Annotated in this window: 45 protein-coding genes and 1 riboswitch (1 of these 46 running past the window's edge); of the genes, 16 read left to right on the forward strand and 29 right to left on the reverse strand. The window is 63.3% G+C overall.

The window, feature by feature from the left end; all coding sequences use genetic code 11:
- Positions 1-289 precede the first annotated feature (289 nt).
- Positions 290-2,026 carry an adenylate/guanylate cyclase domain-containing protein gene (locus tag AC5ZG1_RS06570; RefSeq protein ID WP_496132333.1) on the forward strand — a complete coding sequence of 579 codons (1,737 nt, stop codon included), beginning with the start codon at positions 290-292 and terminating at the stop codon, positions 2,024-2,026.
- 3 nt (positions 2,027-2,029) lie between these two features.
- On the opposite strand, the gene AC5ZG1_RS06575 is transcribed toward AC5ZG1_RS06570, so the two are convergent.
- Positions 2,030-2,227, reverse strand: a complete 198-nt coding sequence (locus AC5ZG1_RS06575) for a hypothetical protein (RefSeq protein WP_130222832.1) — start codon at positions 2,225-2,227, stop codon at positions 2,030-2,032.
- 124 nt (positions 2,228-2,351) lie between these two features.
- Between AC5ZG1_RS06575 and AC5ZG1_RS06580 the strand changes: the two genes are divergently transcribed.
- Entirely contained in the window at positions 2,352-2,552 is a 201-nt protein-coding gene (locus AC5ZG1_RS06580) for a cold-shock protein (protein WP_028161742.1), read from the forward strand.
- A gap of 117 nt (positions 2,553-2,669) precedes the next feature.
- On the opposite strand, the gene AC5ZG1_RS06585 is transcribed toward AC5ZG1_RS06580, so the two are convergent.
- Complete coding sequence (locus tag AC5ZG1_RS06585) at positions 2,670-3,320, reverse strand: hypothetical protein (RefSeq protein WP_165435029.1); 651 nt, start codon at positions 3,318-3,320, stop codon at positions 2,670-2,672.
- A gap of 99 nt (positions 3,321-3,419) precedes the next feature.
- Positions 3,420-3,884: an Lrp/AsnC ligand binding domain-containing protein gene (locus AC5ZG1_RS06590; RefSeq protein WP_496132334.1), complete on the reverse strand. Its 465-nt coding sequence runs from the start codon at positions 3,882-3,884 to the stop codon at positions 3,420-3,422.
- Positions 3,885-3,996: 112 nt separating this feature from the next.
- Between AC5ZG1_RS06590 and putA the strand changes: the two genes are divergently transcribed.
- The gene (gene putA / locus AC5ZG1_RS06595; protein WP_496132335.1) at positions 3,997-7,005 is read left to right on the forward strand and encodes a bifunctional proline dehydrogenase/L-glutamate gamma-semialdehyde dehydrogenase PutA; all 3,009 of its coding nucleotides are present in this window, start codon (positions 3,997-3,999) and stop codon (positions 7,003-7,005) included.
- Between the two features lie 362 nt (positions 7,006-7,367).
- Positions 7,368-8,573 (forward strand): CaiB/BaiF CoA transferase family protein, encoded by a 1,206-nt coding sequence (locus AC5ZG1_RS06600; RefSeq protein WP_496132336.1) that lies wholly within the window; start codon positions 7,368-7,370, stop codon positions 8,571-8,573.
- Positions 8,574-8,811: 238 nt separating this feature from the next.
- Here the strand turns inward: AC5ZG1_RS06600 and AC5ZG1_RS06605 are convergent, their stop codons facing one another.
- On the reverse strand, positions 8,812-9,408 hold the full coding sequence (locus AC5ZG1_RS06605) for a TetR/AcrR family transcriptional regulator (RefSeq protein WP_245474497.1): 597 nt from the start codon (positions 9,406-9,408) through the stop codon (positions 8,812-8,814).
- A gap of 115 nt (positions 9,409-9,523) precedes the next feature.
- Between AC5ZG1_RS06605 and AC5ZG1_RS06610 the strand changes: the two genes are divergently transcribed.
- Positions 9,524-10,168 carry a glutathione S-transferase family protein gene (locus AC5ZG1_RS06610; protein WP_496132337.1) on the forward strand — a complete coding sequence of 215 codons (645 nt, stop codon included), beginning with the start codon at positions 9,524-9,526 and terminating at the stop codon, positions 10,166-10,168.
- A gap of 187 nt (positions 10,169-10,355) precedes the next feature.
- On the opposite strand, the gene AC5ZG1_RS06615 is transcribed toward AC5ZG1_RS06610, so the two are convergent.
- The 8 genes from AC5ZG1_RS06615 to AC5ZG1_RS06650 form a co-directional block, all read right to left on the reverse strand.
- Positions 10,356-10,517, reverse strand: coding sequence for a hypothetical protein (locus AC5ZG1_RS06615; protein WP_496132338.1), 162 nt, complete (start codon positions 10,515-10,517; stop codon positions 10,356-10,358).
- 32 nt (positions 10,518-10,549) lie between these two features.
- Positions 10,550-12,112, reverse strand: coding sequence for a hypothetical protein (locus AC5ZG1_RS06620; protein WP_496132339.1), 1,563 nt, complete (start codon positions 12,110-12,112; stop codon positions 10,550-10,552).
- A 161-nt stretch (positions 12,113-12,273) separates the two neighbouring features.
- Complete coding sequence (locus AC5ZG1_RS06625) at positions 12,274-13,299, reverse strand: hypothetical protein (RefSeq protein ID WP_496132340.1); 1,026 nt, start codon at positions 13,297-13,299, stop codon at positions 12,274-12,276.
- A 325-nt stretch (positions 13,300-13,624) separates the two neighbouring features.
- A complete protein-coding gene (locus tag AC5ZG1_RS06630; RefSeq protein WP_496132341.1) occupies positions 13,625-14,122 on the reverse strand; it encodes a TPM domain-containing protein in 498 nt (165 codons plus the stop codon).
- A 1-nt stretch (position 14,123) separates the two neighbouring features.
- The gene (locus AC5ZG1_RS06635; RefSeq protein ID WP_496132342.1) at positions 14,124-15,020 is read right to left on the reverse strand and encodes a TPM domain-containing protein; all 897 of its coding nucleotides are present in this window, start codon (positions 15,018-15,020) and stop codon (positions 14,124-14,126) included.
- Between the two features lie 20 nt (positions 15,021-15,040).
- The gene (locus AC5ZG1_RS06640) at positions 15,041-15,655 is read right to left on the reverse strand and encodes a LemA family protein (RefSeq protein WP_130222848.1); all 615 of its coding nucleotides are present in this window, start codon (positions 15,653-15,655) and stop codon (positions 15,041-15,043) included.
- Positions 15,656-15,874: 219 nt separating this feature from the next.
- On the reverse strand, positions 15,875-18,199 hold the full coding sequence (locus tag AC5ZG1_RS06645; protein WP_496132343.1) for a xanthine dehydrogenase family protein molybdopterin-binding subunit: 2,325 nt from the start codon (positions 18,197-18,199) through the stop codon (positions 15,875-15,877).
- Positions 18,200-18,345: 146 nt separating this feature from the next.
- Entirely contained in the window at positions 18,346-19,434 is a 1,089-nt protein-coding gene (locus AC5ZG1_RS06650; protein WP_130223061.1) for a S1C family serine protease, read from the reverse strand.
- Between the two features lie 268 nt (positions 19,435-19,702).
- Between AC5ZG1_RS06650 and ftsH the strand changes: the two genes are divergently transcribed.
- The gene (ftsH, locus tag AC5ZG1_RS06655; protein WP_496132344.1) at positions 19,703-21,544 is read left to right on the forward strand and encodes an ATP-dependent zinc metalloprotease FtsH; all 1,842 of its coding nucleotides are present in this window, start codon (positions 19,703-19,705) and stop codon (positions 21,542-21,544) included.
- 267 nt (positions 21,545-21,811) lie between these two features.
- On the opposite strand, the gene AC5ZG1_RS06660 is transcribed toward ftsH, so the two are convergent.
- The 5 genes from AC5ZG1_RS06660 to AC5ZG1_RS06680 form a co-directional block, all read right to left on the reverse strand.
- On the reverse strand, positions 21,812-22,069 hold the full coding sequence (locus AC5ZG1_RS06660; RefSeq protein WP_245287150.1) for a hypothetical protein: 258 nt from the start codon (positions 22,067-22,069) through the stop codon (positions 21,812-21,814).
- Between the two features lie 287 nt (positions 22,070-22,356).
- Positions 22,357-23,235 (reverse strand): dihydrodipicolinate synthase family protein, encoded by an 879-nt coding sequence (locus AC5ZG1_RS06665; RefSeq protein ID WP_456643652.1) that lies wholly within the window; start codon positions 23,233-23,235, stop codon positions 22,357-22,359.
- Positions 23,228-24,184 carry an NAD-dependent epimerase/dehydratase family protein gene (locus AC5ZG1_RS06670; RefSeq protein ID WP_496132345.1) on the reverse strand — a complete coding sequence of 319 codons (957 nt, stop codon included), beginning with the start codon at positions 24,182-24,184 and terminating at the stop codon, positions 23,228-23,230. The genes AC5ZG1_RS06665 and AC5ZG1_RS06670 overlap by 8 nt, the downstream gene beginning before the upstream one ends.
- Before the next feature lie 18 nt (positions 24,185-24,202).
- Positions 24,203-25,846 (reverse strand): phosphoglucomutase (alpha-D-glucose-1,6-bisphosphate-dependent), encoded by a 1,644-nt coding sequence (pgm, locus tag AC5ZG1_RS06675; protein ID WP_496132346.1) that lies wholly within the window; start codon positions 25,844-25,846, stop codon positions 24,203-24,205.
- A gap of 96 nt (positions 25,847-25,942) precedes the next feature.
- On the reverse strand, positions 25,943-27,535 hold the full coding sequence (locus AC5ZG1_RS06680) for an EAL domain-containing protein (protein WP_496132347.1): 1,593 nt from the start codon (positions 27,533-27,535) through the stop codon (positions 25,943-25,945).
- Positions 27,536-27,767: 232 nt separating this feature from the next.
- Here AC5ZG1_RS06680 and AC5ZG1_RS06685 point away from each other — a divergent pair, with 232 nt between their 5' ends.
- Together AC5ZG1_RS06685 and AC5ZG1_RS06690 are read left to right on the forward strand one after the other, a co-directional pair.
- Complete coding sequence (locus tag AC5ZG1_RS06685; protein WP_496132348.1) at positions 27,768-28,781, forward strand: glycoside hydrolase family 16 protein; 1,014 nt, start codon at positions 27,768-27,770, stop codon at positions 28,779-28,781.
- Positions 28,771-30,249, forward strand: coding sequence for a GH1 family beta-glucosidase (locus tag AC5ZG1_RS06690; RefSeq protein WP_496132349.1), 1,479 nt, complete (start codon positions 28,771-28,773; stop codon positions 30,247-30,249). The genes AC5ZG1_RS06685 and AC5ZG1_RS06690 overlap by 11 nt, the downstream gene beginning before the upstream one ends.
- A 37-nt stretch (positions 30,250-30,286) precedes the next feature.
- Here the strand turns inward: AC5ZG1_RS06690 and AC5ZG1_RS06695 are convergent, their stop codons facing one another.
- Positions 30,287-30,631: a cupin domain-containing protein gene (locus tag AC5ZG1_RS06695; protein ID WP_496132350.1), complete on the reverse strand. Its 345-nt coding sequence runs from the start codon at positions 30,629-30,631 to the stop codon at positions 30,287-30,289.
- Positions 30,632-30,786: 155 nt separating this feature from the next.
- Here AC5ZG1_RS06695 and AC5ZG1_RS06700 point away from each other — a divergent pair, with 155 nt between their 5' ends.
- A complete protein-coding gene (locus AC5ZG1_RS06700; RefSeq protein ID WP_456643658.1) occupies positions 30,787-31,014 on the forward strand; it encodes a hypothetical protein in 228 nt (75 codons plus the stop codon).
- Between the two features lie 112 nt (positions 31,015-31,126).
- On the opposite strand, the gene AC5ZG1_RS06705 is transcribed toward AC5ZG1_RS06700, so the two are convergent.
- The 3 genes from AC5ZG1_RS06705 to AC5ZG1_RS06715 form a co-directional block, all read right to left on the reverse strand.
- A complete protein-coding gene (locus tag AC5ZG1_RS06705) occupies positions 31,127-32,107 on the reverse strand; it encodes an LLM class flavin-dependent oxidoreductase (protein WP_456643659.1) in 981 nt (326 codons plus the stop codon).
- Between the two features lie 140 nt (positions 32,108-32,247).
- Positions 32,248-32,436, reverse strand: coding sequence for a hypothetical protein (locus AC5ZG1_RS06710; protein ID WP_035688766.1), 189 nt, complete (start codon positions 32,434-32,436; stop codon positions 32,248-32,250).
- A gap of 125 nt (positions 32,437-32,561) precedes the next feature.
- On the reverse strand, positions 32,562-38,918 hold the full coding sequence (locus AC5ZG1_RS06715) for an amino acid adenylation domain-containing protein (RefSeq protein ID WP_496132351.1): 6,357 nt from the start codon (positions 38,916-38,918) through the stop codon (positions 32,562-32,564).
- A gap of 242 nt (positions 38,919-39,160) precedes the next feature.
- Here AC5ZG1_RS06715 and AC5ZG1_RS06720 point away from each other — a divergent pair, with 242 nt between their 5' ends.
- Together AC5ZG1_RS06720 and AC5ZG1_RS06725 are read left to right on the forward strand one after the other, a co-directional pair.
- Positions 39,161-42,652 carry an AAA family ATPase gene (locus AC5ZG1_RS06720; RefSeq protein WP_130222874.1) on the forward strand — a complete coding sequence of 1,164 codons (3,492 nt, stop codon included), beginning with the start codon at positions 39,161-39,163 and terminating at the stop codon, positions 42,650-42,652.
- A complete protein-coding gene (locus tag AC5ZG1_RS06725; RefSeq protein WP_496132352.1) occupies positions 42,649-43,458 on the forward strand; it encodes a protein-L-isoaspartate O-methyltransferase family protein in 810 nt (269 codons plus the stop codon). The genes AC5ZG1_RS06720 and AC5ZG1_RS06725 overlap by 4 nt, the downstream gene beginning before the upstream one ends.
- Positions 43,459-43,682: 224 nt before the next feature.
- On the opposite strand, the gene AC5ZG1_RS06730 is transcribed toward AC5ZG1_RS06725, so the two are convergent.
- The 6 genes from AC5ZG1_RS06730 to AC5ZG1_RS06755 form a co-directional block, all read right to left on the reverse strand.
- Positions 43,683-44,669 (reverse strand): transporter substrate-binding domain-containing protein, encoded by a 987-nt coding sequence (locus AC5ZG1_RS06730; protein WP_496132353.1) that lies wholly within the window; start codon positions 44,667-44,669, stop codon positions 43,683-43,685.
- A 420-nt stretch (positions 44,670-45,089) separates the two neighbouring features.
- Entirely contained in the window at positions 45,090-46,202 is a 1,113-nt protein-coding gene (locus AC5ZG1_RS06735; RefSeq protein WP_496132354.1) for an ABC transporter permease, read from the reverse strand.
- A 2-nt stretch (positions 46,203-46,204) separates the two neighbouring features.
- The gene (rbbA, locus tag AC5ZG1_RS06740; RefSeq protein ID WP_496132355.1) at positions 46,205-48,979 is read right to left on the reverse strand and encodes a ribosome-associated ATPase/putative transporter RbbA; all 2,775 of its coding nucleotides are present in this window, start codon (positions 48,977-48,979) and stop codon (positions 46,205-46,207) included.
- Positions 48,976-50,046: an HlyD family secretion protein gene (locus AC5ZG1_RS06745; protein WP_496132356.1), complete on the reverse strand. Its 1,071-nt coding sequence runs from the start codon at positions 50,044-50,046 to the stop codon at positions 48,976-48,978. The genes rbbA and AC5ZG1_RS06745 overlap by 4 nt, the downstream gene beginning before the upstream one ends.
- A 215-nt stretch (positions 50,047-50,261) precedes the next feature.
- Positions 50,262-50,798 carry a DUF992 domain-containing protein gene (locus tag AC5ZG1_RS06750; protein WP_496132357.1) on the reverse strand — a complete coding sequence of 179 codons (537 nt, stop codon included), beginning with the start codon at positions 50,796-50,798 and terminating at the stop codon, positions 50,262-50,264.
- Entirely contained in the window at positions 50,749-51,339 is a 591-nt protein-coding gene (locus AC5ZG1_RS06755; protein WP_496132358.1) for a hypothetical protein, read from the reverse strand. The genes AC5ZG1_RS06750 and AC5ZG1_RS06755 overlap by 50 nt, the downstream gene beginning before the upstream one ends.
- A gap of 758 nt (positions 51,340-52,097) precedes the next feature.
- On the opposite strand from AC5ZG1_RS06755, the gene AC5ZG1_RS06760 reads away from it, so the two are divergent.
- From AC5ZG1_RS06760 to AC5ZG1_RS06775, 4 genes are all read left to right on the forward strand, one after another.
- Complete coding sequence (locus AC5ZG1_RS06760; RefSeq protein ID WP_130222894.1) at positions 52,098-52,811, forward strand: Bax inhibitor-1/YccA family protein; 714 nt, start codon at positions 52,098-52,100, stop codon at positions 52,809-52,811.
- A gap of 177 nt (positions 52,812-52,988) precedes the next feature.
- Positions 52,989-54,308, forward strand: coding sequence for a sensor histidine kinase (locus AC5ZG1_RS06765; RefSeq protein WP_496132359.1), 1,320 nt, complete (start codon positions 52,989-52,991; stop codon positions 54,306-54,308).
- Between the two features lie 71 nt (positions 54,309-54,379).
- On the forward strand, positions 54,380-55,000 hold the full coding sequence (locus AC5ZG1_RS06770; RefSeq protein ID WP_130222898.1) for a response regulator: 621 nt from the start codon (positions 54,380-54,382) through the stop codon (positions 54,998-55,000).
- Between the two features lie 193 nt (positions 55,001-55,193).
- Positions 55,194-55,829: a response regulator transcription factor gene (locus AC5ZG1_RS06775; protein ID WP_130222900.1), complete on the forward strand. Its 636-nt coding sequence runs from the start codon at positions 55,194-55,196 to the stop codon at positions 55,827-55,829.
- Positions 55,830-55,884: 55 nt separating this feature from the next.
- On the opposite strand, the gene AC5ZG1_RS06780 is transcribed toward AC5ZG1_RS06775, so the two are convergent.
- The gene (locus AC5ZG1_RS06780) at positions 55,885-56,133 is read right to left on the reverse strand and encodes a DUF3551 domain-containing protein (protein WP_496132360.1); all 249 of its coding nucleotides are present in this window, start codon (positions 56,131-56,133) and stop codon (positions 55,885-55,887) included.
- A 258-nt stretch (positions 56,134-56,391) separates the two neighbouring features.
- Positions 56,392-56,793, reverse strand: a complete 402-nt coding sequence (locus tag AC5ZG1_RS06785; RefSeq protein WP_496132361.1) for a hypothetical protein — start codon at positions 56,791-56,793, stop codon at positions 56,392-56,394.
- A gap of 359 nt (positions 56,794-57,152) precedes the next feature.
- A riboswitch (cobalamin riboswitch) is annotated at positions 57,153-57,353 on the forward strand.
- A 250-nt stretch (positions 57,354-57,603) separates the two neighbouring features.
- On the opposite strand from AC5ZG1_RS06785, the gene AC5ZG1_RS06790 reads away from it, so the two are divergent.
- Positions 57,604-57,671: the start of a TonB-dependent receptor plug domain-containing protein gene (locus tag AC5ZG1_RS06790; protein WP_496132362.1), read on the forward strand. It continues 1,780 nt past the right edge of the window; the window shows 68 of its 1,848 coding nt (coding positions 1-68); its start codon is at positions 57,604-57,606; its stop codon lies beyond the right edge, outside the window.

A 57,671-nucleotide genomic window follows, 5' to 3' on the forward strand; every position in this document is an offset into this window, starting at 1 on the left:
GCCACCACAAACCGCATCCGTTCATCCACAGCACAGGTCTCCATCCAACCCATCGGCAAGCTCCTCCTTGCCGATCAATTGACCTGTTACCCATGTCGCCGGTCTATTCTGTTACCTATGTAGCCGGTTAGGACCGCAATCCGGCCTCTCCCACAAGGGGAGAGGCGGACTTGAGAGCGCGGAGGCATTATACGTTATACGACTATAATGGAACGGCACGAGGTCGGGACGGCGATGGTATTTGGCAGGGAATAAGGCATTAGATTTGACGATAGTAGCTACAGATCACATGGCCACCTCTGCGCGCCAGCAGTTACGAGAATTTTTCCGCGGCATCGGCTTGCGGCAGGTTCGGCTCGCCTGCGGCACCATTCTGTTCGCTTATCTGGTCAGCCATTTCCTTAATCACGCGTTTGGCAATATCTCACTGGACGCACTGGCCTGGGGCGTCGAGTGGCACACCACCTTCTGGCAATTCCCACCTATCGCCTTCATCTTCTACAGCGCCTGCCTCGTGCATTCCGGGCTCGGCATCTGGGCGCTGTATCAGCGCCGCCAGTTCGGCTGGAAGGCGATCGAGCCGCTGCAGCTGCTGTTGGGCTTGAGCATCCCTTTCCTGATCATCGCCCATATCGTGGGCGTGCGGCTCAGCCATACGCTGTACGGGCACGAGAAGCTGTATCCGCAGGAACTCTATATATTCTTCGTCGGCGCGAAGCAGAGGCTGTGGCCGATGCTCGCGGTGCTGGTCATCGCCTGGGTGCACGGCTGCATCGGGCTATATTTCTGGCTGAGGATGCGCCGCTTCTTCAGACGCGCGGCGCCGTTTCTACTGGCGGCCGCCGTGCTGATCCCGACGCTGGCGCTGCTCGGCGTCTACCAGGGTGGACGCACCGTGATCGCCGACAGCACCGATCCCGCGTGGCGGCACGACAACCTGTCAGCGCAACATGTCGGTACGCTGGAGCAGGCTGACATGCTCGACCGCATCACCAGCGGCATTACGATCGGTTATGTCGGCCTGCTTGCCCTGGTGCTGCTCGCGCGCGGCGGACGCGCCATCCTTGAGCGGCGCGGCGGCATGATCAGCCTGTCCTACGGCAATGGCCGCACCGTCCGGGTCCCCAAGGGATTGAGCGTACTGGAGGCGAGCCTGCGCCACAACGTGCCGCATGCCTCGGTCTGTGGTGGCCGCGCGCGCTGCTCGACCTGCCGCATCCGCATCATCGGCGACTGCAGCATGCTGCCCGAGCCTTCGCCGCGCGAGGCCTTCGTGCTCGGCCGCGTCGGATCGACCGATCCCTCGGTCCGGCTCGCCTGCCAGCTCAAGCCGACCACCGACCTCTCCTTCTTCCAACTCTTCACCCCGCACACGATGTCGGCCAACGCGCATGCGTCGAACCCGACGCGGATCGGGCAGGAGCGCTATCTCGTCAGCCTGTTCGTCGACATGCGCGGCTCGACGCAACTTGCGGAAACGCGGCTGCCGTTCGACACCGTCTTCATCGTCAACCGCTTCCTCAGCGCGGTGTCGCAGGCAGTGATCGAGAGCGGCGGCCAGCCCAACCAGTTCGTCGGCGACGGCATGCTGGCGCTGTTCGGACTCGCGAGCAGCCGCCAGCAGGCCTGCCGGCAGGCACTGCGTGCGGCGGCGCAGATCGGCAAGAACATTGAGGAGCTGAACGAATTCCTGAGCCATGACCTGCCCGAGCCGATCCGCTTCGGCATCGGCATCCATGGCGGCGAGGTGATCGTCGGCGACATCGGCTATCGCGACCACATGGTGTTCACCGCGCTCGGCGACGCCGTCAATGTCGCGGCGCGATTGCAGGACATGACCAAGCTGCTCGGCTGCGAAGCCATCTTCTCGGAGGAGGTGCGCATCACGGCAGGGCTGGCCGCCGATGCGCTACCCAAACAGGAAGTCGCGATCCGCGGCCGCAACGAGCCGATGACCGTGCGCACGGTCGACGACACGCGCACGCTATCTGCGGTGGCGAGCGGCGATCAGGTGGTCGCGGCCTGACTATCATCTGCTAATCGCGGCGGCCGCTGCCGCATCGTCAACGTCGGCATGCACAGATAGTGAGCGCTGACTCACGAAGCTGCGGCCGCGCCAGATGCCCGAGACTTGCCGCGATTGGCCGATCTTTTCCACGGGAATGAACGGTAAATAGGCAAAAGGGCGCAAAAGCGCCGCGAAACGGCGTGTTTCTGCCAAAATCACGCGTGAGCTTTGCCCTACCAAGCGCGACGCAATCTGCGTTATCCTGCGCCTTGCGAACATGCCGGGGTGTGCGGGGACCGGCACGTTCGTTTAATTATTTGATTTTCCGCCGGAGACGACGTGAATGGCTAAAGGTACTGTTAAATGGTTCAACCCGACCAAGGGCTACGGATTCATTCAACCCTCATCGGGTGGCAAGGACATATTCGTTCATATCTCAGCGGTTCAGAAGGCCGGGCTTACGACGCTCAATGAGGGGCAGTCGGTCGAGTACGACGAGATCGCCAATCGTGGCCGGACATCGGCGGAGAATTTGAAAGTCTAGGATACCCAGCAAAGGTCGCACTCTCGGGGATGCGTCTGGGGGTGACGTCCAAACAAATTCCACCAGAGGGAAGCGTTCACAAGGAGCTGAGCGCGCGCATCTGCGCGTCGGCCACTTTCAGTCCTCCGTGACCCATTGGGCGACGGGCATGACGTCCGGCGGCTGCAGATAGCCACGCGGCCAGAGATCGACGGCCCATTCCACCTTGGTGGCGCGTTCGACCAGCACCGCGGTGTTGTGCGGCGTCTGCAGCACCAGCGTGTTGCCGCGGTAATGCGGATCGCCGACGATGTGGTGCTTCAATAGATTCCATTGCTGCAGGACTAGCAGCAGGCTCGTGGTGTTGCGGGTGGTGTCCCAGCAATCGTAATTGTGCTTGTCGTCGAAATAGCGGAAATCGGCCTTCGCCACGCGTTTGTCGGTGCCGATGATCGGGCCCATGCGGCGGTCGAACCACATCACCGCTTTTTGCACCGCAGCACGCTCGGCCGCCGCGGAGGCGCGGCCCGCATTCATGATCTGCGTCAGCGCGGCGCGGTCGGCGGCGCTGAAATCCAGGGTCTCGCGACGCCGGCAGACGAAGCCGTAGCAGACCGTCATCGCGTTCGCCGACGGGGGATAGATCGACACCGACGTGTAGAGCGCCTCGACCGCCGCGCTCATCTCGGCGGAAGCCGCAGGATACGCAAAGAGTGCCAGCAGGCCGGCGCAGACGCCTGCGAGCGTTGCGCGTGTGCCGCCTTTTCCTAGCTGATTGTTGTTGCTCATGCGCCCTGCCCCAAAGAGGCCCTGAGGATTAGCGCGGCCTCTTCGTCCTGCCAATATGGCAGCAGGGAAGCTGTGGATCACATCTTGCGAGCGAACGCGTTACGCAACCGGCAGCGGCGCGTCACGCTTGACCTCTTCCATCACGGCGTAAGTGCGCGTCTCCTTCACGCCGGGGAGCGCGAGCAGGCTCTCGCCGAGGAAGCGGCGATAGGCGGTCATGTCGGCGACGCGCGCCTTCACCAGATAATCGAAGCCGCCAGCGACCATGTGGCACTCCAGGACCTCAGGCGCGGCCCGCACGGCGCGCGCGAACTTTTCGAAGACATCGGGCGTCGTCTTGTCGAGCATCACCTCGACGAACACGAGCAGCCCGAGGCCCAGCCGGTGCGGATTGAGGCGGGCGCCGAACCCCTCGACAAATCCCTCGCGCTGCAGCCGCTTCAGCCGTTCGCCGACCGACGTCGGCGACAGCCCGATGCGCTCCGCCAGCTCGACATTGGCGATTCGGCCGTCGTCCTGCAGAATTTCGAGGATTTTGCGGTCCGTTTTATCTAAATCCGTCATGTATCAACCATAATAGTTGTATTGCCTTATTTTCTAAGGCATATGGACGAATATGTCTATCGAAATACGGTTCGGATGGAAGTAGAGTCTTGGTGGGTCTGAGGAAAACGCCATGCCGGTCGAATACGCTTCTCTTCCACCTTTCAGCGCGGCCTATGCGCCGGACGATGTCGCGATCGCGGCGCGGCTGCTGCCCGATGCGCGGCTCGGCACGGCGCAGGAAGCACGGATCGACGCCACCGCGACGCGGCTGATCGAGGCGATCCGCACCAATGACGATCCGCTGGGCGGCATCGAGGACATGCTGCGGGAATTCGCGCTCTCGACGAAGGAGGGCCTGGCGCTGATGGTGCTGGCGGAAGCCCTGCTGCGCGTGCCGGATGCACGGACCGCCGACCTGTTCATCGAGGACAAGCTGGGCCAAGGCGATTTCGTCAATCACGAGACCAAATCGACCGCGTTCCTGGTCAATGCCTCGGCCTGGGCGCTCGGCATGTCTGCGCGCGTGATCCAGCCGGGCGAAACGCCGCAGGGCACGATCGGGCGGCTGACCAAACGGCTTGGCGCGCCGGCGGTGCGTGCCGCCACGCGGCAGGCGATGCGGCTGATGGGCAGCCACTTCGTTCTCGGCGAGACCATCGAGGCGGCGCTGTCGCGGGCGCATTCGCAGTCGGCTGAGAAACCGCGCTATTCCTTCGACATGCTCGGCGAAGGCGCGCGCACCGCCGAGGACGCCGAGCGCTATTTCAATTCCTATGCGCGTGCAATCGAGGCGATCGGGCGCGCGGCGGACAGCCGTCCCCTGCCCGACCGGCCCGGCATTTCCGTCAAGCTCTCCGCGCTGCATCCGCGTTTCGAGGCGGTGAGCCACGGCCGCGTGATGGGTGAGCTGGTGCCGCGGCTGGTCGAACTCGCGCGGCAGGCCAAGGCGTTCAACCTGAACTTCACCGTCGACGCCGAAGAAGCCGACCGGCTGGAATTGTCGCTCGACGTGATCGCCGCGGCATTTGCCGACGATGCGCTTGCCGGCTGGGACGGCTTCGGCCTCGCCATCCAGGCCTATCAGAAGCGCGCCGGCGAGGTGATCGACTATGCCAGTCAGCTTGCGCAACGCCTGAACCGCCGGATGATGGTGCGGCTGGTCAAGGGAGCCTATTGGGACACCGAGATCAAGCGCGCGCAGGAGCGCGGGCTTGACGATTATCCGGTCTTCAGCCGCAAGGCGATGACGGATCTGAACTACGTCGCCTGCGCAAGGAAGCTGTTGGCGTTGCGGCCGCGGCTGTTTCCGCAATTCGCGACCCACAATGCGCTCACCGTCGCGACCATCCTGGAGCTGGCCGGCGACGGCAGCAGCTTCGAATTCCAGCGCCTGCATGGCATGGGCGAAGCGCTCTATGCGCAGCTTGCCAAGGATCGCCCCGATATCGCCTATCGCACCTACGCGCCGGTCGGCAGCCATCGCGACCTGCTCGCCTATCTGGTGCGACGGCTGCTCGAGAACGGCGCCAATTCGTCCTTCGTCGCGCTCGCGGCCGATGAAGCGGTGCCCGTGAAGACATTGCTGCGCCGGCCGGCCGACATCATCGGCACGGCAGAGCATGCGCGCCATCCGAACATCCCGCTGCCGCAGGATCTCTATCGGCCGGAGCGGCAGAATTCGCGCGGGATCGAGTTCGGCGAACGCGCCGCGCTGCATGGCCTGCTGACGGCGGTCGACGCCGAAACAGTGCCGACGGCTGCCAGCAGCGAGGTCACGCCCGAACAAGCGAATGCCGCAGTCGCCGCGGCGCGCGGCGGTTTTGCCCGCTGGAGCCGTACGCCGGCCGAGACGCGCGCTCAAATCCTCGAACGCGCCGCGGAGCTGTTGCAGCAACGTGCCGCGCATTTCATCGCGCTGCTGCAGCGCGAAGGCGGCAAGACGCTGGATGACGCGCTCTCCGAGGTGCGGGAGGCTACCGATTTCTGCCGCTACTACGCCGCGCAGGGCCGCAAGCTGTTCGGCGACGGCGAGGCGATGCCGGGACCGACCGGCGAGAGCAACATGCTCGTCTTGCGCGGCCGCGGCGTCTTCGTCGCGATCTCGCCGTGGAATTTTCCATTGGCGATCTTTCTCGGCCAGGTGACATCCGCGCTGATGGCAGGCAATTCGGTGGTGGCAAAGCCGGCCGAGCAGACGCCGTTGATCGCAACTGAGGCAGTCGCGCTATTGCACGAGGCGGGCGTGCCTGCTTCCGCCCTGCAGCTCGTGCAAGGCGACGGCCGGATCGGCGCGGCCCTGGTGGCGCATCCTGACATCGCAGGCGTCGTCTTCACCGGCTCGACCGAAGTCGCGCGATCGATCAACCGCACGCTGGCCGCCAAGGACGGCCCGATCGTGCCGCTGATCGCCGAGACCGGCGGCATCAATGCGATGATCGTCGATGCCACCGCGCTCCCCGAGCAGGTCGCCGACGATGTCGTGACCTCGGCGTTCCGCTCCGCCGGACAGCGTTGCTCGGCGCTGCGGCTGCTGTTCGTCCAGGACGACGTCGCCGACCGCACGATCGAGATGATCGCGGGCGCGGCGCGCGAATTGAAACTTGGCGATCCCACCGATCCCTCAACCCATGTCGGACCGGTGATCGATGCGGAGGCAAAACAGCGGCTCGATGCGCACATCGCGCGGATGAAGCGGGAGGCGCGCGTGCATTTCGCCGGCACTGCACCGGAGGGCAACTTCGTCGCGCCGCATATCTTCGAACTGGCGAGCGCTAGCCAGCTCACCGAAGAGGTGTTCGGCCCGATCCTGCACGTGGTGCGCTATCGCGCGGAAAATCTTGATGACGTGCTGCGTGCGATCGAAGCGACGGGCTACGGGCTGACGCTCGGCGTCCACTCGCGCATCGACGACGCCGTCGAGGATATCGTCGAGCGCCTTTCGGTCGGTAACATCTACGTCAATCGCAACATGATCGGCGCTGTCGTCGGCGTGCAGCCTTTCGGCGGCTGCGGTCTCTCCGGCACCGGGCCCAAGGCCGGCGGCCCGCATTATCTGGCGCGGTTTGCGACCGAGCAGACCGTGACGATCAATACGGCGGCAGCCGGCGGCAATGCGGCGCTGCTGGCGGGCGGGGAGTAAGCCAACGCCGCAATGACGGGCTAGCACCGCTGTCCGCCCCTCATGGTGAGGAGCGCGCAGCGCGTCTCGAACCATGAGGCCCCGCCGGGGCCCTTGCCCTTCGAGACGAGCGCTCCGCGCTCTCGGGGATAGATTGGAATGCGCGGCTCTCTCCACGTCGTTGCGAGCGAAGCGGAGCAATCCATCTCTCCATGCTCGCGGAGGCATGGATTGCTTCGTCGCTCCGCTCCTCGCAATGACGGCCGAAACAGCCGTTGCATCCCCCACCCCAGATAGGTCAAATGTCGCTTCCTCGGGATCATCGGCAGCGGTAATTCCGCCTCATGAACAACAGCAACAAACGTCACGGGAGCGACGGCACGATGGAAAAAGGCATCTTTGAAGGCTTGAAGGTTCTGGACTGCGCGAGCTTCATTGCGGCGCCGGCGGCCGCGACCGTGCTGTCCGACTTCGGCGCCGATGTGGTCAAGATCGAGCCGCCCGGGGCCGGCGATCCCTACCGCAACCTGCCGAACCTGCCCGGCTATCCCCACACCGAGCACAATTTCGCCTGGCTCCTGGAAGCGCGCAACAAGAAGAGCCTGGCGCTCGACCTCACCAAGCCGGAGGCGCAGGCGGTGCTGTACAAGCTCGTCACTGAAGCCGACGTCTTCATCACCAACATGCCGCCGCAGGTGCGGGCCAAGCTCGGCATCACCCACGATCATCTCGCCCATCTCAACGACCGCCTGATCTACGCCTCCTTCACCGGCTATGGCGAAAAGGGCGAGGAAGCCAACAAGCCGGGCTTCGACAGCAACGCCTATTGGGCGCGCTCCGGCCTGATGGACCTGGTGCGCGCAGATGAGGACACCACGCCAGCGCGCTCAGTCGCCGGCATGGGCGACCACCCCTGCGCGATGGCGTTCTACGGCGCGATCGTCACCGCGCTGTTCAAGCGCGAACGCACCGGCAAGGGCTCGCACGTCTCGACCAATCTGATGGCGAACGGCGTCTGGGCTAACAGCGTGCTGGCGCAGGCAAAGCTTTGCGGCGCGAAATTCTCCAAGCGCAAGCCGCGCGAAGAGGCGTTGAACGCGGTGACCAACCACTACAAGTGCAAGGACGGCCGCTGGATCATCCTGTCGCTGCTCAACGAGGAACGGCAATGGCCGACGCTGGCGCGCTGCCTGGGCCGCGAGGACCTCGTTGCCGACGAACGCTTCGCCACCAAGGCCGGCCGCCATGCCCGCTCGGTGGAACTGATCAAGATCCTCGACGAAGTCTTCGCAACCCGCGACCTCGCCGAGTGGCGCAAGATCCTCGACGGCAGTGGTCTCGTGTTCGGCGTGGTCGGCATCCTCGACGATATCCCAACCGACAAGCAGATGATCGAGAACGAAGTGCTGGTGCGATTCGAGAACGACACCATGCTGACCGTCAACAGCCCGATCTTCATCGACGGCGAGAAAAAGGTGCAGCCGCGCAAGCCCCCGGAAGTCGGCGAGCACTCGGATGAGATCCTGCGCCAGGCGGGCTATGACGAGGCCGATATCAGGAAGCTGCGTGCCGCGGGCGCGGTGGCGTGAATTAGCCCCCCGAACCTACCACGTCGTCACGCCCGGGCTCGTCCCGGGCATCCCCGCCCTTGCTCCTCAGGGAGAGAAGAACGTGGATGGCCGGGTCAAGCCCGGCCATGACGGAGAGAGTGATACGCGAAGCATTCCGTCATTGCGAGCGAAGCGAAGCAATCCATAGCTCCGCAGTGGCAAGCATGGATTGCTCCCTCGCTATCGCTCCTCGCAATGACGCGACATTGACGCGGCCCTACTCCTTCCCGATCAGTCCCTCGACCAACTCGAGCAGCGCCGCCCTGGTCTCCTGCCGGAAGTTGCGGCGCGGGATGGCGAGTTGCTGCAGCAGGATTCCGATCAGCGCGGCAACGAACAGCTCGGCATGCGCGCGTGGGCTCATCGAGCCGGCTGCGCGCAGCGCGAGCTCGGAGCTTTGCCGCCAGGTGTCGAACCATTCGGCCACGATGGGCCGGTAGCGCTCGCTGCGTGCGGCGGCCAGGAACACCTCATAGCAGGCAATGTGAATGTCCGCTTGCGTCTTCAGTTCCTGCCCGTACCAGCCGACGAGTTCTTCGATCCAGGCTTCGGCATCGAACGCCTTGCTTTGCAAGCTGAGCGCCAAGGCCTGCAGCCGGCCGACCTCGCGCGTCAATGCAAAGCGCAGCGCTGCGTCGACCAAAATATCGCGCGTGGCAAAATGATGCGTTACGGCGCCGAGCGACATGCCGGCTTCGGCCGCGACCGCGCGATGGGTCACGCGATCGATGCCGGAACGGCCGATGATACGCAGGGTCGCCTCCATCAGCGGACGCTCGCGCGCGCTTATCTCCTGGTCGGCCTCTCTCGCCAATGTGACTCCTGTTGCATTGCTGCCCTGCACCGCCTACAGAACAAATGTTCTGTTTTTCGAATTGTACGTATCGTAGCCTGTGCTGGCAAGTCGGACCAACGAACAGGAGCGCCCTATGCCTGCCTACCGGCTACACTACTTCCCGGAGTCCGGGAACAGCTACAAGCTCGCGCTGATGCTGACATTGTGCGGCGAGACGTTCGAGGGCGTGTGGACCGATTTCGGCGGCGGCGTGACGCGGACTGCGGAATGGCGCGCCAACGTCAACCCGATGGGCGAGATCCCGGTGCTGGAGGAGGACGGCATGCGCCTGACCCAGACCGCGCCGATCCTGTTGAAGCTCGCCGAGCAATATGGCCGGTTTGGCGCCGGCAATGCGCAGGAACAGTTCGAGCTGCTGCGTTGGCTGTTCTGGGACAATCACAAGCTCACCGGCTACATGGCGACCTACCGCTTCCAGCGCACCTTCATGCCGTCGCCGAATCCGGATGTGCTGAAGTTTCTGCGCGGGCGGATCGACGATTATCTCGGCATCCTCGAGCGGCATCTGCAGGACAAAGCCTTCGTGCTCGGCGAGCGGCCGACGGTGACCGATTTCTCGATGATGGCCTATCTGCATTATCCGAGCGACGAGACCGGCTATGAGTTCGCCAAGAGCCATCCGGCCATTCATGCGTGGCTAGGCCGCATCGCGGCGCTTCCGGGTTGGAAGTCGGCTTACGATCTGTTGCCGGGGAAGCGATTGAAGCACTGCGCGTGAGATCCCTTCTCCCCTTGTGGGAGAAGGTGGCGCGAAGCGCCGGATGAAGGGTTGTCCCCGCGGGCACTGTGCGCGTGGAGGGAACCCCTCACCCGAGTGAGTTCGTTGCCGATCTCAGAGCTGCCCTCTCCCACAAGGGAGAGGGCGCATCAACGGGCGTCCGCAGAGCTACCCGGGCTACAAGACTCTAGCGGCTGAGCCACGCCCAGACGATGCCGGCGGCAATCGCGGCGATGATGATGGTGACGGCGATAGCCCAGGTGCTGACGCGGACGGCGCCGATCATCTGCCGCTCGGCCTCGTTCTCGGCGATCTCGCGGTTGCGGTCTTTGTCGTCGGATGCGCTCATGGGCGGCCTCCGAGTGTCAACATAGCATGGCTTTACGGGCTTTTGATGAAGCACATGCCAATGCGCGAGGTCTTGCCGGCGGCCTGGCAGGCGAGCCCCTCGGCGCAGGTCCAGCTCTGAAAACTCGGGTCGTTGTCGGCGGGCTTCGCGCTTTGCTGATAGCAATGGGCGCCCCAGCCGTCTTCATATTCGGTGCCGGCAAGCTCGGTGCTGCCGCGTAGCTGCGGGCGGTTGGAGAAGCCACGGGAGAAGTCCGGCTGCGCGCCGCGGGCAAATGCAGAAAGGATGTCGCGGCGGCGGATTTGGTCGCCGAAGAAATGCGGCGAGGCCGGCACCACCGTCGTGTTCGACGGCTTGGCCGCCATCCAGTCGACACCGGGGAAATGGAAGCCGCCGATGCCGCGAGTCTGGTGGCATCCGGCGCAGGTGATATCGTTGAGCCGGCGTTCGAAGCCCGCGACCGAGCCGATGTTCTGCAACCTGGTGCCGTCTTGCGCCGCCTTCTTCAGCGCACCGACAACATCATTGTCATCAAATGCAGCCGAGCTGCTTTCAGCCCGCATCATCCCATATTCGGGCAGCAGTTCCGAAAGGTCGAAGCCAACAGGTGTCGGCGCGATCGCAGCCCTGGCGAGGAATTTCTCCGGGATCAGGATCGTGCCGCGGTCGAGCTCGGCGAAATGCCTGGGATCGAGCAGCCAGCTCTTGAATTCTTGCTTCAGGTTTTCATCGGCGAGGATGCGGTCGCGATCGATCTGGTTCTCCAGCGGCGCTTCCTCGAAGCGGCCAGTGTCGCTGACATAGTTGAACACTTTCAAGAGATAGTCGGTGCGGAAATCGCGGGTTGGCGATTTCGGCGCATGGGCGATCTGCAGATTGGTCTCGATCTGCTTGATATTCTCATACCCAATCAAGTCGAGAGGACCATCCTTGCCGGCGAGCATTTCAAGTCCGCCCTCCTCCGCCGACGAAACGTCGCTAATGGCAAGCCAGCGGCGCGCAATCTCGCGGCAAGTGATCGCAGCACCGTTTCGATCGCGCGCGCCTTCGCCCTTCGCTCTCAAGACCAGATTGAGCGTCATCGGCAGGCGCTGCGAGACCGCGTTCTCGCCGATCACAGGCGCATCCACGCGTGTCAATCGATAGATCAGGCGGATTTCGCCGCAGCTTTCGGGTGAGACATAGGCGCGGTCCATGCGGTTGACGATGCCGGCCAGCACGAAGCGCGTCGTGGCTGAGTAAAGCTGCGCGCGATCGAACAGCTGGAACGCGAAGCCGTCGCCGACCCCGATGGTTTCGTTCGGAAGATCTTGCTTGTGCTTTGCGATGTAGCGATCGAACTCGCGGTCGAGCGCGGCGCGGATCGACGCCATCGACGGCAGCGCGAACAGTTCGGCGTTGTCGAGTGGAAGATCGACAGGTCGCTGCGGCGACAGCATGTGGGCGAGACCGAACCTGCCGTGATCGAGATCACGGAGCACTGATGGGTCGGTGATTGCGGTGCCGCGTTCCAGCGCCTCGTCCTGCGCGGCGCGCGCCAAGGCGCCGCACAACAGGGCGAGCAGGATCGTGAGGAAACGCAGCGCACGGCTCATGCCCCACTAACACCGCGCTGAGGGGCGTATTCAAGTCAAAACCCGGCTCACATCGCGGTGAGGACGTAGCCCGGGTGGAGCGATAGCGTAACCCGGGACCACTCGTTGATGCAGGCGTCCCGGGTTGCGCTGCGCTCCACCCGGGCTACGAGAGCTGCAAACTAGCGCGCGACGATCAGGCCCTTGCTGGTGACGACCACCCAGCGGCCGTCCTGTCGGCGGATCGCGTCGACGCGGCCGAGGCCGGGAACGGGATCGCCGGCATAGACCTCGTAGAGGCCGCGGCGGCCTTCGATCAGTGCGCCGCCATTGCTGACATCGCGCAGCACCCAACCGTCCACGGTCGGCAGCCGGCCGACTTCGGGCTTCGGAGCCGCGGCAGCCGCCGTGGTCGCCGGCGGCGTCACACTCCCGGTCACGTCCTTGGCCGCAGCGGGCTGAGCCGCGGCAACCGCGGCCGGCGCGGCTGAAGCTGCCTTCAGCTTCTCGACGGTCTCGCTGAGCTTGGCGATTTTCGCGGCCGGCTCTCCTTGCGCCTTCTCGAGCTTGTCGAGGCGATCATTGGTCTTGCTGAACTGGCTCGTTCCGGTCTTGGAGGCGTGCTCGAGCCCGGCTTTCAGTGCGGTGACATCGGCATCGATGCGCGCGAGCGAGGCTTCGAGCGCGGTGTCCTTCGGCGGCACTACCACTGCTGCCGTCGCGGGCTTGGTGTAATAGCCGAGGCCTGCGGTGGCGAGCGCGCCGCCGATGGCGCCTGCCGCGGTCGCGAGTGCGACGACTGCCGCCATTGCGGCGAAACGGCGCTTGCCCGACGATGCCGGCTGCTCGTCATTGACGGGCTTGGCGGCCACGCCTTCGTCGTCCCAGATGCGCTCGCCCGGCGACATGATCATGAGCTTGCCGGGGGTGCGCGGTGCTTCTGCTGCGGCCGGCTCGATCCGGGTTGGCTCGACCTTGGGCGCTTCTGCCTTGACGGCTTCGAACTTGGGAGTGTCGGATTTGGGCGCTTCAAAGTTGGGCGCCTCGAACTTGGGAGCGTCCGCTTTGGGCGCCGTCTCTTCCTGGTTGGCTGCGATTTCCGAAGACGCGGACGCCGACACCGGCTCACTTGCGGCGGACGGAGCGGCCGGCCCGGCGCCGCTGGCGCCGGCTTCAGCTTGGATCGGGGCGCGCTCTTGCTCACTCACGTTCAAAGTCTCCAGATTAGGTTGACAATTTGGTAACTTTTATTGCTTGCGAAATCGTTACTGGCTGGAGGTCTTACCGAAATTTTAAGGAACTTTCCGGGCCATCACGACGTGCATCACTGACTGTGAAGCAGATGACGTCAATTTTGAGGAAGTCCGGATGAACCGGACATGACTGGAACTGCGGCGGTATCGAGACGCCGATTGTCGCCGCCGTCATTCCGGGATGCGCCCCCTTTCGGCGCAGGCCCGGAATCTATCAGGCCGCATACACCTCTGGCGAAATGGATTCCGGGTTCGCTTCGCGCCTCGGAATGACCGCCACTTACATCACCACCGGCGCATCCGGCAGTTCGTTGGGGCCGCGGCCCTGCGGCGGGAAATGCCTGGCGAGTTCGCGTGAGACGGCTTCGATGCCCTTGATCGTGCCGCGCTCGAAATGGCCGGCACGGAAATCTTCTTCCATTATGCGACAAATCGCCTCCCAGCCGTCCGCGCCCACCTTGGCGTGGATGCCGCGGTCCGCGACGATCTCGACGTCGCGGTCGGCGAGCAGGAGGTAGATCAACACGCCGTTATTGTGTGCGGTGTCCCAGATGCGCAGATGCGCAAACACATCGAGTGCGCGCTCGCGCGCCAACTGATTGCGCAACAACGGCACGCCGTCGAGCGCACCTTCAACGACGAAACGGATCTGGCCGGAATGGGTGGCTTCGCCCGCCTTGATCGCCTGTTCGATTGCGTCGAGCACGCGCGGCGGAAACAGACGCCGCGTCCGCCAGCGGTGTTCGACGAGGTGCCTGCAGATGCGCCGGATGTCCATGCTACCAGCTCCCCGATGCACCGCCGCCGCCAAAGCTGCCGCCCCTGCCGCTGAAGCCGCCGTCCCCATTGTCGCGGGAGCCGCGGCCGCCGCCGGGCCAGGAGCCGCCATAGCCGCCGCCCGGCCAGCCGCCGCGCTGATAACCGCCCGGACCGCCCCAGCCCCAGCTACCGGCGACTAAGGTGACGACCACAGCGATGATGGCAAGCAGCACCGCGGCGGCAGCTGAGCCTGCAAGCATCCAGGCGAAAAAGCCGACGATGCCGCCGGTGGCGGCGGCGCCGAGCAGCCGCCCGAGCATCGTGCGCAGAAACGAGCCCAGCACGAAGATTCCGACGATGACGAAGGGATTGAACGGATCGATCTGGTTGAAGACGTCGTGCTCCTGCCAAGGTTCGGGCTCCGGCGCCGGCAACTGTTCGCCGTCGACAAGGCGGATCATCCGGTTGATGCCGGCTGCGATGCCGCCAGCGAAGTCGCCGGTCTTGAATTTCGGCGTGATGACTTCGTCGATGATGCGCCTTGTGGTCGCATCCGTGAGCACGCCTTCAAGGCCATAGCCGACCTCGATGCGCAGATGGCGGTCGTTCTTGGCGATGACGAGCAACGCGCCGTCGTCGATTTTCCTGCGGCCGATCTTCCAGGCTTCAGCAACGCGGATCGAGAACTGCTCGATGGTCTCTTCGCCCGTGGTTGGCACGATCAGCACCGCGATCTGGCTGCCCTTACGCTTCTCGAGATCCTCGAGCGTCTGCGTCAGCGAGGCGATGTCGCCGGGCGATAGCGTTCCCGTCGTATCGACGACGCGGCCAGTGAGCGGCGGCACCGCGACGTCTGCGAAGGCTGGAAAAATCCAGCCCACCAGCAGCGCAAGCAGGATGGCGCGTGCAGCATTCATCGGAAGCGGATCGCGTTGAATTATTTCGCTGGCGCCGGCGAAGGCGATGGATTGAAGTCGACCTTCGGCGCCACCGAAATCTCTCTCTCGTTTTCGACCGTAAAGTTCGGCCTCTCCTTATAGCCGAACAGCATCGCGGTGAGGTTGGTCGGGAAGGTGCGGATGCCGACGTTATATTCCTGCACCGCCTTGATGTAGCGGTTGCGCGCCACCGTGATGCGGTTCTCGGTGCCTTCGAGCTGCGACACCAGATCGCGGAACAGCGCGTCCGACTTGAGCTGGGGATAGTTCTCAGTCACGACCAGAAGCCGTGACAGCGCGCCCGTGAGTTCGCCCTGGGCCTGCGTGAATTTCTGGAACGCGGCGGGGTCGTTCAGCACTTCCGGCGTTGCCTGGATGCTGCCGACCTTGGCGCGCGCATTGGTGACGCCGAGCAGCACGTCCTTCTCCTGCTGCGCAAAACCTTTCACAGTATTGACGAGATTGGGCACGAGATCGGCGCGGCGCTGATACTGGTTGACCACTTCCGACCAGCTCGACTTGACCTGCTCGTCATTGGACTGGATCGCGTTGTAGCCGCAATTGGTCAGGCTCAATGTCGCCAGCGCCGCCAGCACGCTCCAAAATTTCCGCATCGCAATTCTCCCGGTCTGCGTTCGCGCTAGAGTAGCAGATCGGGCGCGCAGGCGCATCTTTTCGTCATTCCGGGGCGTGCCAACGGGTCCGCGCGAAGCGCGGCCCCGATGACAGACTCCGCACGAACCCGGAATCCATCAGGCCGCATGTGCAAGCGGTGAAATGGATTCCGGGCTCGCGCTGCGCGCGCCCCGGAATGACGAGCGGAGAGAACGGAGTTAGGCCTTGGCCTTGGCGTCCTGAATCGCTTGCCAGATCTTTGCCGGCGTCAGCGGAGTGTTGAGCTTCGTGATGCCAAGCTCGCTCAGCGCGTCCATCACGCCGTTGGTGATGCAGGGCGGCCCGCCGATCGCGCCGGATTCGCCGCAGCCCTTGGCGCCGAGCGGATTGGTCTTGCACGGCGCGGACGGATCGAGCGTGACCACGATCGGCGGCACATCGGCTGCGCGCGGCACGCAATAATCCTGATAGGTCGCGGTCAGGAGCTGGCCTTCCTCGCTATAGGCGACGCCCTCATAGAGCGCCTGCCCGATGCCTTGCGCGACGCCGCCATGAATCTGGCCTGTGACCAGCATCGGATTGACGGCGATGCCGACGTCGTCGACCGTGGTGTAGCGCACCACACGCGTGACGCCGGTTTCCGGATCGATCTCGACCTCACAGATATGCGTGCCGTTCGGCCAGCTCGGGCCGTCAACCTCGCCCTGGCTGTCGACCGAGAGCCGCGCGCTGTCTTCCTTCTTGGCGATTTCGAACAGGCTGACGCGCTTGTCGGTGCCGACCACGGTGAGGAAACCGTCGCGGTATTCGATATCCTCGACCGAGGCTTCGAGCGCGTTGGACGCCTTCTCACGCGCCTTGTTGATCATGTCGTTGGTCGAGACAGCCACGGCCGTGCCGCCGACGAACAGCGAGCGCGAGCCGACGCTGCCGAAACCGGTGGCCAGATCCGTGTCGCCCTGCACGACGTCGATCTTGTCCAGGGGAATGCCGAGCGTATCCGAGATCATCTGGGTATAGGTGGTCTGCAGGCCCTGCCCCATCGCCATGGTGCCGGAATGCAGGATGATGCGCCCCTCCGCGGTCGCATGCAGGCTGACCTTTTCGGTGTGCGCGCGGCCGCCGGTCCATTCGATGTAGCTGGTCAAGCCGCGGCCGTAGAGCAGGCCCTTCTTCTTGGCGGCCTTCTTGCGCGCGGTAAAGCCGTTCCAATCGGCGAGATCGGAGGCGCGCTCCAGCATGTGAGCGAAGGCGCCGGAGTCATAGACCTGGCCGACCGCGTTGGTGTAGGGCAGTTGCGCCGGCTTGATGTAGTTGACTTTGCGGATGGTGCGCGGGTCCATGCCGATCTGGCGCGCCGCGGCGTCGAACAGACGCTCAACGATGAACACCGCTTCCGGCCGGCCCGCGCCGCGATAGGCGCCGACCGGCGCGGTGTGGGTCATCACCGACTTCACCTCGAAATGCACCAGCGGCAGATCGTAGACGCCGGTCTGCACGAACGGCCCGAGCACCAGCGGAATGATGTTGCCCGCGCCGGTGGAATAGGCGCCGGTGCCGCCGATCGAGCGCACGCGATAGGCAAGCACGCGGCCCTTGGCATCGAGCGCGAACTCGCCGGTCGAGGTGAGGTCGCGGCCATGGGTGCCGCCGACGAAATCGTCGGTGCGGTCGCCGCGCCAGCGGATCTTCTTGTTCAGCTTGGTGGCGGCATAGGCGACGATGCCGTCTTCCGGATAGAGATTGGTCTTCTGCCCAAAGCCGCCGCCGATATCGCCGACGAGCACGCGAACGCTTTCCTTCGGCCGCTTCAGAATCGCTTCCGCCAGCACGTCGCGGGTCGAGCCCGGAGTCTGTGACTGCACATGCAGGATCAGGCGGCCGGTCTTCTTCTCGATCTCGGCGATGGTCGAACGCGGCTCCATTGCCGACGGCACCAGGCGCTGGCTGACGAGATCGAGCGAGACGACATGGTCTGCCTTCGCGAAGGCTTCCTCGACCTTGGCGGCATCGCCATAGCTCATGGCGGCGACGATATTGTCGGGCGCATCCGGCCACACCAGAGGCGCACCAGGCTTGATCGCCTCGACCGGATCGACCACCGAGGGCAGCACGTCGTAATCGACCACGATCGCTTCGGACGCGGTCTGCGCCAGCACGCGCGAGGTTGCGACCACGACCGCTACCGGCTCACCGGCAAAGCGCACCACTTCATGCGCGAGCAGGCGACGCGGCGGCACCGTCATCGGCGAGCCGTCCGGCCGCTTGAAGATCGCAAGCGTCGGAATGGTGCCGATGTCATCGGCCACGAGATCGGCGCCGGTATAAACCGCCTCGACGCCAGGCATTTCCTTCGCCGCGCTGACATCGATCGAAACAACCTTGGCGTGGGCATGCGGCGAGCGCAGCACATGCAGCCACAACGCGCCGTCTTCCGGCCTGTCGTCGATGAACTGTCCCTTCCCGGTGAGCAACCGTTGGTCCTCCAAACGCTTGACCGGCTGGCCCGCACCGAAACGCAAATTACCGGGAAGAATGTTCATCAGTTCGTCCTTCAAGTCTTCTTAAGATGGTGGGCGTTTTACCGGATTTTTGCCGCGACACAACCGACGGCGGACGAGAGCAGACGCGCCATCCCGCCGGCGCATGAGAAGCATGGATGACCCCTCGCAGACCAATGACAGGAATTTTATTGCGTGCGGCCGATGTCGACGATGTCGACATTGATATCGCGCGTCTCCGAGCCGCGCTTCAGGCTGAGCCGCACCGGCTTCCCGGCACCGATCTGCTCGAGTTGATCGGTCAGGTCGGAGAGGCGGTGGACCGGCTTGCCGTCGGCCGCCGTGATGACGTCGCCCAAATTGCCGGAAGAAAGATCGACGCCGCGAATTCCGGCACGCTCTGCCGGAGAACCGGGCGCGGTGCGCACAACGATCACGCCTTCGGTGCCCAGCCGAGTGGCAACGGCCTCGCTTGCGGCGACAATGCCTATGCCCGGCGTGGGCACACGGCCATTGCGGATCAGTTCGGGGACCACGCGGTTGACGATATCGACCGGAACGGCAAAGCCGATGCCGGCGTTCGATCCCGACGGCGAGAGGATCGCCGTCGTCACGCCGATCAGCCTTCCGGCAGAATCCAGCAGCGGCCCGCCCGAATTGCCAGGATTGATCGCGGTATCGGTCTGGATCACGTTGGCGATCTCGCGCCCGGTGGAGGTTGGCAGGCGGCGCTTGAGCGCGCTGATGATGCCGCTGGTCAGGGATTGATCGAGGCCGAACGGATTGCCGATCGCAAACGCAAATTGCCCGACCTTAAGCTCGGCCGAACTGCCGAGCGCAACCGGCGGCGGCAGCGTGCGCGCGCCCCTGATCCGCAGCACCGCCAGATCATAATTCGGCGCGGTGCCGACAAGCTCGGCGCGCGCCACCTCGCCCGAGGCAAAGCGGATCGCGAGCGCGCTCGCCTCCTGCACGACGTGGTTATTGGTGACGACATGACCGTCATTGTCCCAGACAAATCCGGTTCCGGATGATCCGCCGCCTTCAGCCTCCTCACTGAGCGGATTGGCGGCGGACTGCGCCGCCACCTGCACGACCGAAGGCGAGACCCGCTCGAAGATCTCGATATTGGCGCGCTCGGCATCGGAGAGCGGGCCACGCTGCTCGACCGAGCGGGCGGCCGAACTCGTCCACGGCGCATTGCGAATATTGCTGAGGGTCAAAGCCGCCAGGATGGCCGCGACCACAGCGAGAACAACAACATAGCGACGATTCATCGGCATCTGATCTCCCCGGCAACAAACGCGATAATTGTCCGGAGGTTTCTAGTGCTTGAAGTTACCACAACGTCGCATTAGCGCGTCTTCACCCTTCCCGACCTAGCGCCATTTGTCGCGCTGAGGGTTGAAACCCGGCCGCCAAGCGCTAGTTGTTCCATTATATTAGAGTGTCGGCCGCCCGCTCGGGCACGTCCAGGGCCCACATCCAAGGCTATCGGGACCGACGCTTGGAGCGGCCCATATCGGTGTTGATCGGAGGGCGGTCATGAACAACAACAAGATGCGTTTCAATATCGGATACGCGATTGCAGCGATATTCGGTATCCTGCTTGTTCAGTACGTCTATATCAGCGCCAGCAAGATCGCTGCCATCCCCTACAGCGAATATCAGCAATTGCTGCGCGAGGGAAAAATCGAGAGCGTCGGCATCTCCGACCGCACACTTCAGGGCACCTTGAAGGAGCCGCTGCCCGGCGGACAGAAGCAGTTCATCACCACGCGCGTCGATCCGGAGGTCGCGCAACAACTCGAGAAATATAACGTCCGCTTCACCGGGCAGATCGAGAGCACCTTCCTGCGCGATCTGCTCTCGTGGATCATGCCGGTGCTGTTGTTCTTCGGCCTGTGGTGGTTCATCGCCAGGCGCGCCGCGCAAGGCGGAGGCCTCGGCGGCGGGCTGATGTCGATCGGAAAGAGCAAGGCCAAGATCTATGTCGAAGCCGATACCGGCGTGAATTTCAGCGATGTCGCCGGCGTCGACGAAGCCAAGGACGAACTGCGCGAGGTGGTCGATTTCCTGAAGAATCCGACCGAGTACGGCCGGCTCGGCGGGCGCATGCCCAAGGGCGTGCTGCTGGTCGGCCCGCCCGGCACCGGCAAGACGCTGCTCGCCAAGGCGGTCGCCGGCGAGGCCAAGGTCCCGTTCTTCTCGATCTCGGGCTCCGAATTCGTTGAGATGTTCGTCGGCGTCGGTGCGGCGCGCGTGCGCGACCTGTTCCAGCAGGCGCACCAGAAGGCGCCCGCGATCATCTTCATCGACGAGCTCGATGCGCTCGGCCGCGCCCGCGGCATCGGCCCGTTCGCCGGCGGCCATGACGAAAAGGAGCAGACGCTGAACCAGCTCCTGGTCGAGCTCGACGGTTTTGACTCGCGCTCCGGCCTCGTGATCCTCGCCGCCACCAACCGGCCGGAAATCCTCGACCCGGCGCTGCTCCGCGCCGGCCGCTTCGACCGCCAGGTGCTGGTCGACCGCCCCGACAAGAAGGGACGCATCGACATCCTCAAGGTTCACATCAAGAAGGTGAAGCTTGCGCCCGGCGTCGATCCCGAGGCGGTCGCAGCGCTGACGCCGGGATTCACCGGCGCCGATCTCGCGAACCTCGTCAACGAGGCCGCGCTGCTGGCGACGCGCCGCGGCGGCGACGCTGTCACCATGAGCGACTTCACCAATGCGATCGAGCGCATGGTGGCCGGGCTCGAAAAGCGCAACCGGCTGCTCAATCCGAAGGAGCGCGAGATCGTCGCCTATCACGAGATGGGCCATGCGCTGGTGGCGCTGTCGCTGCCGGGTGTCGATCCCGTGCACAAGGTCTCGATCATTCCGCGCGGCGTCGGTGCACTCGGCTATACCATTCAACGTCCGATCGAGGATCGTTTCCTGATGACGAAGGAGGAACTGGAGAACAAGATGGCGGTGCTGCTCGGCGGCCGCGTCGCCGAGTTGATCGTGTTCGACCATCTTTCCACCGGCGCGGCCGACGATTTGCGCCGGGTGACCGATATCGCCCGCAGCATGGTGACCCGCTACGGCATGTCGGAAAAGCTCGGCAGCATCGCCTATGACCGCGAGCCCGGCAATTTCCTGGCCGGCGCCGACCGGCCCTACCCCATGCCGGAACGCGACTATGCGGAAGAGACCGCGGCCGTGGTCGACCACGAGGTGCGGGACATCGTCGAGCGCGTGTTCCAGCGCACCCAGGGCATCTTGAGCGCAAGGCGCGCTATCCTCGATCGGGCAGCGAAGAAGCTTTTGGAAAAGGAGACGCTGGAGCAGCGCGATTTGGAAGCGTTGATCCGGGAGGCACCTGAGGGACTTCGCGCGGTGTGAGCCGCGGATCCCCTTCCCTTCTGCCCTTGTGGGAGAAGGTGGCGCGCATGCAATGCGCGACGGATGAGGGATTATCTCCGCGGAGAGAACCCCTCACCCGAACGAGTCCGCGGCCGGCGCCGAGCAGCCCTCTCCCACAAGGGGAGAGGGCGCGGTAAATGGCATCGCGATGACGTAGGATTTGTAGGTGGGCAAAGCCGAGCGCGCCCACCATCACGAGCCGAGCAAGAATGGTGGGCACGCTTCGCTTTTCCTACCCTACGGTGCCTACCTGCGAACCGTCGAGGTACCGAAGGGCACGTTACCCGACTGCAGCCGACCGGGCAGAGGCGCGGCGTTCGTCGTGTTGCTCCAGGTGGGAACTGCGGTTGTCGAGCCTACCGACGGCCAATTGTATGATCCCACTGATGGCCCGACGACCGATCCGTAGCCAGCAGTTCCGGCCGTCGGCGCTGCCGTCTGCGCCAGCGCCGCCGTGCTCGAGAGAGCCAGTGCAGTTGCGAGCATGATTGCTGCGAGTTTCATGACTGGTTCCTTTCCAGTTGTGTCTCACACCTAATATGGGGAGCTAATTGATCGCTTAAAGCGAACGTTTGCGTCACGCTCTTTCAATCCAGCGCGATCCAGAGTGCCCTCACGGCATCTCCACTCGTCATTGTGAGCGCAGCGAAGCAATCCGTCTCACCGCCCGCGGAGACGTGGATTGCCTCGCAAAGACGGGAGAAGCTGAAGGGTGGGCAAAGCGCAGCGTGCCCACCATCACGGGCGGAGTGTAAATGGTGGGCACGCTGCGCTTTGCCCACCCTACAGGACTACGAGTCCAGCTCCTGCAGCGCAGCTTCCACCACTTTGCGCTGCTGATCCGTCAGCGGTGCTTGGGGCGGGATGGGATCGCCGATATCGTAGCCCTGGATCGAGAGGCCGGCCTTGATGCAGGCGGCGAGGTTGAAACGGGCAAAGGCCTCGTTGATGCGCCAGAGCTTTCGTTGCAGCGCCATCGCTTCGTCCCAGCGGCCGCGGCGGCAGAGATTGTAGAGCTCGACGCTCTGCCGCGGGATGATGCAGGCGGGGCCCGCCATCCAGCCGAGGCCACCAATCAGCATCACGGCCGCGGGAATATGGGCGGAGGCCGAGAACACTTTGATGTTGTCGCCGCAGCGGTTCATGATCGACAACAGCCGGCCGGTGTTGGTCGAGGCGTCCTTTATGTAGCCGATGCGCGGATGGGCGGCGAGGCGCTCGATGACGTCGAGCGTGAGGTCCGAGCGCTGGAATTGCGGATTGGTGTAGATCACGACGGGAATGTCGACCGCGTCGGCAAGGGCGCGGAAGTACGACTCGACCTGCGCGTCCGGCAGCGGAAAATAGGCTTCGAGAATCGCGAGAATGCCGCTGGCGCCGCGCTTCTGGTAGGACTTGGCCTGCGCCACTGCATCCGCCGTCGAGGTCGAGGCCACGCCGGCCACGACCGGCACGCGTCCGTCAGCGGCCTCGATCGTCGTCTGTACCACCTGCGCGCGTTGCGCATTGTTGAGATAGGCGAATTCGCCGGTCGAGCCGAGCGGCGTCAGTCCATGCACGCCCGCTTTGATCAGATCATCGCACAGCCGGCCCAGCACCTCGCTGCGGATATGGCCGGCGGGATCGAGCGGCGAGACCAGATAGGGAAAGACGCCGTGGAAATCAGCCATGCTGCAACCTCGTGGACGGCGAGACATAGTCGGGATCGTGCGCGAAGGGAAGCGGCGCGCCGCGGCGCAGCGCGTCGAGGACCTCGGCGAAACCGGTTCGAACTCGGAAGCCGAGCAGACGCTCCGCCTTGGCGGGATCGTAAATGCGGCCGATGCTGCGCGGCAAGCGCCAATTCCGCTTGGCGTAGAGCGCGGCCGCATCAGGGAAATGGCGCGCGATCACGCTTGCTGCATCCGATTTCAGCGCTTCGACCTCGGTAGGCGCAAAAGGCGGCGGCGCACTAACGATGAAGATCTCGAAGCCCTTGGCCCTATCGAGCGCTGCCAGATGCGCGTCCGCAGCGTCCTCGACGGTGAGGCGGCGGTGCAAGAATTCGTTCGCCTTGAGATTCTCGCCGGAAAATCCGCGCTCGGTGTCGTCTTCCTCCGGAAAGAAGCGGCTGGTGCGCAGCACGGCGCAGTTCAGCCCGTGCTCGCGGCTATAGATGCGGCATAGCCCCTCGGCGGCGAGCTTGGTCACGCCGTAGATGTTGCGCGGCTCGAGCGGGCCCGCAGTCTCGTCGAGCCAGACCGCGGCATGCCCCTCGCCTTCCCTGATCGCCTGCGAGATCATCAACGATGTCGTCGAGGTGAAGATGAAGCGGTCATGACGCGCGGCGACCGCCGCTTGCAGCAAATTCAGCGTGCCCGACACGTTGACGTCAACAAAGGCTCGCGGAGAAAAGCGGGCGATATCGGGCTTGTGCAGCGCGCCCGCATGGATCACGGCCCCGATGCCGTGATCGGCGAACACCCGCTCGACGACCGCGCGGTCGGCAACCGAGCCGATCACATCGGTCGCTTCGCCCGCGACGATATCGAGGCCGATGACGTGATGGCCGGCTTGCCGCAGTCTCGGCGCAAGGAAGCGCCCCAGCCAGCCGGAGGAACCGGTGAGCAGAATACGCATGGCGATGACGGCAGGCCCCTATCCGAAAACTTTCGCGATTGCCGCCTGCGCGTCGCCCTGGATCCGCTTCAGGTGATCCTCCCCGCGGAAGCTCTCGGCGTAGATCTTGTAGACGTCCTCGGTACCCGAGGGCCGCGCCGCGAACCACCCGGACTCGGTCTCGACCTTGATGCCGCCGAACGACTGATCGTTGCCCGGCGCTTTGGTCCTGACCGCGCGCACCGGCTCGCCCGCAAGCTCCTTCATGTTGAGCTGCTCGGGACCCACGGCCTTGAGCGCGCTTTTCTGCTTCGGCGTCGCCGCAACGTCGATGCGCTCATAGAAGGGCACGCCGAGCTCGGCGGTGAGATCGGCGAAGAGCTGGCTCGGGTCGCGACCGGTTTTGGCGATCATTTCCGCCGCAAGCAAACCTAAGATGATGCCGTCCTTGTCAGTGGTCCAAACCGAGCCGTCGCGCTTCAGGAACGAGGCGCCGGCGCTCTCCTCGCCCGCGAAGCCGAACGCGCCGGTGCCAAGCCCCTCGACGAACCATTTGAAGCCGACCGGCGTCTCCACCAGCTTGCGGTTCAATTTCTTCGCCACACGATCGATGATCGAGGAGGAGACGATGGTCTTGCCGATCGCGGCGTTCGCGTTCCATTGAGGGCGGTGACCGAACAGATAGGCGATCGACACCGCAAGGAAGTGGTTGGGGTTCATCAAGCCGTTCGAGCGCGTCACGATGCCATGTCTATCAGCATCGGTGTCGTTGGCGAACGCGACATCGAACTTCTCGCGCATCTGGATCAGGCTCGCCATCGCGTAAGGCGAAGAGCAATCCATGCGGATCTTGCCGTCCCAGTCCGCGGTCATGAAGCGGAAGGTCGGATCGACCGCGTCGTTCACCACGCTCGCGTCGATTCCATAACGCTCGATGATGGGTTGCCAAAAATGCACCGCCGCGCCGCCGAGCGGATCGATGCCGATCCTGACGCCGGCGGATTTGACCAGGGCGAGGTCGACCGTGTTGCCGAGATCGGCGACATAGGGCGTGATGTAATCGTAAAGATGCGTCGATGGCGCCTTTCGTGCGCGGTCGTAAGTCATCCGCGCGACGCCTTTCAGCCCGGCCTCCAGATAGCGGTTGGCGTTCTTCTCGACGATGCCGGTGACGTCGGTATCGGCGGGCCCGCCATGCGGCGGGTTGTATTTGTAGCCGCCGTCTTCCGGCGGATTGTGTGACGGCGTGATGACAACGCCATCGGCTAAGCCGGAGCTCTTGCCCTTGTTGTAAGTGAGGATCGCGTGCGAGATGACCGGCGTCGGCGTATATCCGCCGTGCTCGTCGATCATGATCTCGACGCCGTTGGCGGCGAACACCTCGACCGCGCTCGCCAGCGCCGGTTCCGCCAGGGCGTGGGTGTCGATGCCGATGAACAGCGGCCCGGTCAGCCCGGCCTCGCGGCGATAGTCGCAGATTGCCTGCGTGGTCGCGAGGATATGATCCTCGTTGAAGGAATTCCGCAGCGAGGAACCGCGATGTCCCGAGGTTCCGAACGAAACGCGTTGCGCGGCGTCAGCCGGATCGGGCTTCGATGCGAAATACGCCGTGACGAGCCGCGGGAGGTTTGCAAGCGAAGCGGGATCGACCGGCTTGCCTGCTGCAGGATTTGGTGCAGTCACGTGACCTCTCAGGACTCAGGACCAATGCTGTCTTCGAGACATCACTATAGGCGCGAGCCGGTTGCAGGCAAAGCGTTATGCGACGCGCGGCGGGCGCTAAGCGACGGAGGCTTGCCGAACGACCGCCTCGGCCTCTATCCGGGCCTCATATGCGACGAGGAATTCGTCGAACTTTGCATAGGGCAATGGCGGCGACACCAGGTAGCCCTGGCCGCACTCGACGCCGCAACGGAGCAGCGCCTGGCGCTGTTCGGCCGTCTCGATGCCCTCGGCGATCACGTTCAACCTGAGCTTCGACGCGAGCCGTACCAGCATCTCGACGATGGTCGCGGCCGAGCCATCCTGCACGATGGTATCGACGAAGAACTTGTCGATCTTCATGGTGTTGACCCCGAGCCGCTTGATCTGGGACAGGCCGCTGTGGCCGACTCCGACATCGTCCAGCGCGACCTTGAAACCATGCTCACGCAACGCTTCGATGACGGCGGCGGCCTTCTCGAGGTCCGGAAATGCTTCGCGCTCGGTCACCTCGATCACGATCTGGCGCGCCGAGACGCCGCTTTCCCTGACCTCGCGGCGCAGCCGGTTGACAAAGGCATCGCTGAGCAAATGGCGCGGGGTGATGTTGACCGACATCTTGAAATATTTGTCCGCCGCGAGCCGCGGGCGCATCTCCTTCAAGGCCAGTGCGAGGATCTGCCAGGTGATCGCCTCAATGCGGCCACTGGATTCGGCAAGCGGAATGAAATTCATCGGCGGCGTGACGCTGCCGTCCCGGTGCACCCAGCGCGCCAGCACCTCGCACCCCCCGATCGCGCCGGTGCGCAGATCGAAGGTCGGCTGGAAGTACGGCTTGAATTCGTGCCGCGCCAGGGCGCGGTCGATATCGGCAATCGGCCCTTCCAGGCGCGCCACCGCCCGCGTCAGCAACAGGCCGAAAGCGAGGCCGAGCACGGCGGCGAGCAGCATCGACGGCCAATAGCCGTCCCTGTTCCAGCGTCGCAGGGCGTCGGGCGCGACCCGGACCAGTGCGCGCAAAGGATAGCGGTGCGATGCGCTGCTGAAGGTCACGGCGTCGGTCGCGTCAAACACCTGCGAGGCGGCAAATCGCCCGATATCGGCGCCGTTGTCGAGCTGGGCCATCACCTCGCCGTGGTCGCGCAATTCCGTGGGCAGAATGTCGAACAGGATAGCGCTGACACCGAGAATGGCGACCAGCGACGTCTGCGCGTCGATGTCCTTCAGCACGCCGAGCGCGACGCCATTGATCTGGTCGACCCGAAACAGCAGGAGGCTGTGATCGGCGGTCTGCAGCATGCGCGGCCGCGTAACCCATTCATTGTCGAACTCGAGCGTCTCCGAATAAGCGGAGCAGATCACCGATCCTTCCCGGTTGACGAGGCGGATGTCCTTGACCTGGGAACGCTGATAGACCTTGAGGCGGACGGCCTGGAGGGAAGCGGCATCGCAGGTCATCGGACCGCGCTGCATGACGTCATTGAGCGTGGCAACGCTGAAATCCACCGCGACTTCGGAGCGTCGCAGCGCGATATTGGCCAATTCCTCAAGCTGCTTGGCTTGCTGCGTGTCGATCGCAGTGGTCGCGACAAAATGTCCGCCCACCGCAAAGGCAGCCACGCTGGCCGCGACCAGCGCACTCCTGGCCAGATAGGGCCATCGCCGCATCATGAACGCACGCACACACCCCGGGACGATCGACACACTATACGAGTAGAAACCGCTAAGATTCGGTTGAAGCGACAGCTGCTTCGATCGTTGACATCCGGTTAACGGGAACCGCGGCCGCGATCACCGCTGCGTTACATTCCGGGACGATCCCGCGCGCGTGCGCTCACACGCGACTTGCCCGGCGGCGGCGCGAAAGGTTAACCTGGATTAACCTACCCATTGCAGGCCGGAAATGATCGGCGAATTGACCCCGAGAGTTCTGCTCGCGATCGGTTATGTCGCCATGACGGTGCCCGCGCTCGCCCAGAATGATCTCCAATCGGCACCGGCAGCACTCACCTTGCAGGTGACCACCGATCCAACGACCACCGAGTGCCGCCGCGTTGAGGATCAGCCGCCGACCTCGCTGACCTTCCGGCCGCTGCATCGGACCTTCAGCGACGATTTCAACGAACATCCGCTGGAAGGCGGAAGATGGGTGCCGCATTATGCCGGCGGGGCGGCGTGGCCGGAGGCCCGCTATTGGGGCGGCGACGGCTCCGATTTCAAACGCAAGACCAGCGCCAATGGCGAGCAGCAGATCTATGTCGATCCCCGCTATGGCGGCCGAATGAACACCCCGCTGGGACTTGACCCGTTCAGGGTTCACAATGGCGTGCTGTCGATCGTCGCCAGCCGCACGCCGCCCGATCTGAAGCCGGCGCTATTCGACAATGAATACATCTCGGGCATCCTGACAACGCAGGGCAAGTTCTCGCAGAAATATGGCTATTTCGAAATTCGCGCGAAGATTCCATTGGGCCGCGGCGTGTGGCCGGCGTTCTGGATGCTCGCCGACGACGGCGGCTGGCCTCCGGAAATCGACGTCGTGGAAGGACGAGGCGAGCGGCCCGGCGACATCGTGATGACGACGCATTGGCGGCTTCCTTCGACCCAGCGCATCCAGTCCTGCGGGTTTGATTTCACCGTGCCCGGCGCGGACTCCGACTTCCACAATTACGGTGTGCTGTGGGAAGAAGATCGGCTGATCTACTTCATCGACCGCAAGCCGGTGTCCGACATCAGGGTCCCCATCGGATACGACGATCCCATGTACATGATCGTCAATCTTGCGATGGGATCGAAATTCTTTCTCGGCGTCGGCTTCGTCGATGCCAGTTCGCCCAAGAGCATCGCATTCGAGATCGACCGGATCTCGGTCTATCAGATCGACGCCAACCCCACCGGAGTGACCGATGTTCGGTAGATTTTCGCGCCGGCATTTCGCCAAGCTTGCGGGCATGTCCGCGCTCGGCGTCGCGTCGGCGCCGGCCGCTGCCGCAGAGAGCAACGTGACTCGGGCCGCTGCCGCCAACCCGCACGCGCCCGGCCCGTTTCCCGCCGGCTTTGTCTGGGGCACCGCGACCTCGTCCTACCAGATCGAGGGCGCGGTCAACGAGGACGGCCGCGGCCGCTCGATCTGGGACACATTCAGCCACACGCCCGGCAAGATCGAGGACAACAGCAACGGCGACCGCGCCAACGAGCACTATCACCGCTACAAAGAGGACGTAGCCCTGATCAGGAATCTCGGCGTCAAGGCCTATCGCTTCTCGATCGCCTGGCCGCGGGTGTTTCCGGAAGGTGCAGGTGCGCCGAACCCGAAAGGGCTCGACTTCTACAACCGCCTGATCGACGAATTGCTCGCGAACGGCATCGAGCCCTATGCCACGCTCTACCATTGGGACCTGCCGCAAGCGCTGGAGGACCGCGTCGGTGGCTGGCAATCGAGCGAGACGTCAAAGGCGTTCGGCGGCTACGCCGCTTATGTAGCCGAGCGCATCACCGACCGGGTGAAGAACATCTTCACCGTCAACGAGGCCGGCCGCTTCGTCAACTTCGGCTATGGCTGGGGCATCGACGCGCCCGGGCTCAAACTGCCGACGGCGCAATTGAACCAGGTTCGCCATCACGTCGCGCTCGGCCATGGGCTTGCGGTGCAGGCGATCCGCGCCAAGGGACGCGCTGGCACCAGGGTCGGCGTCGCCGAGAATATAGCCGCCTGCGTACCCGCGATCGCGACACCGGAGAACATCCGCGCCGCCGAGATTGCCACGCGCGAATTGAACGCGGGCTTCCTCAGCGTCATCCTGGAGGGCAAATATACCGAGGGCTTCCTCGAATATGCCGGCGCCGATGCGCCCAAATTCACGCCCGAGGAATTGAAGATCATCGCTTCGCCGACCGATTTCGTCGGGCTCAATATCTACGCACCGCAGTTCTACATCACGGCCTCGGACCGCAAGCCGCATTTCAACGTGCTGCCGTTCCCGGCCTCGTTCCCGCACATGAATTCGGAATGGCTGCGGGTCGGCCCCGAGACGATCTATTGGGCGCCGAGGCTCGCGGCGAAGATCTGGAACATCGAGAACATCTATATCAGCGAGAACGGCACCTCATCCGAGGACAAGCTTACGGCCGAGGGCAAAGTCTACGATCTCGACCGCATCATGTATCTGCGCAACTATCTGACCCAGCTCCAGCGCGCGACATCGGAGGGCGTCCCGGTGCGCGGCTATTTCCTTTGGAGCCTGATGGACAATTTCGAGTGGATCTTCGGCTACGAGAAGCGCTTCGGTCTCTACCGGGTGGACTTCGAGACGCAAGCGCGGGTGCCGAAACTGAGCGCGGACTTCTATCGTGACGTGGTGGCAAAAAACGCGATCGGGGTCTAGAGGTGCAGAGACCCCGATCGCGTCGCCGCCTTGCGGCCTATCGCATCATCTCATCGCGGCCATGTACGTGCGCCGGCGGCGAGGTCGCCTCGATCGCAGTGAAGGGCTCGATGATGTGATAGCAGTGCTCGGCGTCGGCCGGCACCAGCCAGGAATCGCCAGGGCCGAGCTTGATCGTCTGCCCCTCCAACAGCAGTTCGGCGTGGCCGGAGATCACATAGCCAACCGTCTCGTAATCGCGTCGATGCGGCAGGTCGGTTTGCGGCCGCTCATTGTTCCACATCCGCATGGCAACGCGCTTGCCCGAGACCAGATAGGTCTGTCCCATCGCACCCTTTGGCGAGGTCTTTTCCGATACTTTCTTGACGGTGCTGTCGTGCATAGTTGCAGCTCCAGAGTCGTCGATCGTTCGATATCAAGCAAGCGCCCGGCGAGAGGTTCCTGCGACGCTGCGTGTTCCCGACTCGGAAACCAGGGGAACAGCGGGCCAGCGCGGGCGCTCTCAACTCGAGGCGCCGATCTTCCAGGAGACACATCATGACGGACACCAGGGACATCCAGCATGGCGTCAACGATCCCGTCAGCGGCGTCGACGTGAAGCGGAAGTTCAGGGACAATCAAAGCCCCCACGAACGGGCGCAAACTGCGGCCGACGTCCGGGCCGATCCCTTACCCGCGCCGGACGAACCGTTTCTTCCCGAGGCGCTGCGGCGACCGGCGACCGCCCCGCTCAACCCGCGCACCGGACGCCGCCCGACCGAGTGATGTTTCCGGGGGTGATATTGATTCCAGACGAGCGCAGACTCGGCCTCGGCAAGCCGCTGGAGCTCGACTTCGCGAAGTTGTCGACTCATTTCCACCTTATCGGCGCCGTTATTCAGAACACCCCGCTGCGCGCAAGCGCCTTGCGGACGTGATCGAGTTCCTGCTCGTCCGCGACCACATCGAGGATGATATTGCCGACGCCCAACTCGGCGAAGCTGCGCAGTTTCGCGCCGATCTCAGCATAGCTGCCCACGAGATACGGGCAATCCGCCTGGAAGGTCAGGAATGGAAGCAGACAATAGCCGTTGTCGCGGATCGCGCCGTCCTGCTCATCGTTGCCAAGCCGCCGCTTCCAGACGGAATCGGTGTTCCCCATGGTCAGCTTGAATAATTCGCGATTGTCGTCGCTGTCCTGAAATCGACGCTTTGCGGCCCGCCTCGCCTCCGCGCGGCTTTCCCTCGCAAAGATCCCAAAATTCAACCCGGGAGCCTTTATTCCCTGCTCGAGATCGGGCGGGAGCATCTGCATCATCAGGCATTGCATCTCCGTCGCCACGCGGCGGGCATCGTCCGATTGGCCGGCGATCAGAAATTCCGGGATCAATTCCTTCGGCAGGCGCGGCCAGATCTGCAGGTTATTCGTGGTGTAGAACCTGCCCCGGAAACTAACGGGCCGCGTGCTCGCGAACAATTGGCGTACCACAGCGATGAACTCGCCTAGCCTTGCATATCGCTCGGCGTGGGACTGCTCGTCGCCCAGGCCCTGCAGATCGCTCAGCGCAGTCCCCGTGATCATGTTGAGGTAGACTTTCCGGCCGTAGAGCAGCGCAAAGGAGGAGATCAGTTTTGCCGCGGTGAACGGATGCAGATAGACCGGATTGACCGCGATCAGCGGCGCACAATGTTGCGTGCGCGCGAGGATATGCTGGGCCATCGACCACGGCTCGATGAACACGTCATTGCCGGCAAACAGCAAGATCCCTTCGAAGCCGTTGCGGTCGGCGAAATGCGCGACCCGCATCAGCTCGTCGGCATATTTTGCAGGATCGCGGTTGCGCGAAACGGCAGGGAATACGCGGAGCCTGGCTTTCATCGCCGATAGCTCCGACGATCGGTATCTGCGCTTGTTTGCCAAAATGCCGCGCCAATGCCACGCACGAGCGGCCAGGCGCGATGCAGGATGGCAAGGCGGCCTCTCGCGCTGACGCGCATGGCATCGATGTCGCGCAGCTTCTACCTGCTCTTCTTTTTCTTCTTTTTGGCCTTCTTGGCTTTGGCGGCCTTGCCTAACTTCGCCAAACCCTTTTCCGTGAGGGCCAACGCATCTCTGAGCTGATCCCGCTCGCGCTTGAGCAGATCCCTCAGACTTTTCTTTTCGTCGGGTGTCAGCTTATCGAAATCAAGATACGGAACAAATCCCATAGTAAATACCCCGGGTTTCCCGCCGCCCCTTGCCAGGCGCGGGAACGATGTTGCTCGCGAAGCGACAAATAATCAAGGTAGTTTACTCGCTCGTTACAGCCTGGAGTAATCGACGCCTGCGCATCTCATGCGGCGCGGCGACGGAGCAAACGTTGCAACGGCGCATCAGGCTGCGCTGCAGCACGCGTGAGGATCACAACAAGATCCTCCATCCATTGTGGAATCACATGGTGTCCGAACAGCTCGCGCTTGTAACTGCACGAGCCGGTGATGCCAGTCTGCCGCTCCTTCAGCATCAGCGAGAGCCAGGTCTGATTGACCGGCAGCACGGGCTGTCCTTCGCGGTAGGCGCTTCCAAGCGTGCGTATCTTCACATCCGAAAACTTCAGCGGCTGGCGCAGCGGATTCTGCAAGGTGAAGTAGACCTGGATCAGGGAGGCTGGATCGATGCCCGTTTCTGCGAGCCGCGCGGCGAGAATGTTGAAGGGCAATTCCTGTCGGGCATGGGCTTCGAGAACGCTGTCGCGCACGCGGGCGAATGCCTGTCGAAACGAAAGGCCGGGATCGATGCGGGTGCGGACGATTACGGTGTTCTCGAACGGTCCGATCACTTGCTCGGTGTCAGGCCGGGAGCGATTGGCCATCGCAGTGGCCACGCAAATGTCATCGCGGCCGGTTTGTATCGCGAGCAGTGTCTTCAGACCGGCCAACAGCGCCATGAACAGCGTGCCATTCTCTCGGCTTGCAAAGGCGGTCACCGCTGCGACCAGATCGCCCGACAGGCGCACCGGCTGATGATCGCTAGGTGGGGCCGGCGCGACGCCGGCAATGTCACCAAAGACCGGAGTGGCGCCGCGCAAATTCTCCTTCCAATAACTGGCCTGCTGCGCCGCAGCGTCGGTCGCACACCATCCGCGCTGACGACGCGCCGCATCGGAGAACGGCAACGCCGGTTGCAGCGCCGGTCCCGAACGACGAGCGACGAGCGACGCATAGCGTTGCGAGATCTCGTCAAAGAGGATTCCGATTGACCAGCCATCGGCGATGGCGTGGTGAATCGTGAGCAGCAGCACATGGTCGTCCGGCCCCAATCGCAACAGGCGCGCCCGCCATAACGGCGCGCGTGTCAGTTCAAATGGCGTCCGGGCTTCCTGCTCGGCGCGAAGCATGGCCTTCCTTAATTGCAGTTGGCTGGCGCGCCTGTCGCCCGACGGCGCCCGAACCGTCAGATCTTCAACGTTCAATGGCGCGGCGCGCTTGCCGGGCGGCGTGATCACGAGCGCAGGCTCGTCGCCATCCCAGCCAAAGGCGGTGCGCAGCGACTCGTGACGGCGCATCACCTCACCAAGACTTTTCTTTAGTGCGGCGAGATCGAGCAGCCCCTGCAGCCGCAGTGCAAAGGGCAGGTTGAACAGGGGAAGCCCCGGAAGCGCGCTCTCGATGCCGAGCATCTGGGCCTGCGCGATGGACGGCAGGCGCGGGCCCGTTTCCACGAGATCCGGAATGATCGGCAGAACCTGCTGCGGTTTCCTTGCCAACGCATCGTCGATGCGCTGCGCGAGTTCTTCTACGGTCGGCGCCTCGAAGATCGTCTTGATCGGCAACGACACCCCGAACGCCCGCGCGAGACGCGCCATCGCCTGGCCCGCCAACAATGAATGGCCGCCAAGGTCGAAGAAATTGTCGGCGATGCCGATGCTGGGGACTTTCAGCAGATCGATCCAGATATCGGTCAGCGTCTTCTCGGTGCCGCGTCGCGCCGGCGCGGTCACGCCGCTGGCCTTCGGTTCGGATTGATGTACCCCCCTCAGCGCGGCACGGTCGACCTTGCCGTGACTGTTGAGCGGAATGCGTTCGAGGAACAGGAGAGCTGCGGGCACCATGTGGCCCGGCAGCCTGCTCTTGAGGAAATCGCGTAGCGCACCGGCATCCGGCCGGCTGCCCGGAGCCGCGACGATGTGCGCGACCAGCCGGGTCTCGCCGCCGGCGTCGCGCGGCTCGACGATGGCAGCACGGATATCCGGATGATCAAGCAGAACATGCTCGATCTCCTTCAGCTCGATCCGATAGCCGCGGATCTTGACCTGATCGTCGATGCGCCCCATGCATTCGATCGTGCCGTCGGAGCGGCGCCGGGCGAGATCGCCGGTCCGATACAAACGCGCGTCGGCATCTTGCGAAAAGGGGTCGCACAGGAAACGTGCATTCGTCTGCCCGGGATCATTGATGTAGCCCCGCCCGACCCCGGCGCCGCCGACGCAGAGCTCCCCCACCATCCCGGCCGACACCGGCTGCAGATGCGGATCGAGCACGTAAAGGCGCGTATTTGGCAAAGGGCGGCCGATCGGAACGCTGGTCGCGAGCGCCGGCGGCGCAGTAAGGCGATAGAGCGCGACGTCATCGGAGCATTCCGATGCGCCGTAGGCGTCGACCAACGGCACCTCGGGAAACCGCCGAAACCAGGCGCGGCAGAGATCGACGGCGAGCGGCTCGCCGGTCGAGATCAGGAGGCGCAGTCGGGAGAAGGCGCGCCGCACCGGCGCTTCGTCGGCTTGTTCAAGGATAACCCGCAGCAGCGACGGCACGATCTGCAGCACCGTGACCCCTGCCCGCTCGATTTCTTGCGCCAGCCGTTCGGGATCGCGCACGATCTCGTCGGCACAAATGTGGACGCGTGCGCCGGCCACGATACCGGCGAGAAATTGCCAGACCGAGATCACGAAACTCTGCGGCGCGGTCTGCGCGATGACGTCCGCGGACGACAGGCCAAGCTCGGAGATCAGGGACGCGAGATGATTGGACAATCCCCGCTGCTCGATCATCACGCCCTTGGGCGTCCCCGACGAGCCGGAGGTGTAGATGACATAGGCGAGATTCGATGGCGTGCGCCGCGCCGGCTTTACCGGATTGGCAGCGGTCAGGCCCTCAAGCTGGACGATGGGCATCGAGCGCTGAATAAGCGAGCTGGAAAGCACTTCCTGCAAGGCCGAGGAGCTGCTTGCTCCGACCAATATCAAGTGTGCCCCGCTGGATGCGAGAATCGCGGCCAGCCGTGCAGCGGGTTGGGTCGGGTCCAGGCAGAGAAAGGCCGCCCCGACGCGCTGTACCGCGAGCATCGCAGCCAGCAGATCCGGGCTTCGCTCGGCGAATAGCGCGACCACCGTCTCGTCGCCGATATCCTCCTGCGCGAGCCGCGCGGCGATTGCCGCGCTGCGGCTGGCGAGCTCGCGGTAGCTCACACGCACCTCGCCTGCGGAGACCGCGACCGCTGCCGGCGCACGCGCGACCTGCTGGTCGAACCGCTCGCAGAGATCGAAGGCACTGAAATCGGCTTCGACCCCATTGCAAGCCGCCAGCGCGCGGCGGCGCTCTGCCGGCGACAGCAGCGGCAGGCGCGAAATTCGCTCCTCGGGATCGGCAATGGCCGCTTTCAGGAGCCGCTCGAAATGCACAGCCATTCCGGCAATCGTCGAAGCGTCGAACAGGTCGGTGCTGTATTCGAAGAAACCCGAAAAACGGCCATCGGCCTCGACCAGCTCGAGCGTGACGTCGAAGCGCGAAATCTGGGGATCGATCTCGAGGCGCTGTGTCGACAAGCCCGGAAACGTCGCCGCCTCGATCGAAGCGCTTTGCAGGATGAACATCACCGGAAATAGCGGGTTGCCGTCGCGGCTGCGCGACACCTGCAGCGCCCGCAACACCTCCTCGATCGGCAGATCCTGGTTGCGATAGGCGTCGAGCGTGACATGCCGCACCCGCCGCAATAGCTCGCCGAAGGTCGGATCGCCGGAGCAGTCGGTTCGCAGGATCACGGTGTTGGCGAACAGCCCGATCAGGCGTTCGGTCTGGATCTGATTGCGGTTCGCGATCAGCGAGCCGATCGCGACATTGTCGTGGCCGGTGTAGCGATGGAGAAGGCATTGAAACGCCGCGAGCAGCGTCATGAACGGCGTGACGCCCTTGGCCTGGCTCAGCGCCCTCAGCCGCGCCGACAAGCCTTGCGGCAGTTCGATGTAATGCCGGGCGCCGCGACCGCTCCAGATCTGTGGGCGTGGGCGATCGGTGCGCAGCGGCAGCGTGGTGACGCCGTCAAGCTGCCTGCGCCAGTAGCTCAACTGCTCCTTTGCCGCCGACGTCGCCGCCCAATCCTGCTGCCACGCGGCAAAGTCGCGGTATTGGAACGCGAGCGGAGGCAACGCGGCCGCGCGGCTTGCCGTATAATGCGCTTGAAGCTCCTGCCAGAACAACCGCTGTGACCAACCGTCGGTGACGAGGTGATGGATATTGATCAGCAGCGCATGATCGGTCGCCTCAAAGCGCAGCAGCCTGGCTTTGAGGGGCGACTCATGTTCGAGATCGAATTGGTGATGCGCCAATTTCAGGGCTTCCCGCCGGATCGCTGTTTCGCGCTCACCCGTGGCGCATCCCTTCAAGTCCACGTGTTCGAGCCGTGGCATCGCCGCATCGACGCGTTGCACCGGCTCGCCCAGCCATTCGGAGAAGGTCGAACGCAAGACCTCGTGCCGCTCGCAAAGCGCTGCGATACCAGCCTCGAACGCGGCGACGTCGAGCCGGCCGGACAGGCGCGCCACTTCGACGACATTGTAATTGTACTTGGTCTTATCCAACCGGCTGAGGACGTACATCCGCTGCTGCTGGAACGAGAGCGGCGCGCGGCCTGACTCTGTTGCGGTCTTGCGCCATCCCGGCATCACGAGGTCGCGGCCCGCCGCGCCCGATTGCAATCGCCCGGCAAGCTCAGCGACCGTCGGCGCCTCGAAAATCTCCTTGAACGACAGATCAGCGCCGAATTGTTCGCGCAGGCGCGACAGCATTTGCGTCACGCCGAGCGAATCCGCGCCCAGCGCGAAGACGTCCTGATCGACGCCGACCCGCTCCACTTCCAGGAGCCTCGCCCAGATCTCGGCCAATTGCCGCTCCAATTCGGAGCGAGGCAAACGCTTGTGTTCGGTGTCCTCGCTTGCCGGTCCGGCCGACACCAATTCGACAAGCGCGCTTCGCTTGAGTTTGCCGCTCGCCCCTTTCGGCAACGCCTGAACCATCCGGATCAGGCCAGGCACCTTATAGGCGGCGAGCCGCTGCCGCGCGAATTGCCGAAGCTGATGCGCTGTCGCGCCGGACTGCGGCCGCAGCACGATCGCTGCGCCGACGGTCTCGCCGAGCTTCTGGTGCGGAATGCCGAAGACGCCGGCCTCGAGCACATCGGGGTGGCCCAACAACGCCTCTTCCACTTCCAACGGCGAGATCTTCTGCCCGCCGCGGTTGATGACGTCCTTGATGCGGCCGACGATGAACAGATAACCGTCGGGGTCGAAATAGCCGAGGTCGCCGGTCCTGAACCAGCCATCCCGGAAGGCGGCTCTGGTCGCCTCGGGATCGTTGTAATAGCCCCGGCTGATGGTCGGGCCGCGCAGCACGATCTCGCCGTGCTCGCCGGCCGGCAGCCGCCGGGCTTCATTATCCATGATCGCGATCTCGGGGCCGGCGGGCAGGCCGACCGAGCCCGGCTTGCGCCGGTGGCGAGGGTTGGCGGCGATCTGGGATGCGCCTTCCGTCATGCCGTAGATCTCGATCACGGGCACGCCGAACCGCGCTTCCAGCCCTTGGAGAATGTCGGGGGTCAGCGACGCCGATGCCGAGCGGATCACGCGCAGCGAAGACCCCCGCGTCATCTCTGTGTCATGCTCTGAAGCGGATAGCAGCGCGCGGTGGATGGTCGGCACCGCAGTATACCAGGTCGGCTTCAACTCCTTCAGGCAGGCGAAGAAGGAAACGGGGTCGAAGCCCGCGGTGCAGATCACGCTCGATCCGGCCGCGAGCGCCGTGAGCAGGCCGGATATCAGGGCATGCGCATGAAACAGCGGCAGCATGTTGAGCAGGCGATCCTGCGGCCCGAGCGCGAAGACCACCGCAGCATTGTAGGCCGAAAGACACACGCTCGCATGTGTCAGCGGCACCATCTTAGGGCGAGACGCCGTGCCCGAGGTCAGCAGGATAAAGGCATCATCCTCTCCGCGCGCAGCCCCGCCCACAACGGCAGGCCCAACCGACGGGCCTGCCAATTCGAAGGCGCCAAGACCCTGGCCGCCCCGGGGCGACAGATCGATCACAGCAACCCCCAGCGCGTGCGCGGCAGCCCGGCTTGCAGACCCCGCTTCCGTAGACGTGACGAGAGCGGCAAGCTCCAGCTCGCTGAAATAGCGCTGAAATTCATCCCCGGTCAGGTCCGGATTGACCGGGATGCAGACGGCTGCTGTTGCGACTGCAATGAGGGCCAGCGCGTTATCGACGCCCCGCGGCAATACCACGGCGACGCGATCGGCCTGAGCGATGCCGAGCCTGCGCAATTGATGGACAGTCTCACTGGTGCGCGTGGCAAGCTCGGCGTAGGTCACCGCGCCGCGCCCGGGAGCAAGCACCGCCGGCCGATCGGGCGCATTGCGGGAATAAAAATCCAGCATATCGCCGATGCTCGAAAAGGCCTGGATGCACGAAACGGCTTGGCCTCCGGTGCTGCGGCCGGCCGATCCTTGCGACGGTGTGGCTGCGATGTCCGACAAGCTCGTGCCTTTTTGCTCGAGTTGAGCTATTGTTCTCGAACTTCGCAGATCCGTCCAGACCGAGGTCGGGCAAAAGTCCCCAAAATGTGCGCAACCGAACGGAGACACGTCCTTTCTCCTGAGATGCAGCTCGACGGATAATCATGCCGGAGAATAAGCCAGGTTCTGAAACGACAGATGGCTTGAAGCACTGGCTCGAGGAGGCCGGCCTCGGCCAATACGCCGATCTTTTCATCCAGCACCGCATCGGCCTCGATGTCATCCCCGATCTGACCGAAGAAGATCTGGCGAAGCTTGGTCTGCCGATGGGCGATCGCAGGCGCCTGCAGCGCGCGATAGGCTCGCTCGTCCCGATCGCACCGAGCAATCCGGTAGCGGATCGCAGCGTCCCGCCGAGAACGGGCAACGCCGCCGAGCGGCGCCAGCTCACCGCCATGTTCTGCGACATGGTCGGCTCCACCTCGCTCTCCGAGCAGTTCGATCCCGAGGATGTGCGCGACATCATCGGCCGTTTCAGGGAGACCTGCGTCCGGATCGTGAAGCACTATGACGGCTTCGCCGCACGCTATATCGGCGACGCGATCCTGATCTATTTTGGCTACCCGCACGCGCATGAAGACGACGCCGAGCGTGCGGTGCGCGCCGGGCTTGAGATCGTCGAGGCGCTGTCGTCGGCGCAGGGCGGCGAGCAGCGAGCGGCGTCCAGCTATACACCTGCGGTTCGGATCGGAATTGCGACCGGCCTTGCCGTCGTCGGAGACCTGATCGGGCAGAGCACCGAGGAGCGCGATTCCGCCGTCGGCGAAACGCTGAACCTCGCCGCCCGGCTGCAGCCGCTTGCCCCCGTCAATGGGGTGGTCATCGCGTCCTCGACGCAATCGCTGTTGAGGGGAAAGTTCGACTACCAGAACCTCGGCATTCACGCGCTCAAGGGGATATCCGAAAAAGTCCAGGCCTGGCGCGTGGTCCGCCGCGCGCGCACGGAAACACGCTTCGCCGCGGCAATGGGTCCGAGATTGACGCCGCTGGTCAACCGGGAGGAAGAAATCGCCCTGCTGATGCGACGCTGGCAACAGGCCAAGCGGGGTCATGGCCAGGTCGTGCTGCTGTCGGGCGAGCCCGGAATCGGCAAGTCGCGCGTTTTCCAGGAGATTCACGAGCGGATCGCGGGCGAGCATCACGGGCAATTGTCGTTCCAGTGTTCTCCTTATTACACCGGCACCGCGTTCTATCCGTTTATCGAGCAGTTCAAATTCGCGATCGGACTCGATCGCGAAGGCTCTTCGGTGCTGGCGCTTTCAAGCCTCGAAGCGGCCGTGATCGCCGCAAAGGGCAATGTGCAGCAGGTGGTGCCGATCTTTGCTGCGCTATTGTCGATCTCGACCGGCGACCGGCACGCGCTGCCGGAGCTTTCGCCGCAGCAGCACAAGGATGTGACGGTCGCCGCGCTGGTGAACCATCTGGTCGGGCTCGCGCGCGACCAGCCATTGATGATCGCCTTAGAGGATGCCCACTGGATCGATCCGACCTCGCGGGAGGTGCTCGACCTCTTGGTGGAGAGGGCTCAGAACGCAGCCATCCTCGTGATCGTCACCTGCCGCCCGGAATTCAAGCCGAGCTGGAATGCGCATCGCCACATCACGGCATTGACGCTCAACCGGCTCAGCCGACAACTGCGGACGACGTTGGTCGAGCGGGTCGCAGGCCGGCGAGAACTGCCGAGGGAAGTGGTCGAGGAGATCATCGTCAGGACCGATGGCGTGCCGCTATTCCTCGAAGAGCTGACCAAGGCCGTCATCGAATCCAACCTGCTCACCGAGCGGCATGGGCGCTACGTCTTCACCGGACCATGGCGCCAGCTCTCGATCCCGGCCACGCTGACCGACTCGCTGATGGCGCGCCTCGATCGCATGGGGCCGTTCAAGAAGATCGCCCAGATCGGAGCCACGATCGGCCGCGAGTTCTCCTACGAGATCCTTCGCGCGGTCGCCGAAGCTCCGGCGGAGCAGATCGAGGCAGCGCTTGATCATCTCGAGCAAGCGGGATTGATCGTTTGCCGCGGTCATCCGCCGGATGCGATCTATGCCTTCAAGCATGTGATGATCCAGGACGCGGCGCATTCGAGCCTCCTGCACAGCGAAAGACGAAGGCTGCATTCGCGGATCGCTGAGGTGATTGCGGATCTCTATCCCGAACGTACCGAGCGCGAGCCCGAGCTTTTCGCCTATCACCTGACCGAATCCGGCCAGGCCGAACCTGCCGTTGGTTTCTGGCTGAAGGCGGGCAGGCAGTCCGCAAAGGCGGGCGCCAATCTGGAAGCGATCAGCCATCTCCGGCGCGGCCTCGGCGTCACCCAAAGCCATCCCAAGATGATGCGACGCGACGAAATGGAGCTGGAGCTTCGCACCGCGCTGGGCAACGCCTTGATCGCCGCCAAGGGCTACGCCGCGCAGGAGGTCGAGGAAAACTACGCCCAGGCGCTCGAGCTCGGCCGCCAGCTTGACGATGAGGCAAATGTGTTCGCGGCGACCCGCGGGCTTTGGGTGTACCATTTCATCCGCGCCGATCTGAAGCGCGCCCATGATCTCAGCGTCGAACTCTTGCAATTCGCGAAGCGCGTACGCCCGAACGCAACCGCGCAATCGATGCAGCAGCATGCCGGATATCTGATCGAGGCCCACAGGTCGATCGCCATGACCATGCTCTATCGCGGGCGATTTGCGGCTTCGCACTATCATCTGCAGCGCTGCATCGGGCTCTACACGCCCGAATGGCACGGCGAACTGACCGAACGGCACGGTATCGATCCTGGCGTCGTGTCGCTGTCCTATCTCGGATATCTCCAGTGGTTTCTCGGCCGTCCCGATGCGGCGCGCCAGCACACCGAGGATGCGATCGTCAACGCCGAACAGCTGCGTCATCCGTTCACGCTCGCCTTTGCCCTCGAGTTCGGCGCCTATCTTTGCCAGCACCTGCGCGATGTCGAGGGCACCATGAACTATTCCGACCGCGCCATGGTGGTCTCGTCGGATCATGGCTTCCAGCACTGGAAGCAGCAGGCAGGCATTCTGCGCGCATGGGCGATGGTCGAACTCGGCGATATCGACGAAGGGCTGAAGCAGATGCGGGTGGGACTGGAGGGCTATGAAGCCATGGAGGCCTGGCTGGCGACCTGCTGGTTCAGGAGCCTGCTCGCGACTGCCTATGCGAAAGTCGGCCGCCTGGAAGCGGCACTGCGGACGCTGGACGGCGCACTCGCGGTTGCGAGGCGCACCGGTGACCATTTCTTCCTCGCCGAGGTCTATCGCCTGCAGGGTGAAACGACCTTTGCTCAAGGCGGGCTCGCTGTGGCCGACGACGTCGAGGAGCTGTTCCGCCGTTCGATCGAGCTGGCCCGCGAGCAGAGCGCGCTTGCATGGGAATTGCGATCGGTCGTCAGCCTGGCACGCCTTTGGCGCGATGCCGGCAGGCGCGAGCAGGCCGTCGAACTGCTCGTGCCTGTTACAGCGCAGTTCGCGGAAGGCTTCCTTACGCCGGACCTGAAGGACGCGTGGAATCTGATGGAGGAACTCGGCGCGAATCCGTCAAGGCAGCATCCATGGGCCAACCAGACAGGGCTACACCAGGCCGGATGAGCGATCTGGCGGCGGCAAGACGACGCTACGCGCAAGCGATCCGGCAACGCGAGCAGATTTCGTCGGCGCGCCTGCTGCGGGCTTTCGCCACGGTGCCGCGCGAGCACTTTGCGGGCGATGGCCCCTGGCGCATCCGGCGCGAGGTCGGACGCGGCTACAGCTCCACCGCCGATGCGGATCCCGTTCACCTCTACGACGACGCGCTGGTGGCGATCGATGAACGGCGCAAGCTCGAGACCGGACTGCCGAGCTTGTGGGCGCATTTCTTCGATGTTCTCGACATCAAGGCGAACGAGCGCGTGGTGCAGATCGGCTGCGGGCTCGGCTATTATTCGGCGATCCTGTCCAGGATCGTCGGCGCGCAAGGCATGGTCCTTGCCATCGACTGTAACAAGACATTGGCCGACCGTGCCGCCGCCAATCTCCGCCGATACAAGAACGTCGAAGTGGTCCACGGCGACGGCTGCAACGACGTGAGCGGCCCGGCCGATGTGATCATCGTCCATGCCGGCTTCAATCATCCGCATCCGCTGTGGATCGAATCGCTCCGCCGCAACGGCCGCCTGCTGGTCCCGCTGACCAAGCGGGGCCGGGCCGGCATCGTCATCAAGATCACCCGCCTCGCCCGCTGCTATCAGGCCGAAGTCGTCAGGGGCATCAGGATCATCCCGGGCAAAGGCCGAGGCGGAACCGCGCTCGACGAACGCGTGACGGACTGGTGGCAACGCGCCGTCGCCCTCGCACCGCTGCGGTTTCAAAGCATCGAGCAGGGACTGCCGTCTGAGCGGAAACCGCGACCTACTTAGAGCGTGATGACGTTTCTTCGAATCGTCTCACGCTGCCCACTTTTCCGGATCATGCTCTGACGACTTCCGACGTAGCGCAACTGGGAGCAGGTCACCCTCTGCACGCCAAGCCGACCGTCCCGCGCATAGCGGACGTCATCTGGATCGCTTCTCGATCTTCCTCAAAGCAGCGCAGCATTCATCGCGCCAAGCGCTGACGAGCGCCGGCTGAGCCGACGCGAGAGTCAGGGCGATCGGGCGTTTCCAAGAGCCAGGAACAGCGTCTGTTGCCACCGATCGCTTTCGATTTGATCGAGCACGGCAAGATCGAGCATCGGCCGCAAGGCGCTGCCTTTCGGCAGGACGATCGCGTATCTCTCGCTGCTGAAGCTGGTGTCGACGACTCGGATCGAGCCTGAGAAGTCGTTACGAACGATCCAGGCCAGCAGCGGCTTGTCATGGACGAAGGCATCGATCTGACCGCGGCTCAATGCGGATAGGCCGCTTTGAGCGTCAGGAAATGCCCGGAAGGAAAGTTGCTGGCGCGTGAGGTAGTCGCTTGTCGGAGAGTTCGCGACGGCGCCAACGCGCACGGATCGCAGGTCGTTGAAGCTGTGGACTGCGCCCTGCAGTTCCCTGCGCGTGAGGGTGGAGGTGATGCCCGCGGTGAACACGGCGATCGCGATGACGGAAGCAATCATCCACCCGGTCGCGACGATCCGCCCGGGAAGCGTTGCCGGTGCATTCGCTGCGGCGCCGGCCTGCGTCATGGCAATGGTCGACCACCAGAAGCTGGAGCCGAGCCCCTTGGCGCCCCCGCCGAAATGTTCCGTCTTCCGCCGCTCCAGCAGCCAAATGATGAAGCCCACCGCCATCGCAAAACAAAGCAGCAGACCGACAGCCTGGAAGAAGCCGAAAGAGAGAAGCGCCCGTCCGATCGAGACCCAGGGGCTCTCGTTGAGAGCCACCGCAATCCCGAGTCCGGTGTTGTAGAAAGGTTGGGTGAAATCGACATCGCGTGCACGTGCAGCGGTCACGGTTACGGCCGCGACGCCGGCGTCGAAGGTGCCTTTCGCGACGCCATCCAACAGATCCTGCACACTCTGCGTCTCAACCAGGCGAAACTTAAGATGCGCGCGATCAGCGATCCGTCTCCAGAGCTCAATGCTGATACCGCCCCAACTCCCGTCCGGCTGCTTCATCGCAAAAGGCGGGGCTTCCTTGGTCGCCACCACCAATTCTTTGTCAGGGGCTATGCCTTGCGCATGGACCGTGCTGCAGACGAGCGCAAGGATCGCCAGCGGTAAGAGACATGTCAGAACCGATCGAAGCGACAAAATCACTGGTTCGCCTTGAGGGTGCCGAGTCGCCGCTCTTCACGTTCACCACGGCAGCGACGCTTCCTGCCCAAGCCGACGACATGATCGGGTGGAGTAGCGCGCATTCATTTTCGAACTCCAGCGGATTCACCGTACGCCTCGGCTTCTCCCCCGAATCTCGGAACCCAAGAAGATCCAGGCGAGTCCGCCTCTGCAATTCTTACTAGAATCATGGCAATTTGGCGCGCCACTCAGAACAAATTACGATCCGCCCTGCTTGGCAGGCCTCAGCCCGGCCTATTCCAGCCTCCGCGTGGCAACGAAGCTGCTTCGCTATCGCAAGAACTGTCTGAATCGCCAGAGGGAGAACCCGAACAAAATCGCTCCGATGGCCAGCAGCGCGGCGATCTGCGGCCAGACGACGTCGAACCCGGCGCCGCGGAACAGCACGGCCTGGGCGAGAATGACGAAGTGAGTGTTGGGCGCGGCGAGCATGATGTTCTGGATGATCTCAGGCATGCTCTCGCGCGGCGTCGTTGCGCCTGACAACATCTGCAGCGGCATCAGCACCAGCATCATCAGCAGGCCGAACTGCGGCATGGTTCCGCCGACCGTCGCCAGAAAGATGCCCAGGCTGGTCATGGCGAAGATGTAGAGCGCGGTGCCGAACAGGAAAAGCGGAATCGAGCCTCCGATCCGGACCGACAGCAATCCCTGCACCACCAACACGAGCGCAACGCTGGAGGCCAGAAGCACGACGAGTCCCATCGACCAGATCTTGCTCGCCATGATCTCGAATGGCGTCACCGGCATGACGAGCAGGTGCTCGATGGTCCCGTGCTCGCGCTCGCGGATCAGCGCGGCTCCGGTCAGAATGATCGACAGCATGGTGATGGAGGAGACGACGTTGTTGATGGCGCCGAACCAACCTTTGTTGAGCTCCGGGTTGAAACGCGCGCGCAGGGCGAGCTCGATTGGGAGAGGCGCGGCCGAGCGATAGCGGGCCAGAAACTCGCTGACCTCCTCGTTCACGATGGTCTGGATGTAGCCGCTCCCGGTAAAGGCCTGCGACATGCGGGTCGCATCCACGTTGAGCTGGATGGCCGGCGATCGCTGGGCCAGTAGATCGCGCTGGAAGTTCGGCGGAATGTTGAGCGCGAAAGTGTCGAGACCCGCATCCATGCGGATGTTCACGTCCGACTGCGGAATCAGGCGCGGTATCGTGAAATAGGGTGGATTGAACGCCGTGATGATGCGCGTCGATGCCGGCGAGTTGTCCTCGTCGACGATGGCGAGCGCAGCCTGGTTCAAGGTCTCGGGCTGCGACCTGGAAGCGGTATAGATGGAGATCGTGAAGGCATAGACGATCAGGATCATCAGCATCGGGTCGCGCAGAAGACCCCGCAATTCCTTGATGCCGAGCTGGACGACGTTGGCGATATCCATGTCTAGCTCGCCTGCTTCTTCAAGAGCACCACGCCGACACCAAGCAGCACCGGGATGGTTATGAGCAACGCAATGAACTCGGCCGACAGGTCGCCGAAATCGAGCCCTTTCGAGAAAGTGCCGCGCGTGATGGTGACGAAGTGCGCGGTCGGGTAGATCCGCCCGATGACGGCGCCAGCGCCCTGGAGGGACGACACCGGATCGACCAGGCCCGAATACTGGGTGGCAGGAATCATGGTGAGCAGCGCAGTCGCGAAGATCGCGGCGATCTGGCTGGTCATGAACGCCGATATCACAAGCCCCATCGCCGTCGTAATAGTCACGTAGAGAAGCGCCGCGACGGTGAACGCCGGGAAGCTGCCCGTGAATGGAACGCGAAAGACGAACACGGCAAAGGCGGTCAACAGGAAGAAATTCAGCATGGCGAGCGCCACATAGGGAAGCTGCTTGCCGACGAGAAACTCCAGCCGTGTCACTGGCGTCACATAGAAATTGATGATCGATCCAAGCTCCTTCTCGCGCACGACGCTTAGCGTCGACAATATCGCAGGTATGATCAGCAGGAGGATCGGGATCACGGCGGGAGCCATCGCCACAATGCTCTTGAGGTCGGGGTTGTACCGAAAACGTGTCTCGATCTGGAAATTGCCGGACGCCGCGGCGTTGCCGTATAGCAGCCGGGCCCGTTCCGTCAGCCATTGGGCATGCATCGCCTGCACATAGCCCCTCACCGTCTCCGCCCGCGAAGGCATGGCGCCGTCAATCCACGCGCCGATCTGAACGTTGCTGCCGCGCGCCACGTCGCGCCCGAACCCCGGCGGGATCTCGAGCGCCAGGCTCAGCTCACCGCTGCGCATGCGGCGGTCGAGATCGTCGTAGTCGGTGATCGCTGGCAATTCGGTGAAAAAGCGCGATCCGGAAATCTGCAGGACATAATCACGGCTGATCCCGCTTTCGTCGCGGTCCATGACGGCGAAGGACAGGTTCTCGACATCCATGTTGATGCCGTAGCCCATCACGAACATCAGAATGAGGCTGCCGAGAATGGCCAGCGTGGCGCGGATCGGGTCGCGCCGCAGTTCGAGCGCCTCCCGATGGGTGTAGGCGAACACGCGCCGCAGATCGAAGAAGCGCATGAGCCGCTGGTGTGCCGCACCGGTTTGGTCGCCCGGCAAAGCCGCGGCCGGTGCGGCGACCTGCAGCCTGGCGGCCGTCCTGCCGATCGCGTCCTGCAGATAGGCGACGAAAGCCTCTTCGAGACTGCCGCCGCCGCGCTGCTCGGCAAGCCTCGCCGGCGTGTCGCTGACCAGCACCCTGCCCGCGTGCATCAGCGAGATGCGGTCACAGCGCTCGGCCTCGTTCATGAAATGAGTCGAGACAAAGATCGTGACGTCGTCCTTGCGGGATAGATCCGACAGGATTTGCCAAAAGCCGTCGCGTGCCACCGGATCGACGCCGGATGTCGGCTCGTCTAGAATCAGGATGTCGGGTGCATGGATCATCGCCACCGCAAGTGAGAGGCGCTGGCGGACACCAAGGGGCAACGCATCGGGCAATGCGTCGATGACGTCGACGAGGTCGAACCGCCGCGTCATCTCCTGGACACGTCCCTCGATCGTGTCAGGGGCAAGCCGGAACAATCGCGCATGTAGCTCAAGGTTCTGCCGGATCGTCAGTTCGGAATAGAGCGAGAAGGCCTGCGACATGTAGCCGACGCGGCGCCGGACATCCATGTCGTTGGTGTCGACCTCATGGCGGAATAATTTTGCGGTGCCCTCGCTGGCGGGCAACAGTCCGGTCAACACCTTCATGGTCGTGGTCTTGCCGCAACCGTTTGAGCCGAGAAAGCCGAAGATTTCGCCGCGGGGAATGCGGAAGCTCACATTGTCGACGGCGGTGAAATCGCCGAACCTCACGGTAAGCTGCTCGGCCTCGATCGCGATGTCGTCCGCGTGTTCGCTTGATCGAGGCGGAATCACCACTTCCGTGTGATCGCGCCGCTGCTCCTCCGGAAGCAGCGCAATGAAGGCGGCATCGAGATTATCAGCACCGGTCTGCCGCAGCAGGTCGGCGGGCGCGCCGGTAGCGAGCACGCGGCCTTCGTTCATTGCAACCAGCCAGTCAAAACGCGCCGCCTCCTCCATATAGGCGGTCGCGACAACGACGCTCATGCCCGGGTGGCTCTTGCGGATCTCATCGATCAGCTCCCAGAACTGGCGGCGCGAGAGCGGATCGACGCCGGTGGTCGGCTCATCCAGGATCAGGAGGTCGGGATCATGGATCAGCGCGCAGCAAAGGCCGAGCTTTTGCTTCATGCCGCCCGACAGCTTGCCTGCTGGCCGATCCGCGAAAGGAGCAAGCCCCGTTCCTTTCAGAAGCTGATCGATCCTCTCCTCGCGTTCGCTTTTGCCGTGGCCGAACAGGCGGCCGAAGAAGTCGACATTCTCGAACACCGACAGCGTCGGATAAAGGTTCTTGCCGAGACCCTGCGGCATGTAGGCGATCTGGGGGCACGTCAGCATCCGGTGCGCGGCATCGCTCATGTCTCCGCCGAGCACATCGACACGCCCTTGCTGCACCGCGCGAGCCCCGGCGACAAGAGACAGCAGGCTGGACTTGCCCACGCCATCGGGTCCGATCAAGCCAACCATGCGCGCGGCAGGAATATCGAGCGTGATGCCAGCAAGTGCGCGCGTCTTGCCGTAGGACAGTTCGACCGCATCCAGGCGTATCACTGGCGACGGGCGGGTCTCCCCTGCGGTCGACAGATCGCTCATTGGACGAGTCTCTCAGTAAGCCGCGCCGGCCACTCGGCTTTGGGGTCAAGCTGGACAAAGGCCCTGCCTGGAAGCCCGGTCTTGACCTGTTCGATGTTCCTGCGCAGCAAGTCCGGCGAGATATGCGCCCTGATGCGGAACATGAGCTTTTGACGCTCCTCCTCCGTTTCCACCGTCTTGGGCGTGAACTGCGCAACGTTGGCGACGAAGCTCGCCTTGGCGGGAATGACATGTTGGGGCGCGGCATCCAGCACGATGCGGACATCTGCACCAATTGCGACGCGCCCGGCCTGCGCGGTGGGCAGGAAGAAGGTCATGTAGACGTCGCCGAGATCGACGAGATTGAGCACGCGACCGCCGGCGGCAAGGACTTCGCCCGGCTGCGCCACGCGAAACTGCACGCGCCCATCGCGCGGTGCTGTCAGGGTACTATCGTTGATGTCGGCCTTGATACTCTCGATGGCCGCCTTTGCCGCGTCGATTGATGCTTCGGCGTCGACCACTTGCGCCTGGGTGGAACTGATGGCGGCCTCCGCCGCCGCACGCTGAGCCTCGGCCGCGGCCACCGCAGCCTTCGCCCCCTCGGCGGCCGCACGATCGTCGTCGAGCGTCTGTTGAGGCACGGCGTTGGTTCTGATCAATTGCTCGGATCGCCGCAGCCTTCGGTCGGCCGTATCCAGCTCGGCGTTGCGCTGCGCAATCACTGCGGTGGCGGCTTTTCGCTCGGCTTCTCGCTGGGCGACGAGACTCTTGGCGGTATCGACACCGATGATCGCGCGGCGCAATTGCGCTTCGGCTTGACGGAGCTGGGCGTGGAGCTGCGTCGTGTCCATGCGCGCGAGCACTTGTCCGACTGTGACAAAATCGCCCTCTCTGACCAGGATCTCCTGGATGCGCCCCGGTGTCTTGGTGGCAATATCGATTTCGACCGCTTCGATGCGGCCGTTACCGCTGGCGATTCCCGGCGGGAGATTGTCGCTCGCGAGCCTCTGCCAGGCGTAGTAGCCACCTGCGGCCAAAAGTACGGCGAGCAGGATGATCAGCCAGCGGTTTCGGCCTTTTCTCATTGCCGACGGACCTCATCCATTACATCCGGACACATGGTCCATTGCCGGCGCGCTAACGGGTCGCGCGCGCCGAGCCGTTGTTCACCCGGCCGCCATTGGGAACCGTATCAAGACTGATCGTAGCTCCCATCCGCCAACACCGACATCCGACAAAACCCTGAGCCAAAGCTCAGCAATGTTCCGAGTTGCTTCGATAGGAAGGTTTCGCGGCTGCGCTATCGACGTCCTCTTTCGCCCAGGGTCAAATGGGTTACCGTCGCCGCGAGATTGACGCCGATCGCACGCTCGACGGAAAGCGGCTGCAGGACGACGCTTCGGCGCGACCCGCCGATCAGGGCGTTGGCGCCAAAGCCGGGTCCCAGCGCAACATTGGCGCTGGCCCCCACATAGCTGCCGCGCATGGTGCCGGGCCCAATCCGCGAGTTCTTGGCAAAGACGGCCCAGGATAGAACGCCACTTCCGGTGACGCCGAGGTCAAGACCGACACGCCTTATTCGCCCAGCGTAAATGTAGCGCTGCGACGAACCTCTCCGGTAGAATACGCAACGCAGCGACTGCGTCGATCCAACAAGGAATCCGATCCGCGGACTGCTGGAACACAACAGCCGACCGACCCTGAATATCTCGCCTTGCGCGGGCGTTGCGACGGCGGAAATTGAAGCGAAAACGCACAAGGCGCCAAGCAACCGTATCGTCTGCATCTCAGGCCTCGACTTGATCTTCGGTGTGGTGAGGTGCGGCCGCGCGGCCATAGCTAAGCCAGAACGTCATGCCGATGCCGACCAGGAATACGGCCGCAAGCAGGAAGAAGATCACCGACTGCTTCAGCCAGGAGAGCGCCGGAACTGCGGCACCCATGGCGATGCCGAGGAAGCAGATCTGCGGGGACAAAAGGCTAAGGCCGGCGAGGAAGGTGCCGAGCGCCAATAGGGTCAGAAGCACCAGGCTGGTTGCCGGCGTCGGGAGCAACTGTTGAACGCCGGAGACAAGCATGATGTTCATCGTCACCAGGACAGCCACCCAATGAAGCGCCTGGGTCCAGATCAACCGAAACTGAGCCTGCTTGCTGCCGAGCTCGGGCCATTTGGTGACGACGCAGACCACAGCGATAGCAAGCGCCAGGAACTCCCAATAACCTACAAGCGGCTGATGCGAGATATTGGTATAGGCAACGCCTGCGATGGCGAGCACGAGTGCGACGACATAGGGTAACCGCCGCCATAGAACATCGGCTCTTCCCGAACCGGTCGAGGCAGGCGCGCCCCCGCTCCGTTGCCCGTTAGTCTCGCTCATCGAACATCCACCGCTGTCGGATTCGTTCCTGTACTGCGTTTGGATCAGTCATCGATCGCTCAAATTACATGAACGGATTGGGCCTGTCGTGCCACACAATCCGGCTAGCGGTTCAGTTGGCCGACGACCGCCCTGCAGGTGCATGGGTGCGAACCCGCCTGCTGCCGAAATGCGGATGCCGTCCGCCGCGGTGGCGCCAATGGCGATGCTTGTGTGGGTTCATATTTGTATTCGGTGTTGCGCTCTTTTGCGCAGCCGCGCCTTGGTCAGTCGATTGGGCCACGGACAGGCTTGGCGGCGCTGCGATGGCTGCAACTACGCCGACGATCAGAGCGCCGACCACGAGTCGGATGTTCATGCACGCCTCCATATTTCCCATCGGCGATAGTGCAAGCGCTAAGGGCGGCAAGGAATGCGGGATGCCGGCAGCCGCTGACCACGATCCTATCGGCGACTTTGCCGCGCGCACATCCGGGATTCTATGTAGGAGCGGGCGGCAGAAACTGCGGATCGCGGCCATGCTGCGCGACGTCCGATATCAGGAGGCGAGCCGCCCGAAAGCAATATCGCATCCGCTTCGACAAGTGGCGACGAGCGGCGGCCCCAGTGAGTAAGGCATCTCCTCCAGCGACAATGCCCTGCGCCGAAGCAGCGTAGTTCCCGCCCCCGAATATCGGGTGATTATCTGATATCCTGCACCGGGCCATCACCATAGGCTTGACTATCCCGTGCTGGGCGCGGTCGAGAGGAGGCAAGCCATGTCAAACTATGACCAGGATACAGTCACCTCCGGTGCGATTAGCAGCGATGCCATCGCGGTCGATGTCGGCCTCCGCAACTACATGCTGCGCATCTACAACTACATGGCCGCAGGTGTCGGCCTCACTGCTCTTGTCGCCTGGCTGACTTATCAGCTCACCGGCCCGGCATTACTGCAGAATCCGCTGATGTGGATCTTCATCCTGGCGCCGCTGGCCCTGGTGTTCTTCATCAGTTCACGCATCCATACGCTATCGGCGACAACGGCACGTTGGTTGTTCTTTGTCTATGCAGCCCTGGTCGGCGTGTCGCTCTCGACCTTGCTCCACATCTACACAAGTTCCTCGATCACACGCGTGTTCTTCATCGCCGCCGCAACGTTCGGAGCGCTCAGCATCCTTGGGTACACCACCAGGCGCGACCTGTCCGGACTGGGCACCTTCCTGTTCATGGGCTTGATTGGCGTCATCATCGCAAGCGTGGTCAACCTATTCCTGCGCTCGACCGGACTTGACTGGCTGATCTCGATCGTGGGCGTCGGCATCTTTGCCGGCCTGACTGCCTATGATACGCAGCGCATCAAGGCGATGTACGACTCTGGGGACGATGAAACTTCCGCAGGCCGCAAGTCGGTACTTGCCGCGTTGTCGCTCTACCTCAATTTCATCAACCTGTTCATGATGATGCTGCGCCTTGCGGGCACTCGGCGTTAAAGCGTTGCTCCAGAGCTTCGGCTCTGATTCAATCAGAACCGAAAGATGCACGAGACGCGAAGGCGATATGCGGTTAGTGCCAATCACGAATGGCAGCGCCTCATTCGCCGCCGTCCCACTCGCGACTGGTGCAGTGCAAGAATTCGCGAGTTCCAATCCAAAGATTGCTCCACGTCAATGGCGCTTTGCTACCTGACGGTGTATGATGCGGACTGGGTATCCGATCGGGTCAGGGAGATTGGTCGAGGCAAGGGCGGCTCTCAGCATCGAGAGCCGCGTGGAAGGCGAATGCGTACCGTGAAGCAACATAATGCTCCTACGTGCGGATCGGATCGAACCAATGCACAGGGATGGCCAGGCATTGGCGCAGCAAGCGCGAGCGATCGGCTGTACTGGAAACTAGCCTCCGACCTTCTCTTTGTGGTGCGCCCTTCATGTGAAGGGCGCTTTGTTTATGAAGATATAAACCCGGCGTTCGAATCTCTTGTTGGGATCGCGTCGGAAGACATCCGGGGGATGGCCGTTTGCGACTGCATGGGGAAGCAGGATGCCAGGTCCGTTCACGAGGCGCTTGATGCTTGTCGCGCCGGAGGTGCCGAGGTTCGGATCCGGCATCGGCTCGCGCTCGGGGGATCCCCACGAACTGTCGAGACAATCGTTGCGCCAATCTGCGGTCCCATGACCGGCTGCATTGCCACCTTTATCGGTAGCCATCGGATCATGGACGGAGCGTCCTCCCACGACCTTGCAGCCATCTCCGACGGTCGTGCGAGCATGGGCGCCACGCTGGTTTCCATTCAGGAAGACATGCAGCAGCGCATTGCCTCCGACCTCCACGATTCGACCTGCCAGCATTTGATCGCCGCAAGCCTCGGGCTCATGCGGATGCGGAACAGCTTGAGTGAGCCGACCAATGCCGAGCGGCTTTGCGACGATATCGATGCGTCGATCGATCAGGCAATCAAGGAAATTCGGGCCTTTGCCTACCTGCTGCACCCGCAAAATCTGACGGTTGCCGGGCTGAAGGCAGCAATCGAGAGATATGCGGAAGGGTTCGCGGCGCGCACATCGTTGAGAGTCGATGCCAGCATCTCGCCCGAGATCGATCGCGTACCTTACGACACGCAGCGCTCCCTGCTGCGGGTGGTCCAGGAGGCGCTGACGAATGTCTTCCGTCATGCAAGAGCAACGAAAGTCGAGATCGCGATCGAGACGACCGATGACCATTTCCGGCTGAGGGTCAGCGATAATGGGCGCGGCATGCCGCTCGACCAGACACTCGGCGGCGCGATGGCAGGGCCGCCCGGCGTCGGAATTCCCGCAATGAAGGTGAGACTGCAGCAGATCGGAGGTACCCTCGAAATCCGCTCCGAGCCGGGACCGGGGCAGCCCGGCACGACATTATCCGCGGTGTTCCCGCGCGGTCCGGCGACCGAAAAATCGCCGCCGGCCAAGGGCCGCCCCCGCCATCATGGTCCGCGCAAACGGGTTCACTGATCGTACAGCCGAACTCGCGTCACTGGTGCCGGTCGAGCCTGCGACGCAACACGAGTGGGAGCTAACCCGCCATGAAGCGCTTTCTTATCGCCGACGATCATGAAGCGGTGCGGTCGGGACTACGCGCGGTTCTGGAGCAACGTGCCGACTGGGAAGTCGTTGCTGAGGCGAACGACGGCAGCAAGGCCCTTGCCGAGGCGATCGCAAACCAACCCCATGTCGCAATCGTCGATTTCTCCATGCCGCGCATGACGGGAGTGGAGGTCGCGCGGCGGATCAGGGAGTATCGCCTGCCAACCGAAGTATTGATCTTCACGGTCCACAATTCCAGCCTGCTGGCCCAGGAGGCATTCGAGGCAGGCGCCCGGGCATTCGTATTGAAATCGGATGCCAACAGGCTGTTGTTGGCGGCGGTTGAGTCGCTTCTGGCGCATAAACCATTTTGCACCGAGAGCTGTTCGCCTGAATCGAACGAGGTCTCGACCGGAGATCGGGACAGGCTCTCGCCGCGGGAGCGATTAGTCGTCAAGCTGATTGCGGAGGGCTACAGCAACAAAGGCATTGGCGCCATCCTGAACCTCAGCGTCAAAACCGCCGAAGCGCACCGGGCGGCCGCGATGCGCAAGCTGGATATCCACTCGACGGCGGATCTGGTCCGCTACGCGGTTCGCGCCCGCCTGCTGGAAGCATGACACGCCAAAGCATGATCCGGCGCTTGATGTTCCGGCTTGTTCTACCATGAGCCCGGGAGGCTAAGCTGACCTCAGTATATTTCCCGCGAAATCCGAGGGTTTTGCGGGATAACTGCCGGAAAGCCAATCGGTATGATTCTGACCTCGCTGTCGGCTATCGCTATCGATCGTTCCAGCGCAAGGGAACGACGCCATGAAACGCATCCTGATTGCGGATGATCATGAAGTCGTGCGTTCCGGGCTTCGCGCGATCGTTGAAACGCGCTCCAATTGGATTGTAACTGCAGAAGCTCCCGACGGTGAGCAGGCGATCGCATTGGCGTTGGAAACGAGACCGGACGTCATCATCGCCGACTATTCCATGCCCCTCGTAAACGGACTGGAAGTCAGCCGCCGCATCAAGACGCTTCGTCTGCGTTCGGAAGTGTTGATCCTCACCATGCATGAAAGTGAGGAGATTTTGACCGAGGCTCTTCTGACCGGGGTACGTGGCTTCCTGCTCAAATCGGACGCCAGGAAGCATCTCATTTCAGCAATCGAAGCTCTGCTCGACGGCCGACCTTACTTTACCAGCGTCGTGTTGGAGAAATTGCTGACCGACTACCAGCTCAACAAACAGAACAAGTCCAGTGCGCTCCTCACATCGCGGGAGCAGAACGTCGTGCAGTTGATTGCAGAGGGGCATACCAACAAGGCCATCAGCTCCATCTTGAAGCTTAGCGTGAAGACTGTCGAAACCCATCGGGCGTCCGCCATGCGCAAGCTTGGCATGTCATCCACAGCCGAGCTGGTTCGCTATGCGATTCGCAAGAAGCTGGTTGCGCCCTGAGGCGCAGACAATTCAAGCGGCAGTCGTCGCGCCGGGTTACGCAGCGAGTATTGGATCATTGGCTGGAGTTCACACGGCCCCGCCGGTGATATCGCCCGAATGCCACGCGCGGATTGACGGCGCATGTGGCCCCTCGCCCCGACGCCGCGGCCATACATGCCGCCCGCGTGCGGAAGGAGCAATCTCCCGGAATCCCAGTGGTTCGAGATTGCAGGCAATAGGGATAGTCCCGTGCCGTAGCGGGACCAGCTTCGGCAATCCAGATCAAGCCGGCCGCAGATAAGAGTGCCATCAGGTAGCGCATGAGATCACCTCGCTCATTGAGGATATCTCCATAGTGCCGAAGGAGGACGCGCCTGAAAATACATGATTCCCCGGGGGCCAGCTTGACAAGATTCCCTAGAGCGCGCCGATCAGGATCGCGCCACCGAATTCTGAAGCCACGACGCGGGTGTCGAGAACAGGCATTACAGGTTCAGACCTTCCGTAGGATGGGTAGAGCCCCGTGCTTTTCAAAGATCTCGATGGCAGCGAAGCTGTCACCAACTCGATCAGCGCCGGCTCACGCCCCTCGTGCATCGCGGATTGCCTGGGCGACTTTCGTCGCCTGCGACACCCGTCCGATTCGCGCGCCCGTGACGATCTTTTTTCGACGCGTGCTCAAGCGCGGCACCATCCCTTCGTTGGCGGTCGATCCGGCGGAGGGATAGGGAATGAAGTCCGCGGCCCGACGCAGCGCGATAGCCTTTCGAGCCGCTTCGACATTGGCGGTGCGAGCTGCCAGGTTGTGAAGACGCCTGAGTTCGCTGTTAACCCGCTTCAGTGCCGCGGCAAAGACCTGCTTGCGTTGTGATGGACGATCGGCAGTTCCGGGGAAGTTCGCGCCGCGAGGCTGGCCTTTCCCGCGCATCTCTCGCCGCTTTTGTCGGCCGAGCGTTCGCTCCTTGTCGCGCATCTTGCGCAAGCGGGATCGCATGTCCGCAAGATCAGCCGGCTCGACGTCATAGATGGCGGGATGATGCGTGAGGCGGATCGTCTCGTACTCGTCGTGGCTGAGGAGGCTACGTTCGAGTTTGCATGGGATCGACATTTCCTGTTCCTCCGTTGAATCTGTCGATGCTCACATGAACGGCATCATCCAAGTTTAGCGACGCGTGTGGGTGGCATGTGATGCTCGCATAAGGCTGTAGGATTTGTCATCTGCTGTCCCTTCGCCCGTCAGCAACTTTCTGTGTTCGTCATTCAGGTCGCCGCTATCAGCGATCCGCAAAAATGCTGTTGGGTTCTGATCGTTATCGATTTGAGTTTTGCTCCGCCTTGTGCTTCTTTGCGCGCGTCATCGGTGCCCTTTGTAGGGTGAAACGGGAACGCGGTGCGGGAATCTTCCCCAATGCCGCGGCTGCCCCCGCAACTGTAAGCGGACTATTTGCGATCCGGATGCCACTGGGCCTGCCAAGCAGGTTTGGGAAGGCGGATCGCGAGACGACCGCAAGCCAGGAGACCGGCCGTTGACGGGTATCAACTCGTTCGACGGTGGGTCGGCGGAAGGGCATTAATGAACTTGCGGCGTTTTCTTGCCGGGTGTGCGGCCGTTGCTGCGTGCGGTCACACTGGCGCCATGGCCCAATCGGGTCCCGAACAGCTTCCTGCTGTTGTCATCAATCCGGAGGTCCGGTCCAAGCCGGCCCCGAGGAATAGGCAAAGGTCTTCAACAACCCATCCTGCGCGCCCGGCGCCCGGTAACGAGGCGCCGGCCGCGACTCCCGAAGTGGTCGTGACTCCCGACCGTACACTGGAGCCGGCGAGCCGGACCGGAAGCTCGGTCAGCGTGGTCACGCACGA

This window comes from Bradyrhizobium sp. Leo78 (assembly GCF_059512425.1).

Bases quoted from the DNA above. Each gene is read 5' to 3' on its own strand.
- AC5ZG1_RS06705 (WP_456643659.1), bottom strand. From the start codon at position 32,107: ATGAAAGCCAGGCTCCGCGTATTCCCTGCCGTTTCGCGCAACCGCGAT.
- AC5ZG1_RS06590 (WP_496132334.1), bottom strand. From the start codon at position 3,884: ATGACGGATTTAGATAAAACGGACCGCAAAATCCTCGAAATTCTGCAG.
- AC5ZG1_RS06760 (WP_130222894.1), top strand. From the start codon at position 52,098: ATGTCAAACTATGACCAGGATACAGTCACCTCCGGTGCGATTAGCAGC.
- AC5ZG1_RS06755 (WP_496132358.1), bottom strand. From the start codon at position 51,339: ATGAGCGAGACTAACGGGCAACGGAGCGGGGGCGCGCCTGCCTCGACC.
- rbbA (WP_496132355.1), bottom strand. From the start codon at position 48,979: ATGAGCGATCTGTCGACCGCAGGGGAGACCCGCCCGTCGCCAGTGATA.
- AC5ZG1_RS06780 (WP_496132360.1), bottom strand. From the start codon at position 56,133: ATGCGCTACCTGATGGCACTCTTATCTGCGGCCGGCTTGATCTGGATT.
- AC5ZG1_RS06570 (WP_496132333.1), top strand. From the start codon at position 290: ATGGCCACCTCTGCGCGCCAGCAGTTACGAGAATTTTTCCGCGGCATC.
- AC5ZG1_RS06775 (WP_130222900.1), top strand. From the start codon at position 55,194: ATGAAACGCATCCTGATTGCGGATGATCATGAAGTCGTGCGTTCCGGG.
- AC5ZG1_RS06680 (WP_496132347.1), bottom strand. From the start codon at position 27,535: ATGATGCGGCGATGGCCCTATCTGGCCAGGAGTGCGCTGGTCGCGGCC.
- AC5ZG1_RS06665 (WP_456643652.1), bottom strand. From the start codon at position 23,235: ATGGCTGATTTCCACGGCGTCTTTCCCTATCTGGTCTCGCCGCTCGAT.
- AC5ZG1_RS06710 (WP_035688766.1), bottom strand. From the start codon at position 32,436: ATGGGATTTGTTCCGTATCTTGATTTCGATAAGCTGACACCCGACGAA.
- AC5ZG1_RS06715 (WP_496132351.1), bottom strand. From the start codon at position 38,918: ATGCTGGATTTTTATTCCCGCAATGCGCCCGATCGGCCGGCGGTGCTT.
- AC5ZG1_RS06580 (WP_028161742.1), top strand. From the start codon at position 2,352: ATGGCTAAAGGTACTGTTAAATGGTTCAACCCGACCAAGGGCTACGGA.
- AC5ZG1_RS06700 (WP_456643658.1), top strand. From the start codon at position 30,787: ATGACGGACACCAGGGACATCCAGCATGGCGTCAACGATCCCGTCAGC.
- AC5ZG1_RS06645 (WP_496132343.1), bottom strand. From the start codon at position 18,199: ATGAACATTCTTCCCGGTAATTTGCGTTTCGGTGCGGGCCAGCCGGTC.
- ftsH (WP_496132344.1), top strand. From the start codon at position 19,703: ATGAACAACAACAAGATGCGTTTCAATATCGGATACGCGATTGCAGCG.
- AC5ZG1_RS06640 (WP_130222848.1), bottom strand. From the start codon at position 15,655: ATGCGGAAATTTTGGAGCGTGCTGGCGGCGCTGGCGACATTGAGCCTG.
- AC5ZG1_RS06630 (WP_496132341.1), bottom strand. From the start codon at position 14,122: ATGGACATCCGGCGCATCTGCAGGCACCTCGTCGAACACCGCTGGCGG.
- AC5ZG1_RS06670 (WP_496132345.1), bottom strand. From the start codon at position 24,184: ATGCGTATTCTGCTCACCGGTTCCTCCGGCTGGCTGGGGCGCTTCCTT.
- AC5ZG1_RS06615 (WP_496132338.1), bottom strand. From the start codon at position 10,517: ATGAGCGCATCCGACGACAAAGACCGCAACCGCGAGATCGCCGAGAAC.
- AC5ZG1_RS06750 (WP_496132357.1), bottom strand. From the start codon at position 50,798: ATGGCCGCGCGGCCGCACCTCACCACACCGAAGATCAAGTCGAGGCCT.
- AC5ZG1_RS06695 (WP_496132350.1), bottom strand. From the start codon at position 30,631: ATGCACGACAGCACCGTCAAGAAAGTATCGGAAAAGACCTCGCCAAAG.
- AC5ZG1_RS06745 (WP_496132356.1), bottom strand. From the start codon at position 50,046: ATGAGAAAAGGCCGAAACCGCTGGCTGATCATCCTGCTCGCCGTACTT.
- AC5ZG1_RS06620 (WP_496132339.1), bottom strand. From the start codon at position 12,112: ATGAGCCGTGCGCTGCGTTTCCTCACGATCCTGCTCGCCCTGTTGTGC.
- AC5ZG1_RS06660 (WP_245287150.1), bottom strand. From the start codon at position 22,069: ATGAAACTCGCAGCAATCATGCTCGCAACTGCACTGGCTCTCTCGAGC.
- AC5ZG1_RS06635 (WP_496132342.1), bottom strand. From the start codon at position 15,020: ATGAATGCTGCACGCGCCATCCTGCTTGCGCTGCTGGTGGGCTGGATT.
- AC5ZG1_RS06765 (WP_496132359.1), top strand. From the start codon at position 52,989: ATGGCGCTTTGCTACCTGACGGTGTATGATGCGGACTGGGTATCCGAT.
- AC5ZG1_RS06735 (WP_496132354.1), bottom strand. From the start codon at position 46,202: ATGGATATCGCCAACGTCGTCCAGCTCGGCATCAAGGAATTGCGGGGT.
- putA (WP_496132335.1), top strand. From the start codon at position 3,997: ATGCCGGTCGAATACGCTTCTCTTCCACCTTTCAGCGCGGCCTATGCG.
- AC5ZG1_RS06690 (WP_496132349.1), top strand. From the start codon at position 28,771: ATGTTCGGTAGATTTTCGCGCCGGCATTTCGCCAAGCTTGCGGGCATG.
- AC5ZG1_RS06585 (WP_165435029.1), bottom strand. From the start codon at position 3,320: ATGAGCAACAACAATCAGCTAGGAAAAGGCGGCACACGCGCAACGCTC.
- AC5ZG1_RS06600 (WP_496132336.1), top strand. From the start codon at position 7,368: ATGGAAAAAGGCATCTTTGAAGGCTTGAAGGTTCTGGACTGCGCGAGC.
- AC5ZG1_RS06685 (WP_496132348.1), top strand. From the start codon at position 27,768: ATGATCGGCGAATTGACCCCGAGAGTTCTGCTCGCGATCGGTTATGTC.
- AC5ZG1_RS06610 (WP_496132337.1), top strand. From the start codon at position 9,524: ATGCCTGCCTACCGGCTACACTACTTCCCGGAGTCCGGGAACAGCTAC.
- AC5ZG1_RS06720 (WP_130222874.1), top strand. From the start codon at position 39,161: ATGCCGGAGAATAAGCCAGGTTCTGAAACGACAGATGGCTTGAAGCAC.
- AC5ZG1_RS06770 (WP_130222898.1), top strand. From the start codon at position 54,380: ATGAAGCGCTTTCTTATCGCCGACGATCATGAAGCGGTGCGGTCGGGA.
- AC5ZG1_RS06650 (WP_130223061.1), bottom strand. From the start codon at position 19,434: ATGAATCGTCGCTATGTTGTTGTTCTCGCTGTGGTCGCGGCCATCCTG.
- AC5ZG1_RS06725 (WP_496132352.1), top strand. From the start codon at position 42,649: ATGAGCGATCTGGCGGCGGCAAGACGACGCTACGCGCAAGCGATCCGG.